Here is a 55331-nt window from a genome sequence, read left to right as displayed (position 1 = left end):
GCACGCTGCGCCCGGCCACGCTCACCGCGAGCGGCGGTAACCCCAATCTCAAGCCGTACCAGGCGAAGAACCTCGATTTGTCGCTGGAATGGTATCCGACGCGCACCACCACGCTGTCGGCGGCGGTGTTCTACAAGAAGGTGGACGATTTCATCATCCAGCTGTTCGGCGACGAGCTGTTCCCGATCCGCAACGCGGGCAACGCACAGGGCGTCGGGCTGCCGGTCGGCGGGCTGATCGTCGACCAGAACACCGCGCGCTTCAGCGTGCGGCGCCCGCGCAACGCCCAGTCGCTCGACATCAAGGGGCTCGAGCTCAACCTGGTGCACACGTTCGACTGGCTGCCGGGCGTGCTGAGCGGCTTCGGCGTCCAGGCCAACGCGACCTTCGTCAGCACCAACCGCGACTTCGACACCAGCCAGGTGGGCCAGTCGTTCGCCGCGGAGGGGATCGGCAACTCGCAGAACGCCACGGTCTTCTACGAGAAATACGGCGTCTCGGCGCGCATCGCCTACAACCGCCGCGAGCGCTTCCTGCGCGAGCTCGCCGGCGGCGCGGGCAACGAGCCGATCTTCGTGCGCGACTATGGCCAGTTCGACGGCAGCGTCGCGGTGAACGTCACGCCCTACGCCCAGGTGTTCGTGGAGGGCACCAATCTGTTCAACGCAAAATATTACACCACCGGCCGGTTCGACAACCAGCTGCTGCAATACCAGAACTTCGGCCCGCGGTACGACGCCGGCGTGCGCTTCTCGTTCTGATCGTGCGCTGCACCGCGCCGGTCCTGGCGACGTAGAATAGTCTTTTGGCCCGGAATGAGCCCCTCCCCTTCAGGGGAGGGGTTGGGGTGGGGCCTGGCCACCAGCGCAGCGCTCGCGGACACGCCCCACCCCGACCCTCCCCTGAAGGGGAGGGAGCCGGCCGGCCTTCCGTCGATACCCGTTCAGCGTTTCAGCCGCGCCGCGTGCCAGTCGAGCTGCTCGCCCATGAAGGTCGAGACGAACAGGTACGAATGATCGTAGCCTGCGCGCATCCGCAGCTCGAGCGGGATGCCCGCCGCCGCGCAGGCCTGCGCGAGCAGCTCGGGGCGGAGCTGCTCGGCGAGGAAGCCGTCGGCCTCGCCCTGGTCGACCAGCAGCTCGGTCACGCGCGCGCCGTCCTCGATCAGCGCGACCGCGTCGTGGCGGCGCTGCGCCGCAACGTCGTCGCCGAGGTAGCGGTCGAGCGCCTCGCCCCAGGGCACCTGCGTCGGCGCCACGATCGGCGCGAAGGCCGAGACCGCGCGGTAGCGGCCGGGGTGACGGAGCGCCGCGGTGAGCGCGCCGTGCCCGCCCATCGAATGGCCCATGATCGACTGGCGCGCCGCGTCGACCGGGAATTCGGCCGCGACCAGCGCGGGCAGTTCCTCGGTGACATAGGACCACATGCGGTAATGCGTCGACCAGGGCGGCATCGTGGCGTCGACGTAGAAGCCCGCGCCCTTGGCGAAGTCCCAGCGGTCCTCGTCGGGCACCTCGTCGCCGCGCGGGCTGGTGTCGGGCGCGACGAAGATCAGGCCGTGGCGCGCGCAGGCGGCGCGATACTCGCCCTTGTCGGTGACGTTGGCGTGGGTGCAGGTCAGCCCCGAGAGGTACCACACCACCGGCAGCGTCGCGCCCGGCGCGTGGTCGGGGACGTAGACCGAGAAGGTCATGTCGGTGCCGGTCGCGGCGCTGCGGTGGCGGTACACGCCCTGCGTGCCGCCGTGCGCGCGCGCGGTCGAGACGGTCTCCATGCTTCCTCCTCCGCTCAGGCGACGCGGTGGGTCGCGCAGACCTTGTTGCCCGCGGGGTCGCGCAGATAGGCGAGGTACAGCTCGCGCCCGCCGGTGACGTGGCGCACGCCCGGCGGCGCCTCGATCGCGGTACCGCCGCTTGCCACGCCCGCGGCGTGCCACGCCTCGACCTGCTCGGGCGAGGTCGCGCGGAAGCCGAGCGTCCCGCCATTGGCGTGGCTGGCGGGCTGGCCGTCGATCGGGCGCGTGATCAGGAAGCGGCCGCCGTCGTGGGCGTAGACCAGCCGCCCCCACTCGTCGATCACGCCAGGCGCGGCGCCGAGCGCGCCGAGGGTGGCGTCGTAGAAGGTCTGGGCGGCGGCGATATCGTCGGCGCCGAGCATGACGTGGCTGAACATGGTCTCTCTCCTGAACTCCTCCCCGCTTGGCGGGAAAGGGGACCGCCAGCGGAAGGCTGGTGGTGGAGCGGAATTGCCTCGCAGCGCGCCGCTCGCGGAAAACCCCCTCCACCACGCCGCTTCGCGTCGCGGTCCCCCTCCCCGTGCCGGGGAGGATCTGTCTACCTCAATACACCACCACGCTGCGGATGCTCTCGCCGGCGTGCATCAGGTCGAAGCCCTTGTTGATCTCGTCGAGGCTTAGCCGGTGCGTGATCATCGGGTCGATCTGGATCATGCCGTCCATGTACCAGTCGACGATCTTGGGCACGTCGGTACGCCCGCGCGCGCCGCCGAACGCGGTGCCCTTCCACACCCGCCCGGTGACGAGCTGGAACGGGCGAGTCGCGATCTCCTTGCCCGCCTCGGCGACGCCGATCACGATCGACTCGCCCCAGCCGCGATGCGCGCTCTCCAGCGCCTGGCGCATCACGACGGTGTTGCCGGTGCAGTCGAACGTATAGTCGCCGCCGCCGTCGGTCATGGCGATCAGGTGCGGCACGATCTCGCCCACGTCCTTCGGGTTGACGAAGTCGGTCATGCCGAAGCGGCGGCCCCAGTCCTCGCGGTCGGGGTTGATGTCGACGCCGATGATGCGGTGCGCGCCCGCCAGCTTCGCGCCCTGGATCACGTTGAGCCCGATCCCGCCGAGCCCGAACACGATCACGGTCGCGCCCGGCTCGACCTTGGCGGTGTTGACCACCGCGCCCACGCCGGTGGTGACGCCGCAGCCGATGTAGCAGCTGGTGTCGAACGGCGCGTCGGCGCGGATCCTGGCCACCGCGATCTCGGGCAGCACGGTGAAGTTGGAGAAGGTCGAGCAGCCCATGTAATGGTAGATCGGCTGACCCTTGTAGCTGAAGCGCGTGGTGCCGTCGGGCATCAGCCCCTTGCCCTGGGTCGCGCGGATCGCGGTGCACAGGTTGGTCTTCTGGCTGAGGCACGACTTACACTGGCGGCACTCGGGCGTGTAGAGCGGGATGACATGGTCGCCCGGCACCACGCTGGTGACGCCCGCGCCCACCTCGCGCACCACGCCGCAGCCCTCGTGGCCGAGCACGCTGGGGAACAGCCCCTCGCTGTCGAGCCCGTCGAGCGTGTAGGCATCGGTGTGGCAGATGCCGGTGGCCATGATCTCGACCAGCACCTCGCCAGCCTTGGGGCCCTCCAGGTCGAGCTCGACGATCTCGAGCGGCCGCTTGGCCTCGAACGCGACGGCGGCGCGGGTCTTCATGGGGCGGCCTCTCTCTGTGTGTCAGGATCGGCTGCGTCTCTATGCCGCGGGCGCGGCGGCTTCAACCGCGCACGGCCTTCTTCGCGGCGCCGTGGCTCGCTACACCGCTGCCATGACCGACACTCCCCGCCCCCTCGCCGGCCTGCGCGTGCTCGAGCTGGCGCGCATCCTCGCCGGCCCCTGGGCGGGGCAGCTGCTCGCCGATCTCGGCGCCGACGTGATCAAGGTCGAGCGTCCCGGCGAGGGCGACGACACGCGCCACTGGGGGCCGCCCTTCGTCCGCGGCGCCGACGGTAGCGACCTGTCGGCGGCCTATTACCACGCCTGCAACCGCGGCAAGCGCTCGGTCGCGGTCGACATCGCCACGCCCGCGGGCCAGGCACGCGTCGCCGCGCTCGCCGCCGGGGCCGACGTGGTGATCGAGAATTACAAGCTCGGCGGCCTGGTCAAATACGGGCTCGACGCGGCGACGCTGCGCGCGCGCCACCCGCGGCTGATCGTCTGCTCGATCACCGGCTTCGGCCAGACCGGACCCTATGCGGCGCGCGCCGGCTATGACTTCATCGTCCAGGGCATGGGCGGGATGATGTCGATCACCGGCGAGCCCGATGGCCCGCCGCAGAAGACCGGCGTCGCCACCGCCGACCTGTTCACCGGCGTCTACGCCACCGTCGCGATCCTCGCCGCGCTGCACGCGCGCGAGCGCACCGGCGCGGGCACGCACATCGACATGGCGCTGCTCGACACCCAGGTGGGGGTGCTCGCCAACCAGGCGCTCAACTGGCTGGTCGGCGGCGCGGTGCCGCGGCGGATGGGCAACGGCCATGCCAATCTCGCGCCGTACCAGAGCTTCCCCACCAGCGATGGCGACCTGATCGTGGCGGTGGGCAACGACCGCCAGTTCGCGCGGCTGTGCGCGGTGCTCGCGGTCCCCGCGCTGGCGGAGGACGCGCGCTTCGCCACCAACCCGGGGCGCGTGGCGAACCGCGCGGCGCTGCTGCCGGTGCTGATCGAGCGCACGCTGACCTGGACGAGCGCCGCATTGCTCGCCGCGCTGGAGGCGGCGGGGGTGCCGGTCGGGCCGGTCAACCGCATCGACGAGGTGTTCGCCGATCCGCAGGTGGTCGCGCGCGGCATGCGGCTGCTGGTGGAGGGGTTGCCCGGGCTGGCGACGCCGATCGTCTACGACGGCGCGCGGGCGGTCGCCGAGCGCGCGAGCCCGCGGCTGGGCGAACATGACGGGGCCGAGTGGGGGTGAAGTGTCAGGGCGGGCCGCCGCTTGAACGTGGCGTCATCCTGAGGTTGTTTCAGGATCCAAGCTGCCGCGAACTCAGTCGTGGCGGCCCTCGCGGGAGGGTGGATCCTGAAACGCGTTCAGGATCCCTCAGTGGCGAGAGGTCGCCGCCTTTCACACAGCCGCGACCCTTTCGCTCACCCCCGCGGCGGCACGCCCGCGCGGCCGGCGCGGTGGCGGTCATAGGCCTTCTTCGCCACATAGGCGCCGCCCAGTGCCATGCCGAGCGGCCCCATGCGGGTGACCGCACGCGTCGCCAGCGCGCCGACGACCGCGCCGCCGACGCCGCCGCGCCCGTCGCGCCGATCCAGCTCGCGCCCGAGCAGCGCGCCGATGATGGTCCTGATCATGCCTTCACCCTTTCAGAGATGGTGTCGCCGAGCGTCTCCAGACCCTTCAGCACGCCCCAGCCGACCGCGTAGGTGAACGCGACGGGCAGGACGATCTTGAGGACGTTGGCGGTGATCGCGCCGTAGAGCGCCCCGTCCGCCGCGCTGTCGTCGCCGGACATGGCGTCGATCGCGCCGCCGATCAGCGCGCCGATGGTGGTGGCACCCATGTGGATAGACCCTCGTCGTTGCGCTGCATCAATGCTGCGCGACGACGGCGGTTCCTCGGTGCTCGCACGTGTGGCGGCACGGCATGGGACAGCCGATCCGCAGAAGGATCGACGAGTTGGCCGTTACGTCAGCGCAGGTAAGTGAACAGCGACAGCTGCGACAGCTTGGAGAAGCTCGCCTGCGTCGCCGACAGGATCGTCATCGTCTTGGACAACTCGGTGTACGCCTGGGTGACGTCGGTGTCCTCCAGCGTCGAGCGCAGCTCGGCGCGGTCGACGCCGGCGTTGGTCAGCAGGTTCTGCTGGAGGTCGACCCGCGCCCCGCGCGCGCCGACCGACGCCTGCACGGTCGAGACCTGGTCGCTCGCGGTCTTGAGCGAGTCGATCGCGGCGCGCGCCTTCTCGCCGGTCGGCTCGCCGGCCTGCAACGCGGTGGCGAGCGCCGACAGCATCGCCAGCGTGTCGCCCTTGCTCGACGTGAAGATCCGCGCGGCGGTCTCGGTCGGCTGGATCGACAGGCCGTTCTCGCCGATCGGCACCTCCGACAGGCTGGGCGCGGTATTGTAGGTGAAGGTGCCGTCCTTGTTGTCGATCACGGCGGGCGTGCCCGCCGCGCTGCCGAACAAGGGCTGGCCGCGCAGGTCGTTGGTGTTGCCGAGCGACACCAATGTCGCGATCACCGACTGGAGCTGGTCGCCGATCACCTTGCGGTCGGACGCGCCGAGCGTGTCGGTCGCGGCGTTGTTCACCAGCTCGGTGGCGCGCTGCATCTGCTCGGTGATCGAGTCCATCGTGCCGTCGGCCTGTTTGAGCAGCGAGCCGGCGAGATCGAGGTTGGTCTTGAACGCGGCGGCGTCGGCGTCCTTGCGGTCGAACTCGGCGAGCTGCTGCGCCACCGCGACATTCTCGGACGGCGAGCTGATCTTCTTGCCGGTCGCGATCTGGGTCTGCAGCTTGGTCGCGGTCGTCATCAGCGCGCCCATCCGGGCGGCGGAGCGATCGTAGAGGAGGTTGCTGGAGATCTGCATGGCGGCTTACCTGATCTCGAGGATCGACTGGAAGGTCTCGCGCGCGACCTGGATCACGCGGCTGGACGCCTGATAGGCCTGCTGGAAGCGGACGAGGTCGACCGCCTCCGAGTCGAGGTTGACCCCCGAGGCCTCGGACCGCGCCGTCACCGCGCCGTCGTAGATCGCGGTCTGCGCGTCGCCCACCAGCCGGCGCTGCTTGAGCGTCGCGGCATTGTCGGTGGTGAGCGCCTGGACCTTGCTCTCGAACTGGTTGCCGGTGCGCAGCGCGGCGAGCGCGGCGAGGTTGGACGAGTCGCGCACGCCCCCGCCGGTCTTGGCCGCGGCGATCTGGCTGCCGTCGGTCAGCGCCACCGAGAAGTCGGCCGGGTCGCTGGTGTTGGCGAAGAAGGGCTTGCCCTGCGCGCCGGTGAGATCCTGTCCCTGCTTCTGCAAGTCGTTGACACTGGTGGTGAGATCGGTGGCGATCGCGCCGAGCTGATCGCGCGTGGCGGCGATCCGCTGCGCGCCCTCGATCATGCCCGCCAGCGCGCCGCCCTCGGGATTGGCCTGGACCGCGACGCCGCTCGGCTTGAGCACGTTGAGCACCGCGTTGCCGCCGGTGCGCGCGTAGCTCATCTCGCTCGCTTCCTTCGGATCGACCAGAACGGGGCCGTTGCTGGCGCCGGCGCGCACGGTGGCGCGGCCGAAATCGTCGACCTGGACGTTGACCTCGGTCAGCGCGCTCATCTGCTGGAGCAGGTCGTCGCGCTGGTCGGCCAGCCCCGCCGCCGCGGCCGAGCCCGGCTGCGACTTGACGATGCCCTGGTTGACCTTGAGCAGCGCCTGGCTCAGCCGGTTGAGCTCGCCGACCGTCTGCTGCGCCTTGGTGTCGAGCTCGGCCATGCCGTCGTCGAGCGCCTTGGCGGTGACCTTGAACGAATCGGCCAGCGTCGCGGCGCTGCCCAGCATGCCGGCACGCAGCGCGCTCGAGGTCGGCTCGGCCTGGAGCGCGGTGCTCGCCGCGAAGAAGCCGGTGAGATTGGTAGAGAGCGCGCCGCCGGTCATCGCGCCCTCGATCCGCTCGAGCCAGACGGTGCTCGCCTCGGTCTTCTTCGCGTCCGAGCTGGCGCTGCGCACCGATGCCTCGAGATAGGGGCTGCTGTTGCGCGCGATCCCGTCGACCACCGCGCCCATGCCGTTGAGCGACGAGTTCCAGCCGTTGCTGGTCTGCACCTCGCGGATCGTCGCGCTGCGCCGCACGTAGGACGCGTTGCCGGCGTTCGCGATGTTCTCCGACGTCGTCGTCAGCGCGGTCTGGTACGCGCGGACGCCCGAAGCGCCGATGGAGAGCAGATCACTCATTCCACCGGCGTGCCATGATTCCCGTTAAGATCCGGTTGAGATTGCGCCAGGAACTTGCTCATCGCGGCGCCGATACCGATCGGTTTGTGCGCCGCCATCTCCTGCACCACCTTCTGATCCGACATGTCGCGGAAGGTGGTGAGCGCCTTGCTGTCAAAGAGGGGATCGGCCAGCTTGGCCTGGCGCATCGACTTCAGCATCATGCCGGTGAAGACCGATTCGAACTGCTGCGCGGCCTTGTCGAGGTTGGCCTTGGTGGCGGTGCGGCCGAGCCCGGTGTCGAGCCCGGTCTTGCCGGTGATCGCGACGCCCCCAACACTCGCAGGGACTCCGTTGACGGGTGAGTCGCCCATCAGAGCACCACCAGCTCGGCCTTGAGCGCACCGGCCTCCTTGAGCGCCTCGAGGATCGCCACCAGGTCGGCCGGGCTCGCGCCGATCGCGTTCACCGCCTTCACCACGTCGGCCAGCTTGGGGCCGGGGTTGAGCAGGAACATCGGCTTCTTCTCCTCCGACACCTGCACGTTGGAGCGGTTCTCGAGCGCGGTCTGGCCCTGGCTGAGCGGCGCGGGCTGGCTGATGCGCTGGTTCTCGTCGATGCGGACGGTGAGCTTGCCGTGCGTCACCGCCGCGGCGCCGACGCGCACCGCCGAGTTGATCACCACCGTGCCGGTGCGCGCGTTGACGATCACCTTGGCGGGCGGCTCGGCCGAGGCGACGTCGAGGTTCTCGATCTCGCTCATCAGCGTGGCGCGCACGTCCGCGCCGGTCGGCGCGCGCACCGCGACCGACACGGCGTCGATCGCCTGCGCGGTGCCGGCACCGAACTTGCGGTTGATCGAGGCGGCGACGTTCTGCGCGGTGGTGAAGTCGGCGCGCTGGAGATTGTAGGTGACGAAGGGCGTGTCGGCGAAACCGGTCGCGACCGCGCGCTCCACCGTCGCGCCCTCTGGGATGCGGCCGGTCGAGGGGATGTTGACGACGATCTTGGAGCCGTCCGCGCCCTCGGCGCCGAGCCCGCCGACCGCGAGATTGCCCTGCGCCATGGCGTAGACCTGCCCGTCGGCGCCGAGCAGCGGGGTCAGCACCAGGCTGCCGCCGCGCAACGACTTGGCCTTGCCCATCGAGGCGACGGTGATGTCGATCCGCTGGCCCGGCTTGGCGAAGGCGGGCAGCTCGGCGGTGATCATCACCACCGCGGCGTTCTTGAGCCCCGGATTGACGCCCGCGGGCAGCTGGAGCCCGAAGCGCGACGCCACCGCCTTCACCGACTGGACGGTATATTCGAGATTGTCGTCGCCCGTGCCGGGCAGGCCGACCACCACGCCGTAGCCGGTCAGCTGGTTGGCGCGAATGCCCTGGAAGCCGCCGAGATCCTTGATCCGGTCGGCGTGGGCGGGGCCGGCGAAAGCGGCCGTGAGCGCGGCGAGCGCGAGGAGCAGCTGGCGGATCATCAGAACGGGCTCACGACCTGGAAGAAGCGGGACAGCCAGCCCTGCCGGCTGGAGCGCGCGACGTCGCCCTTGCCGGTATAGGCGATCTGCGCGTCGGCGACGCGGGTGGAGGGCACGCGATTGTCGCGGTCGACGTCGGCGGTGCGGACGATGCCCTTGATCTGGACGAACTCGTCGCCGCGGTTGAGCGTCACGCGCTTCTGCCCGCGCACCAGCATCGTGCCGTTGGGATAGACCTCGGCGACGGTGACCGAGACCTCGCCCGAGAGCGAGTTGGCCTGGTCGGCGGTGCCGCTGCCGTTGAAGCCGCGCTTGCCGCTCGAGCCCACGTCGGTGCCGCTGACGATCCCGCCGAGCGGGCCGGTCGACGGCGGGGTGAGCGAGAAGCTGCCGTCGGAGGCGAGCTTGGACGAGGCCGACTTGGAGGCGGCGGTGCGCTCCACCAGCACGATCGTCAGCGGGTCGCCGACCCGGCGCGCGCGCCAGCCCTCGTAGAGCGCGGCATAGCCGTCGGCGACCTGGAAGATCGAGCCGTTGGCGGCCGGCGGCGCGGGCGGCTGGGCGGGCGCGTGAACCGCGGAGAAATCCTCCGCCGGCTTCTTCTTGAGCACCTTGCCGAGCAACCCGGCGTGCGCCGGAGCAGGCACCAGCGCCGCGGCGGCGATCGCCCCCAGAGCGAGGTGCAGCGCGACCCGCGCGCGGCGGCGGAGAGACGTGGTCGAGGTCATCGCCGAGTCTATGACAGATTTTGGTTAACGTATTTCAGCATGTCATCGGTGGCCGAGATCATCTTCGAGTTGACCTCATAGGCGCGCTGGGTCTCGATCATGTCGACCAGCTCTTCCACGACGTTGACGTTGCTCGCCTCCAGCGTGCCCTGGCGGACGCGACCGCGGCCGTCCTCGCCCGGCACGCCGAGGTTGGCGGCACCGCTGGCGGCGCTCTCGGTGAGGAAATTGTCGCCGGCGGAGGTCAGCCCGGCCGGGTTGGGGAAGCTGGCGACCTGGATCTGGCCGAGATTCTGCGCCTGGTCCTGCCCCGGCACGGTGGCGGAGACGGTGCCGTCGAGCCCGATCGTGATCTGCGTCGCGTTGGCGGGCACGGTGATGCCCGGCATCACCTGATAGCCCTGGCTGGTGATCAGCAATCCCTCGGGCGAGCGCGAGAAATTGCCCGCGCGCGTGTAGCCGAGCTGGCCGCCGGGCATCTGCACCTGGAAATAGCCGTCGCCGTCGAGCGCGAGGTCGAGGCTGTTGCCGGTCTGGTTCATCGAGCCCTGCGTCTCGGTGCGCGACGTGCCCTGCACGCGCACGCCGGTGCCGAGGTTGAGCCCGGTGGCGTATTTGCTCTCCGCGGTCGACTGCGCGCCCGCGGCGGTGACGACCTGGTAGGACAGGGTCTCGAACGAGGCGCGGTCGCGCTTGAAGCCGGTCGTGCTGACGTTGGCGAGGTTGTTCGAGATGACTCGCATGCGCGTGTCCTGGGCGTCGAGCCCGGTACGCGCGATGTGCATGGCGGACGTGGTCATGGTCTAATCCTTCCTCAGCCCGGCAGGCGCATCACCGATGCGCTCGACTCGTCCATGGATTTGGCCTCCTTGAGCAGGTTGGCCTGGAGTTCGTAGCTGCGCTGGTTCTCGATCATGTCGACCAGCGCCTCGGTCATGTTGACGTTCGATCCCTCGAGCGCGCCCGCGGTGACCTTCCCGTCGAGATTCTCGGGCAACGTCCCGCCACCGCGCACGTGGAGCAGGTTGTCGAGCCCCTTCACCGTGTCCGACCCGGCGGAGGAGACCAGCTTGAGCCGGTCGATCACCTGCGGCTGGCCGCTCTTGTCACCTTGCGGTACGATCGAGACCGAGCCGTCCGAGCCGATCGACACCGACTCATAGGGCGGCAGCGTGATCGGGCCGCTCGATCCCATCACCAGGAAGCCGTCGCCGGTCTGGAGCGTGCCCGATTCGGAGACGGTGAAGTCGCCGCGGCGGCTGTACGCCTCGCTGCCGTCGGCGCCCTGGACGGTGAGCCAGGTGTCGCGGTCGCCCAGCGCGACGTCGAGCGGGCGGCCGGTCTGCTGCATCGCGCCCGGCGCGCGGTCGGCGTCGCGCACCTCCTCCGAGGTGGGCGCGCGCGCCGACAGCTGCGACGTGCCGTCGGAGAGGATGATGCGGTCGAACGAGACGCGGTCGGCGCGGAAGCCGGTGGTCGACGCGTTCGCCATGTTGTTGGCGATCGCGGCCTGCGCCTGCATGTGCGCGCGCAGTCCGGTCGCCGCGGTGTAGACCAGCTTGTCCACTTACATCCTCTCCTAGAACCCCGCCCCCGCGCTTACGCGCGGATGTTGAGGATCGACTGCGAGACCTGAGTCGCCGTATCCAGGGCCTTCGCGTTCGCCTGGAAGTTGCGCTGTGCCGCAATAAGGTTAACAAGCTCTTCGGTGATATCGACGTTGGAGCCCTCCAGCTGGCCCGACTTCAGGCTGCCGAAGCCCTCCGCCGCGGCGAAGCCGAGCGTCGCCTTCCCCGAGATACCAGTGGCCTGCCAATAGTTGCTGCCGGCCTGGCGCAGCCCGGTCGGCGCCGAGAACTTGGCGATCGCCACCTTCCCGAGCGGCACGATGTCCGAGTTCGAGTAGCTCGCCTTGATGATGCCCGCGTCGTCGACGGTGATGCCGACCAGCTGGCCGACCGCGACGCCGTCCTGCGTGCGCGCGCTCACCGCCGCCGCGGCCGCGGTCTGGGTCGAGCCGGTGAGGTCGAGCGAGATGCCCTGCGCGGCGGCGCCGGAGGCGGGGATGAAGTCCTCGAACTGGATCGTCTGCGCGCCCGTCAGCGCGCCCTTGGTGTCGTACACCTGGGTGATCGGCCCGGCCGAGGTCTGGCCCTGCGGCGTCAGCATCTGGTCGCCGACATAGGTGAAGACCTGCCACGTGCCGGTGTTCGGCGGCGTCGCGTTGGGCTGCCCCTCCGCGGTGCGGACGTAATAGCTCGTCATCGTCATCGGGTTACCGTTGGCGTCGTAGATGCGCGTGGCGACCGAGTTGTTGTACGTCGTCGTGTCGGTGCGCTTGAACTCGGCCGGATCCTTCACCGTGGCGGTCGACGGGATCTGCACCTTGGTGGCGACGTTGTTGGTCATCTTCGGCGTGCCGCTGGTCGGCTGGATCTGCAGGTTGGTCAGCGACTTGTCGCCGGTCGCCGTGACGTTGCCGTCGTTGTCGACCGGGTAGACCATCAGGTAGCTGCCCTGCGCGTCGATCACGTTGCGGCTCTCGTCCACGGTGAAGGCGCCGGTGCGGGTGTAGTTGACCTGGTCCGACAGGCCGGTCGACTTCACCACGAAGAAGCCCTCGCCCAGGATCTGCATGTCGAGCGCGCTCTTGGTCTGGTTCGACGAGCCGTCGCTGAACTGCTGCACGGTGCCCTTCACCGACACGCCCGAGCCGACCATCTTGCGCGGGTCGGTCGACACGTTCGACGAGATCACGTCGGCGAACGCGGTGCGGCTCTTCTTGAAGCCGTTGGTGGAGACGTTGGCGAGGTTGTGGCTGATGACCGACATGTCGGTCTGCATGGCCTGGAGACCGGAGAGCGAGGTGAAGAAGGACATGGTGTGTGCTCCTGGGGGATGGGGAAGGAGAGGAAGAAGAGGTTAGGCGACCTTGCGGACCGCGGACGGATCGACCGTGCCGAGCCCGGTGACGTTGAGGACGGGCGCACCGCCGGCGGGCAGGCTGGCGGATTCCACGGGTGCCCAGACGAGCGAGGTGGCGTCGACCAAGGTCGAGCCCTTCGCCGCCTCGACGGTGACGGTATAGGGGCCGTTCTCGATCTTGTTGCCGGCGTCGTCGGTGCCGTCCCAGCTGTAGCTGGCCTCGCCCGCCGCCTGGGCGCCGAGCTGGATGTTCTTGACGACGCGGCCGTCCTTGTCGGCGATCGAGACGTCGACGTCGGTCGCGTCGCCGGCCAGCTCGACCGCGCCGGCGATCCCGCCCGAGGTGCGCTCGTAGGCGGTCTTGCCCGCGGTCAGCACGGTGCGGCCGACATAGCCCATCGCGTCGGTGGCGGTGGTGGAGTTGAGCCGCCCGCTGATGCCCGACAGCGTCTGGTTCATCTCGCTGATGCCCGCGACCGACGAGAATTGCGCCATCTGCGCGACCATCTGCGTGTTGTCGACCGGGTTGAACGGGTCCTGATAGGCCAGCTGCGCGGTCATCAGCGCGATGAAGTCCTTCTGCCCCAGCGTCGACTTGCCGGTGGTGGCGCTGACGCCCGCGGCGGTGGTGGTGTTCGAGCGCGCCACGCCGGCCGAGGCGAAGATCGCGTCCTGCGTGGCCTTGTCGGTGGCGGAGGTGTTGGCGGTGATGCTGGTCATGATCAGCGGCCCATCTTGAGGGTGTCGAGGATCAGCGTTTTGGCGGTCTGCATGACCTCGACGTTGTTCTGGTAGGTGCGCGCGGTCTCCATCATGTCGACCAGCTCGCGCGATTCATCGACCGCGGCGTCGAAGACGTAGCCGTCCTTGTTCGCCATCGGGCTGCCGGGGTCGTAGCGCTTGGTCGGCGCCTCGCCCGCGGTGACGATCTGCTGCACGTCGGTGGTGGAGAGCCCGCTGGCCGCGTCGAAGCTGGTGCGGAACACCGGCTTCATCGTCTTGTAGGCGGCCTCCTCCGAGCCGGCGACGCCGCCGGCGTTGGCGAGGTTCGAGGCGGTGGTGTTCATCCGCGTCAGCTGCGCCGACATGGCGCGGCCGGCGACCTGGAAGATGGTGAGCGGCGAGCCGGACATCGTCTTACTCCCCCTTCAGCGCGCGCGTGATCTGGCCGATGCGCCCGTTGAGGAACGAGAGCGTCGTCTGGTACTGGACCGCGTTCTCGGCGAAGGCGGTCTGCTCGGTGGAGAGCTCCACCGTGTTGCCGTCCATCGAGGGCTGGGTCGGCACGCGATACTTCAGCGCGTCGCCGACGCCGCTCGCGCCGCGCTGCTCGACCGCGCCGAGCGCGGCCTGGAAGTCGATGTCGCGGGCCTTGAAATTGGGCGTGGACGCGTTGGCGATGTTCGACGCGAGCACGCCCATGCGCTGGCTGCGCACCTCCAGGGCTGCTCCGTGAACTCCGAACAAACTCTCAGCCACTGGCCGAACCTCCATGCGAGACGGGGATCGCCCGTCGCCTCGCGGGAATGTCAGCAAGCGGCGTGCCAATTGCTTCGTGCGGGGCGGAACGGGGCCGGAGAAGTGCGGAGCGGCAAGGGCTTGCCGGTTGCCGGTCAGGTTTGCCGGCAAGCGGGGTTGCCGGATGATTGCCGGGTGCTGGTGGCCGGGGGCCAGGAGTTTGCAGGGCCGCGAGCACTACCGTGCTCCGGCGAAGGCCGGAGCCCAGGTGGGAAGGCGGTGGTGGGACCCACGAAGGTCCGCCCAACTGGGCCCCGGCCTCCGCCGGGGCACGAGGGGAGTGGGGGCTCTCCTCACTTTCCTCCCTCCTTCCGTCATCCTGAGCTCGTCTCAGGATTCACCGTGCCGCTCACTCAGGTGCCGAGGCGCTCGCGGGCCGGTGGATCCTGAGACAAGCTCAGGATGACGCTACTGGAGGGCGTGGCTCACCCCCTCCCGCCTCCACCCCGGCGGACGCCGGGGTCCAGTTGGGGGACGCTGGTGGATCTCACAGCGGCTATCCCACCTAGACCCCCGGCGTCCGCCGGGGTGGTCTCAGGAAAAGGGTGCTCCTATCCTCCGCCACCCCCCAAACTGGCCCGCCCCTTGCAACGACGCGGGCATGACTCCCGGCATGTTCCTCGACCCCGCCGCGCTCGCCATCGTCTTCGGTGGCACCGCGCTCGCCGCGGCGCTCCGAACCCCCGCGCGCGACCTCGGCCGCGCTATGCTCGCGCTGCGCGTGCTGCCGCGCCGCCGCTTCCGCGCCGACACGCGGCTGGACCAGATCGCGGCGCTCAGCCGCATCGCCGCGCGCCACGGCGTCCACGCGCTCGACCGCAGCGTGATCCACGACGCCGACGTCGCCGCCGCGGTGGCGCTGATCGTCGACGGCGCGCAGCCGCAGGCGGTGATCGACTCGCTCGACACCGCGCGCCGCGCCCGGATCGAGCGCCACCGCCTCGTCACCGACTGCTGGACCGGCGTCGCCGAGGCCGCGCCCGCGCTGGGCATGGTCGGCACGCTGGTCGGGCTGGTCGCGATGTTCACGCGGATGAGCGATCCCGGCGCGATCGGCGCGGCGATGGCGGTCGCGCTGCTCGCTACCTTATATGGCGCGCTGCTCGCCAACCTCGTCGCCATGCCGATCGCCACCCGGCTGCGCGCCGCCGCGCGCGCCGAGGCGATCGAGCGCGCCCGCCTCCTCGCCCCGCTGGCCGAGCTCGCCGCGCGCGAGGCGCCGCGCGTGCGCGCCGGCGCCCGGCTCCACCCCGCGCCCGAGCCGGTCGCCGTCGCGGACGACGATCCCGAGGACACCGCGGCCGCGCCACGCGAGCGCGCGGCATGAGCGACGACGAGCTCCTCGCCGACGAGGCACCCGCGCGCGCGCTCTGGCTGATGACGCTGGCCGATCTGGCGCTGCTGCTGGTCGGCTTCTTCGTGCTGCTCCAGGCCAACCAGCAGCTCGACCCGCGCGCGCTCGCCGCCGGGCTGGCGGAGGGCTTCGGCGCCGAGGCGCCCGCGGCGATGCCGGTGGCGAGCTACGGCGTCGCCGGCTTCGCGCCGGGCAGCGCGACGCCCCCCGGCACCCCCGCGGGCCTCGCCGCCTGGGCGCGCGCCGAGCTGCGCGACCCGCGCGTGAGCCTCACCGTCACCGGCGCGACCGACGGCACCGCCGCCGACGTCGATCCGCGCTCCCGCAGCGCCACCCTCCTCGCCGCCGATCGCGCGCGCGCGGTCGCCGCGGCGCTGGCCAGCGCGGGCGTGCCCGACGCCCGGCTCGGCCTCGCCACCGCGGTGCGCCCCGGCCGCCGCCAGGTACTCGTCACGCTCGCCTTCGCGGGCGAACAAGGGAAAAAGCCATGATCGCCGCCTTCCTTCTCGCCGCCGCCGCCACCGGCGCCGGCTTCCAGGACACCGACGCGCTCGACCGCGCCGTCGCCGCCTTCACCGCGCGCCCGATCGGCAGCGAGGGCGGCGCGCGCGCGCCGGTCGACGCGCGGCTGCGGCTCGCCGCCTGCCCGATGGTGGCGATGTCGTGGCGCACCGAGGCGCATGACGCGGTCGTGATCGCGTGCGCCGGCCCGTCGTGGCGGCTGTTCGTTCCCGTGATCGCACCGCCGCGTGCCGCCGGCGCGGTCGCACCGCGCACCGCCGCCGCAGCGGTGCCGGTGCGCGCCGACCCGGTGATCCGCCGCGGCGACGCGGTGACGATCGAGGCGGGCAGCGACGGCTTCGCGATCACGCGCGAGGGCGTGGCGATCGGCGACGCGGCGCCCGGCGCGCGCGTCATGATCAAGGTCGACGACGCGCCGCGCCCGGTGCAGGCGGTGGCCGTCGAGGCGGGGCGCGCGACGCTGCCCGGCTGGTCCGAATGAGCCGCGATAAAAAAGTGCTAAAGTTGCGCCACGGCCCGTCGTTTTTCCCGATGTCAGCGGAGGCCGACAGGTGCAGTCATGGTGGAATCGGTAGGACCCTCAACGATCAAGGCGAACGACCTGCGGGTCGCCAGCGTGGCGCGCGTCAGCGCGCCGGCGCCGGCCGCCCCGCTGGCGGCGAACAATGCGACGACCGCCACCGCGGCGCCGCAGACGCTCGCCAAGTCGCTCGCCGCCGAGCCGCCGGTCGACGGCGACCGCGTGCAGCAGATCAAGACCGCGATCGCCAACGGCACCTTCCCGCTCTCGCCCGCGACCATCGCGGACCAGTTCATCGCACTTCGTTTCGACTGGATGGCCAATGAACAGGCGTGACGCGCTGGTGCGCGTGATCGACATGCTCCACGCCGAGATCGCGGCGCTGAAGGCGAACGACATGGCCGGGCTGGAGCGCGCCACCGGCAACAAGCTGCGCGCGATCGAGACGCTCCGGTCGCTCGGCGACGGACCGGCCGACGCCGAGCTGCGCGGGCTGGTCGAGGAGGCCGACCGGCTCAACGACACGTGCCGGATCTACGTCAACCTGATGGCGGCAAATGTGCGCCGCCGCCTGCAACTTCTTTCCGGCCAGAGCGGCGGCGCCTACGGCCGCGCCGGCGTGGCCTACGCGTAAGCGGCGCACGCCTTCATCTCACACGCTGTTCCCCGGCGAAGGCCGGGGCCCAGTTGGGTGAACCTCAGCGGGAATCACGACGGCCTTCCCAGCTGGACCCCGGCCTTCGCCGGGGAACACGTTAGCGCTCGGGGCGATCCCAATCCGCCCCCATCTGGCACGCCTCTTGCTCCACGCAGGGCATGACCGTCTCCGCGCTCACTCCGGCCACCGGCCGCGTCACCTCCGCGATCCAGCGCGCGGCGCAGCGCACCGGCGTCGACTTCAACTATCTGCTCGGCCAGGCCAAGATCGAGAGCGGGCTCAACGCCAGCGCGCGCGCCAGCACCTCCTCCGCCTCGGGCCTGTACCAGTTCGTCGAGCAGAGCTGGCTCGCGGTGGTGAAGAAGCACGGCAGCGAGCACGGGCTCGGCTGGGCGGCGGACAGCATCCAGCAGTCGGGCGGTCGCTTCACCGTCACCGGCGGCAACCGTGCCGCGGTGCTGGGGCTGCGCAACGACCCCGAGGTCGCCTCGCTGATGGCAGCCGAGCATGCCAGCGACAACAAGGACGCGATCGAGGCGTGGACCGGGCGCGCGGCGACCGGCACCGACCTCTATATGGCGCATTTCCTCGGGCTGGGCGGCGCGCGCACCTTCCTCTCGGCGATGCAGAGCAACCCGGAGCGTAGCGCCGCCTCGCTCTTCCCCGCCGCCGCGCGCGCCAACCGCGGCGTCTTCTTCGACAGCGACGGCTCCGCGCGCTCGCTCGGCGAGGTGTACCAGCGCTTCGCCGGCAAGCTGGGTGACGGCGCCGCGTCGCTGGGCGCGACCACGCCGTCCGACCGGCTGCAGTTCGCCGCGCAGGCGCTGGCGATGGGCGACGAGAACACCGTCGTCACCGGTGCGGGCGAGAGCGCGACCGACGCGCTCGCCTGGGCCCGGTCGACGCTCGGCCAGTCGACGCTCGGCCAGATCAAGGGCGCGCAGGCGCAGCAGGCCAGCCTGCTCCGGCCGACCCCCGCGAACGCGCGGCTCGCCTACATGATGCTCGCGCGGATGGGGAACTGATCCGATGAAGCTGCTCGCCAACGCGCGCCAGGCCGCGCTGCCCGCCGCGATCCTGCTGCTCGTCGTCCTCATGGTGGTGCCGATCCCGGCCTTCATGCTGGACGTGTTCTTCATCATGAACATCACGATCAGCCTCGCGGTGCTGATGGTGGCGCTCAACGCCGAGAAGCCGCTCGACTTCTCGTCCTTCCCCACGGTGCTGCTGTTCGCGACGCTGTTCCGGCTCGGCCTCAACGTCGCCTCGACGCGCATCGTGCTGGTCCACGGCCACACCGGCTCGGCCGCGGCGGGACACGTGATCGAGGCGTTCGGCTCGTTCGTGATCGGCGGCGACTATGTCGTCGGCCTGTTCGTCTTCGCGATCATCGTCATCATCAACCTGATCGTGGTCACCAAGGGCGCCGGTCGCGTCTCCGAGGTGTCCGCGCGCTTCACGCTCGACGCGCTGCCCGGCAAGCAGATGGCCATCGACGCCGACCTCAACGCCGGCCTGATCACCCCCGACGACGCCAAGAAGCGCCGCGTCGAGGTCGCCACCGAGGCCGACTTCTACGGCTCGATGGACGGCTCGTCCAAGTTCGTGAAGGGCGACGCGGTCGCCGGCCTGCTGATCCTCGCGGCGAATATCGTCGGCGGCCTGATCCTCGGCCCGGTCAGCCACGGGCTGACGATCGCCAAGGCGGCGCAGAGCTACACGATGCTGGCGATCGGCGACGCGCTGGTGGCGCAGGTGCCCGCGCTGCTGCTCTCGATCGCCGCCGCCTCGATCGTCACCCGCGTCAGCTCGGACAAGGACCTCGCCGGCCAGATCGGCGGCCAATTCGGCTCGGCGCGCACCTGGGCGCCGGTCGCGGTGATCCTGACGCTGCTCGGGCTGCTGCCCGGCATGCCGCACTTCGTCATCCTGCCGCTCGCCGCCATCGCCGGCTTCGCCGCCTGGAAGCTGCACCAGAACGCCAAGCGCCCGCAGATCGTCGAGGCCCCGGTCGCGGTCGAGCAGCCCGACCCGTCGAAGATCGGCTGGGACGAGGTGACCGAGGCGATGATGGTCAACCTCGACGTCGGCTACGGCCTGGTGCCGCTGGTCGACGAGCGCCGCGGCGCGCCGCTGATGAGCCGCCTCACCGGCGTGCGCCGCCAGCTGAGCAAGGAGCTGGGCTTCGTGGTGCCGCAGGTGCGCGTGCGCGACGACATCAACCTGGCGCCCTACACCTATCGCGTGATGCTCGGCGGCGTCTGCGTCGGCGAGGACCAAGTCTCGCCCGACGAGATGCTGGCGCTCGACACCGGCCAGGGCTTCGGCGAGCTGATCGGCAAGAAGGCCAAGGACCCGACCTTCGGGCTCGACGCGACCTGGATCTCGCCGGGCGACGCCGATGCCGCGACCGGCCAGGGCTATCTGGTGGTCGACGCCGGCACGGTGATGGCGACCCACCTCAACCACGCGCTCGGCGCGAATGCCGCCGACCTGCTCGGCGCCGACGAGGTGCAGTCGTTGCTCGACGGGCTCAAGGAGCGCGCGCCGCAGCTGGTCGCCGCGCTCGCGCCGCTGCCGCAGACCGCCTTGGTGGCGGTGCTCAAGGGGCTGCTGTCCGAGGGCATCCAGCTGCGCGAGTTCCGCCGCATCGCCGCCGCGATCTCGATGGCCGCGCAGAAGACGCACGATCCCGTCGAGCTGATCGAGCTGATCCGCCCCGAGCTGGGCCCGCTGATCATCGCCAAGCTGGCCGGCGTGCGCGAGCCGCTGCGCGTCATGACGCTCGAGGGCGGCCTGGAGCAACTGCTCGGCCAGGGGCTGCGCAGCGATCCCAGCCGCCAGGTGATCGAGCCCGAGCTCGGCCGCCGCATCGTCGACGCGCTGCAGGCCGCGGCGCAGCCGCTGATGGCCGAGGCCAAGCCGTTCGCGCTGGTCGTGCAGCCGGCGATCCGCGTCGCCGTCCGCAAACTCATCCGCACCGTTCTCCCGGATACCCCTGTCATGAGCTTCTTCGAAGTGCCCGAGGACAAGCCCGTCGAGGTCGTCGCGATCATCGGTGGCCAGCACCAGCCGCAGGCGCTGGCGGCATGAGCGCCGAGCCGATGCGCGGCGCCTTCGCCGCCGCCCAGCCCGCCCCTCTCCCCGCCGCTCAGGCCACCGCGCCGCTGACCTACTCGCGCCCGCGCAAGCGCGACGAGAACGCGCTGGTGCAGCAGCACCTGCCGCTCGTCCGCCGTCTGGCGTGGCACGTCCACGGCTCGGTCTCGACCGCGATCGAGGTGGAGGATCTGGTCCAGGTCGGGCTGGTCGCACTGGTCGAGGCGGTCGCCGCCTTCGAGGACCGCGGGCAGGTGACGCTCAAGCAATATCTCGTGACGCGGCTGCGCGGCGCGATGATCGACGAGCTGCGCCGCCACGCCGCGATGACGCGCGGCGCGATCCGCCGCAAGCGCGAGTACGCCCGCGCGGTCAACCAGCTGAGCCACGAGTTCGGCCGCGCGCCGACGGACCGCGAGGTCGCCGCCAAGCTCGAGGTCACCCCCGAGAAGCTGCGCACCGATTATGCCGCCGCCGAGGCGGTGCGGTACGAGTCGATCGACGAAGTCTATGCCGACGACCAGCCGTGGTTCGCCAGCGACACGCCCGACGCCTTCGAGCAGCTGTCCGAGGCGCAGACGCGCGACCGGCTGATCGCCGCGATCGCCTCACTGCCCGAGCGCGAGCAGATGGTGATCCAGCTCTACCACGTCGAGGAGCTCAACCTCGAGGAGATCGGCCAGGTGCTCGGCGTCGGCGCCGCGCGCGTGTGCCAGATCAAGTCGAGCGCGCACGCGCGGCTGAAGAAGGCGATGACGCGCGGCTGAGGCGGATCGCGGCGTGGCGGCGGGCGTTGCCCCGCGACCATGTCCGACAGGAGCCGCCGATGACCGACCCACGCCAGCCCGACCCCGCCGCCGCGCCGCTCACCGAGCCGGAGCGCGACCGCGACGCGCCCGCCGACCCGAGCGTCGACCAGCTTCCCGACGGCGAGCCCGAAGACAATCCCGACGACCTCGCCGTCCAGGGCGGGGAGTGAGGGCGCGCGAGCCCCTTCGAGACACCGAAGATCCTCCCCGCTCGCGGGGAGGGGGACCGCGACGCGCAGCGGCGTGGTCGATGGGGGGGGCTGCCGCAGCCGGGTCGCTCGCGGAAAGCCCCCTCCACCACGCCCTTCGGGAGCGGTCCCCCTCCCCGCCAGGCGCGGAGGATTTTGGCTACCGCTGCCCTCGTCTTCCCGCCACGAACGAGAACCCCCGCCAGCCACGCTGACGGGGGTACGGCGATGTCACTCATCTCATCCCGGCGCCGACCCCGCCATGTTCGGGGGCGAGGGGCCGGCGCCGGGCGTCGGCGCTTAGCCGAGCAGCTTCATCACGCCCTGCTGCGACTGGTTGGCCTGCGCCAGCATCGCGGTCGACGCCTGGTTGAGGATCTGCGACTTCGCCAGCGCGGTGGTCTCGGTCGAGAAGTCGGCGTCCTCGATGCGGCTGCGCGCGTCGGTCAGGTTGGTGACGTTAGCGGTCGCGTTGTTCACCGCCGACTCGAGGCGATTCTGCGCCGAACCCAGCGCGGCGCGCGCGCTCGAGACCTGCGCGATCGCGGTGTCATACTGGTCCAGCGTCGCGTTGTTGGCGGCGGTGGCGTCGGCGAAGCTCAGGTCGGTCACGGTCTTGAGGCCGCCGGCGGCGGTGAAGTCGACCGACTTCAGCGTGACCTTGTCGCCCGTGTTGGCGCCGGTCTGGATGTCGAAGCCGGTCGCCGCGGCGGCGTCGAACAGCTTCTTGCCGTTGAACGCGGTGGTGGTGACGATCGAGCTGATCTGGTCCTTCAGCGCCGACTGCTCGGCACGGATCGACGAGACGTCGGCCGCGGCATAGGTGCCGTTGCTCGCCTGCACGGTCAGCTCGCGCATGCGCTGCAGCATGTTCGAGACCTCGCCCAGCGCGCCTTCCGCGGTCTGCGCCATCGAGATGCCGTCGTTGGCGTTGCGGATGCCCTGGCTCATGCCGCGAATCTGCGACGTCATCGAGTTGCTGATCGCGAGGCCGGCGGCGTCGTCCTTCGCCGAGTTGATGCGCTTGCCGGTCGACAGGCGCTCCATCGAGACCGACAGCGCCTTGTTCGCGCTGTTCGAGGCGGTGGTGGCGCGCAGCGCCGAGGTGTTCGAGTTGATCACGGTCATGGGACTATCTCCATCTGCCCGGCCCGCTCGCCGCCCCCGAATACGCAGGTGGCCGTGCCGTCTTCCCTACAAACGACCGATCCGGCGGGACTTTTAGCGCTTTTCGTGGGGAGCATCGCGCGGGCGCCGCCTCCATCCCGCGTTCATGTCGGCGAACGGTGCGAACGACGTGGCGCCATCCTGAACTCGTTTCAGGATCCACCGTGCCCCAGTCCCGGCGGCGGCGGCACCAGCGGAGGAGTGGATCCTGGAACGAGTTCAGGATGACCGCGGAAAGGGATGCCACCATGCCGCTGCGACGCCCCTGCGGCGTTCGCTTCTCCGCCACGAACGAGAACCCCCGCCAGCCACGCTGACGGGGGTCCCGCGATGTCACTCATCTCATCTCATCTCATCCCGGCGCCGGCCCCGCCATGTTCGGGGGCGAGGGGCCGGCGACGGGCGTCGGCGCTTAGCCGAGCAGCTTCATCACGCCCTGCTGCGACTGGTTGGCCTGCGCCAGCATCGCGGTCGAGGCCTGGTTGAGGATCTGCGACTTGGCGAGCGCCGTCGTCTCGGTCGAGAAATCGGCGTCCTCGATGCGGCTGCGCGCGTCGGTCAGGTTGGTGACGTTCGCCGTGGCGTTGTTCACCGCCGACTCGAGGCGGTTCTGCGCCGAACCCAGCGAGGCGCGGGCGCCCGAGACCTCGGCGATGGCGTCGTCATAGTTCGCCAGCGTCGCGCTGGTGGCGGTGTCGGCGAAGGTCAGCGCGGTCACGTCCTTCAGCTTCGAGCTGCCGGTGGCGGAGAAGTCGACCGACTTCAGCGTGACGGTGTCGCCGGTGTTGGCGCCGGTCTGGATCGAGAAGCCCGTCGCCGCGGTCGCGTCGAACAGCTTCTTGCCGTTGAACGACGTGGTGGTGACGATCGAGCTGATCTGGTCCTTCAGCGCCGACTGCTCGGCACGGATCGAGTCGGTGTCGGTCGACGAATAGGTGCCGTTGGCGGCCTGCACGGTCAGCTCGCGCATGCGCTGCAGCATGTTCGAGACCTCGCCCAGCGCGCCTTCCGCGGTCTGCGCCATCGAGATGCCGTCGTTCGAGTTGCGGATGCCCTGGCTCATGCCGCGGATCTGCGACGTCATCGAGTTGCTGATCGCGAGGCCGGCGGCGTCGTCCTTCGCCGAGTTGATGCGCTTGCCGGTCGACAGGCGCTCCATCGAGACCGACAGCGCCTTGTTCGCGCTGTTCGAGGCGGTGGTGGCGCGCAGGGCCGAGGTGTTCGAGTTGATCACGGTCATGGGAAAATCTCCGTCTGCTCGGCCCGTCCCGCCGCCCCCGAATGAGCAGGTGGCCGCGCCGTCACCGCCTCAAACGACCGCCATCGCCGGACCTTTAGCGAAAATCTTTGGCCCGGATCGGCGAGCGGTCGCCGGCGCCCCGATCCCCTCCCCTACGTACGCGCGCGCGTGGCGCGGACGCTCGCGCCCCCGGAAAAAACCTGCCGGCCACCGGCAATTATACTCCGCGTTAACCACTGGCGGCGCATTCAAGCCTTCGAGATTCGAGGGATATTTCCGATGCGTTCGATCATGCCGTCAGCCAGTGTGGAGCGCGAGCACCTGACGCTCGTGTCCTCGCTGCGCGCGCAGGGCTTCGCCATCCAGCCCGCCGCCGCCCGTCCGCAGGCGGGGGTGAGCTACCTCGTCGCCGCCGGCGAGCCGATCCCGGCGCCGGCGCGCACGCTGATCGTCGGCAGCGGCGAGCGCGAGGTACTTCCCTTCCGTGACGGCCAGCCCGCCCGCATCGCCTACGGCCATGACGACGCCGCGGTCGGCAACGCCTTCGCCCGCGCGCTGATCGGCGGCCCCGAGCTGCCGACCGCCGCCGACCCCGAGTCGCTCGCGCTGCTGGCACTGGCCGAGCGCGTCGCCCAGGCCGACATCACCGTGCTGATCAACGGCCCGACCGGCACCGGCAAGGAAGTGCTGGCGCGCACCATCCACCTCCAGTCGGAGCGGCGCGACGGCCCGTTCATCGCGATCAACTGCGCCGCGCTGCCCGAGACCATGCTCGAGGCGATGCTGTTCGGCCACCAGAAGGGCAGCTTCACCGGCGCCTCCTCGGGCGGCGAGGGCTTCTTCCGCGCCGCCAACGGCGGCACGCTGCTGCTCGACGAGGTCGCCGAGATGCCGCTCAACCTCCAGGCCAAGCTGCTGCGCGTGCTGCAGGAGCGCGAGGTGGTGCCGATCGGCGCGACCATGCCGCAGCCGGTCGACGTGCGCGTGATCGCCTGCGCCAACCGCGACCTCCAGGAGGAGGTGGCGGCGGGCCGCTTCCGCGCCGACCTCTACTACCGCCTGTCGGTCTTCCCGCTCACCACCAAGGCGCTGGCCGAGCGCGCGCAGGACATCCCCGCGCTCGCGGCGACGATGATCCTGCGCCACGCCGGCAACCGGCCGGTGGTGCCGTGGCCGAGCGACGAGGCGATCGCCGCGCTGGTCGCGCACGACTGGCCCGGCAACGTCCGCGAGCTGGAGAACGTGATCCAGCGCGCGCTGCTCTTCTGCGGCGGCGACACGATCGAGGCGGCGCACATCGTGTTCGACCGCCCGAGCGCGCCGCGGCTCGCGGCCGCGGCGGCGCCGGTCGACGACGCCACGCTCGGCCAGGTGGTCCAGCTCTCCGAGTTCGCCGCGATCCGCGAGACGCTGGCGGCGTGCGGCGGCAGCCGGATCGAGACCGCCAAGCGGCTCGGCATCTCCGAGCGGACGTTGCGCTACCGCCTCGCCAAGGCGCGCGAGCAGGGTGACGATCTCGCGTCCGGCACCCAGCGGGCGATCTCGGCATGAGCGCGGTGGGAGGCGTCGGCGGCATCGACCGTGTGATGGCGCTGCGCGCGCAGATCCTCGAGCGCAACGCCGCGCTGAGCCGCGCCGGCGCCGCCGCCCCGGCCGCCGCGCCGCAGGGCGCCTCGGCCAACGCGACCAGCTTCGCCGACACGATGCAGTCCGCGCTCGCCAAGGTGAACGACGGCCAGCAGAAGGCCTCGGCGCTGAGCGAGCAGTACGAGCGCGGCGAGACCGTCGACATCGCCAAGGTCATGCTGGCGCGCCAGGAAGCCTCGGTCGGCTTCGAGGCGACGCTGCAGGTCCGCAACAAGATCCTGTCCGCCTACAAGGACATCATGAGCATGCCGGTCTGATATGAGCAACGCTCTCACCCCCTCGCCGCAGAACCCCGCGCCGATCACGCTGGTGCCGGAGAAGTTCGCCAACCCGCTGCGCCAGATCCAGGGCGTGTTCGCGCAGCCCGCGGTGCGCCGCGCCGGCCCGATGGCGCTGATGGTCGGCCTGATCGGCGCCGCCGGCCTGGCCTGGTCGGCGCTGTCGACCCCGCCGCAGAAGGTGCTGTTCTCCGGCCTGCCCGATTCGGACAAGGCCGCGGTGACCAGCGCGCTGAGCGCCGCCAACATCACCAGCCACATCGATTCCTCGTCGGACGCGCTGACCGTCGACGAAGAGGATTTCAGCAAGGCGCGGATGCTGCTCGCCGGCCAGGGCCTGCCCAAGGCGGCGCCCGGCGGCTACGCCATCCTCGACCAGCTGCCGATGGGCGTCAGCCGCGCGGTGGAGGGCGAGCGGCTGCGCCAGGCGCGCGAGACCGAGCTCGCGCGCTCGATCCAGGAGATCGACTCGGTCGCCGAGGCGCGCGTCCACCTCGCCATGCCCGAGGCCAGCGTGTTCGTGCGCGACAATGCCGCGCCCTCGGCCTCGGTGGTGCTCAAGCTCCAGGGCGGGCGCTCGCTGAGCGACGCGCAGGTCCGCTCGATCGTCAACCTGGTCGCCTCCTCGGTGCCGGGGATGAAGCCCGACGCGGTCACCGTGGTCGACCAGCTCGGCGGTCTGCTCACCAAGTCGGGCGACGGCGCCGACGCCGCCAACGACAAGCGCATCGAGTTCCAGCGCCGCGTCGAGGACAAGTACCGCCAGCAGCTGATCCAGCTGCTGACGCCGCTGGTCGGCGCGGGCAATTTCACCGCCGAGGTGCAGGCCGACGTCAACCTCGACGAGACCAGCGCCACGCGCGAGAGCTACGACAAGGACGGCCGCCTGCGCGCCGAGACCGGCAACTGGACCGGCAACATGGCGACCGGCCAGGCGCCCGCGGGCATCCCCGGCGCGTTGAGCAACACGCCGCCGCCGGCCTCGCAGCTGTCGACGCCGCAGCCCGCCACCGGCGCGCCCGGCACGCCGCAAGCGAAGCCCGTCGCCGGTGGCCCCGCGCCCGACCCGGCGAAGCAGACCGACTCGTTCCAGCGCGCCTATGACCTCAACAAGGAGGTCTCGGTCACCCGCGCGGCGCCGGGCAACATCAAGCGGCTGTCGGTCGCGGTGCTGCTGCGCGACCCCGAGAAGGGCAAGCGCACCGCGATGGAGATCAACCAGATCAACGATCTGGTGAAGAGCGCGGTCGGCTTCGACCAGACCCGCAACGACAATGTCACGGTGATCAGCCGCAAGTTCGCCGACGCCACCGACGCGAACGACGCGCCCAAGTGGTACGACAATGCCTGGCTGCCGGTGCTGGCGCGCAACGTCACCGCGCTGATCATCGCGCTGCTGGTGCTGCTGCTCGGCGTGCGCCCAATCGCCAAGGCGCTGATGAAGAAGCGCGAGGACGCCAGCCCCGCGGTGATCGCGGCGCAGGCCGCCACCGCGGGCACTCCGCTGCTCGGCGAGGACGGCCAGCCGCTGCTCGGCGCCGACGGGCAGCCGCTGATGAGCGACGCCGGCATCGCGGTGGCGCCGCCGGTCAGCCTCGACCAGATCGAGACCAGCCGCAGCTACGAGGAGCGGATCGGCGCGGTGCGCGGCTTCACCCGCGACAACCCCGCGCGCGCGGCGCTGGCGGTGCGTGACATGATCACCGCCGAGGCCAAGTCGTGAGCGCGGTCGCCGCCGCCCCGCGCACCTTCACCGGCGTCGAGCGCGCCGCGGTGCTGATGATGCTCGTCGGCGAGGACGAGGCCGCCGCGATCCTGCAGAAGCTGGATCCCGAGGAAGTGCGCAAGCTCGGCAGCGCGATGTTCGCGGTGGCCGACGTCAGCGAGCAGGAAGTGGAGCTGGTGCTCGACGATTTCGTCGGGCGCGCGCGCGAGCGCACCGGCATCACCTTCAACCCCGGCCCCAAGGTCGAGGCGGTGATGACGCGCGCGCTCGGCCGCGAGAAGGCCGAGAGCGTGCTGGCGCAGATCACCCCGCCCGAGGCGGTGTGCGAGATCGACCTGCTCGATTGGCTCGACGCCAGCGAGATCGCGACGATGCTCGACAAGGAGCACCCGCAGATCGCCGCGGTGCTGATCGCCAACCTGGATCCCGCCGTCGGCGGCCAGGTGCTCGAGCTGCTGCCCGAGGCGGTTCAGCCCGACATCCTCCACCGCATCGCCAAGCTCGGCCCGATCACCCCCGAGGCGGTCGAGACGCTGCGCACGCTGATCGCGTCGCGCAGCGGCGGCGGCGGCAGCGGCGGCGGTCCGGTCGGCGGGCTCCAGCTCGGCGGCGCGCGCGAGGCGGCCAAGATCCTGCAGGGCGCGCGCAAGGCGACCGAGCAGCGCGTCATGCCCAAGCTGCTCAAGATGGACCGCGACATCGCGCGCCAGATCGAGGAGGCGATGTTCGTCTTCGACAACCTGCTGGAGCTCGACGACAAGTCGCTGGGCACGCTGATCCGCAACGTCGACGGCGACACGCTGACGCGCGCGCTCAAGGGCGTGGACGAGGCGGCGCGCAACCGCATCCTCGGCTGCATGTCGGCGCGCGCCGCCGACGGCATCCGCGACGACATGGAGGCGCGCGGCCCGATGAAGCTGAGCGAGGTGCTCGAGGCGCAGAAGGTGATCATCCAGATCGCGCGCAACCTCGCCAAGGACGGTACGATCAACATGGGGGCAGGTGACGACGATTATGTCTGAGGCGACGTTCGTCATCGGGCTGCCGGCACGTGCCGACGCGGCCGCCACCACGCGCGCGCGCGCGCAGTCCGAGTCCACCGGCGGCTTCACCCCCGCCGACCTGATCGCGCGGATCGAGCAGGCGTTCGGCGCGCGCCCGCCCGAGACCGCCGCGACCGCGGAGCAGCCGCGCCACTTCGCGCCGGCCGATCCGGCGAGCGACCCGACCGCGGGCTGGGACATGCTCGACCCCGAGGCGCAGCCGCTGCCCTGCCTCGAGCAGGTCGAGGCCGCGCGCGCGGAAGGCTATGAGGAGGGCTTCGCCGCCGCCACGCACGCCGCGCAGGCCGAGGCGGCGCGCGACCGCGCCTTGCTCGACGGCGTCGCCGCGCAGCTGCGTGCCGGCGGCGCGATCGACCGCGCCGCGCTGGCCGAGACGCTGCGCCGCACCGTGCTGACGCTCGTCACCGCGGTAGTGGGCGAGACCGGCGTCTCGGGTCCGCTGCTCGCCGCGCGAGTCGAGGCCGCGGTCGACCTGCTCGCCGACGCGAGCGAGTCGGCGATGCTGCGGGTCAACCCGGAGGACGTCGCGCTGCTCGCCGGGCTGCTCCCCGACACGATCTTTCCGGTCGGCGACGCCGCCGTGGCGCGCGGCAGCTTCGTCATGGAAGCAGCCTCGACCATCGTCGAGGACGGTCCGGCGCTGTGGATGGAGCAGCTGACGGCGGCGATCGAGCGCGCGGCGGTGCCCGCGTGCTGAACCGCTTCGCCGACGATTATCTCGCCACGCTCGTCGAGGCCGCGCCGCGCTTCGCCGCCAAGGTCTCGGGGCGGCTGTCGTCCTACGACGGGCTGCTGATGGAGGCGGTGGGGCTGTCGCTGCCGGTCGGCACCGTCTGCCGCATCGGCGCGGCGGGCACCGCGCAGGTCGAGGCCGAGGTGATCGGCTTCCGCAACGGCCGCACGCTGATGATGAACCTGGGCGGCCCCGCCGCGCTGCTGCCCAACGCGCCGGTGCGCCCACTCGGCGCGCCGGGCGAGGCCGAGGTCGGCGCGGCGCTGCTGGGGCGCGTGGTCGACGGCTCGGGCGCGCCGATCGACGGGCTCGGCCCGATCCGCGGCGCCGGGCGCTGGCCGCTCGCCGGGCACATGCAGTCGCCGCTCGACCGCGGCCGCGTGCTCGCCCCACTCGACGTCGGCGTGCGCGCGATCAACGGGCTGCTCACCGTCGGCCAGGGCCAGCGCGTCGGCATCATGGCGGGCTCTGGCGTCGGCAAGTCGGTGCTGCTCGGCATGATGGTGCGCGCGGCGCAGGCCGACGTGATCGTGATCGGGCTGATCGGCGAGCGCTCGCGCGAGGTCGCCGACTTCCTCGAGACCAAGGTGGCGGGCGAGGCGCGGAAGCGCGCGGTGGTCGTGGCGGTGCCCGCCAACCACTCGCCGGTGCTGCGCATCCGCGGCGCGCTGCGCGCCACCGCGATCGCCGAGGCGTTCCGCGCCGAGGGCAAGAAGGTGCTGCTGATCATCGACTCGCTCACCCGCGTCGCGCACGCCGGGCGCGAGATCGGGCTGGCGCTGGGCGAGCCCGCCTCGGCGCGCGGCTATCCGCCCTCTGCTATCGCGATGCTGCCCAACCTGCTGGAGCGCGCCGGCTCGGACGTGAACACCGGCGGCTCGATCACCGGCATCTACACCGTGCTGGCCGACGGCGACGACGGCAACGACCCGGTGGTCGACTCGGCGCGCTCGATCCTCGACGGCCATATCGTGCTGAGTCGCGCGATGGCGGAGCGCGCGGTCTATCCCGCGATCGACGTCTCCAAGTCGATCAGCCGCGTGATGAACGACATCGTGCCCGCCGAGCACCAGCAGGCCGCGCGCGCGCTGCGCCGCCATCTCGCCACCTACGAGGAGAACCGCGACCTCGTGCTGATGGGCGCCTATCGCTCGGGCAGCGACGCCGCGATCGACAACGCCATCGCCTATCACCCCGCGATCACCGAGTTCATCCGGCAGGAGACATCGCAGGTGGTGCCGCTGGCGGACGCCGCGGCCGAGCTGGTCGGCGTGTTCGGCGATGGCTGACGCCGCGCGGCTCAAGCGGCTGCATCGCGTACGCACGCTCCAGCTCGGGCTGGCGCGCGCCGACGAGGCGCGCGCGCGGGCGCAGCTGACGAGCGAGACCCAGCTGGCGCACCGCATCTGCCAGCTGGTCGACGCGGTGGCGCCGGTGCCGACCGCGGCGACGGGCGCGGTCAACCTCGCCGCGGCGGCGCATTTCCGCGAGCGGCTGCAGCGCTCGGCCGAGGCGGCAGTGAACCGCGTGCGCATGGCCGAGCAGCACGCCGAGCGCAGCGGCGAGGCCACCCGATCGGCCCGGCGTGACCAGAATGCGGTGGAGAAGCTGATCGACCGCCGGCGCGCCGAGGACGTGCGCGCCGAGATGAAGGCGCTGGAGGACGCCCCGGCGCGGGTGCCGCGGCGGTAGGGAGCGGGGCGGGGCGGCGCCTCCTGTTTCCCGGCGCAGGCCGGGGCACAGGTGGGAAGGTGTGTGTGAGAGGCACCGCGGCTCGCCCAGCTCGCCCTCCCTCACCTGCCGCCCCCGACCGATCGCCTGCGCTCGACGAGTGTCAGTCGCCGCTCACCTCGCCCAGGTCGTCCTTCAGCTTCGCCCTGACGCGCCGGCGCCGAGCGTCCCGGATCAGGTCGCTGATCTCGTCGAGCAGCACGATGCCGTCTTCGGCTTGCCCCGTCGTCATATCGGGATCGGCCTCGAACAGCGCCTTGGCACGCGCGGACATGTCGATCGCCCTGGCGTAGTCGTCCTCGCCCAGCTTCTCTCGCACGAGCTCCAGGCCATTGTTCAACTCATAGAAGTCCGCCTCGAGGAATGTTTCCGGAAAGTAACCGGTTTTCTTTTTGAACTTTCTTGGAACATACAATACCATCGGCCCGAGTTGGTCGTATATCTCTCCCAAGGTTTTTGGTATATATGGACCTGGTGTAGTGATGGAACTACGGTAAAAATATTCCTCTTCCTCGCTGTCGCTCAATTTGTAGCTTCCCTCTGGCAGGCATCACCTTCCTGCGTTGGCCTGACAATCGCGACTGAAAATGGCAAACCCCTGTGCGCGAGATCTTTCCACCTGCCGGTCAGACGTGCCGTTCATTCGGCATCCCGGCCTGCCACCCGCCACGGCTGATCTTCAGTCGCCGGTCACCTCGCCCTCATCGTCGGTGAGACCGCTCTCGTAGCGGTGGCGTCGCACCGCGTTGATCAGCTGATCGATCTCGTCGAGCAGCCGATTGCCTTCCCTCGTCTTCTCGCTGGCGATATCTGGTGCCTGTAGGAACAACGCCTTTGCGCGGCCTGACAGCTCGATGGCCTTGGCGTGAACATCCTCCCCGAGCTTCTCGCGCATACGGTCTAGGCCACTGTTGAGTTTAAAGAAACTTGATTCTAGGCTTAAATCAGGAAAATACCCTGTCCTGTCTTTGAAGTGAGGAGATTTCAGCATCATCGAGCCAAGCTGGTCCTCGATCTCGCTCAGCGCTTGCGGCACATAAGGCCGAGGATTGGTGATAGAGCTTCGGAAAACGAAATTCTCTTCTTCCTCGATCATCACCTTGCTCTCCTTAGGATATATGACCCACCTTCCTGCGACGGCTTGAAAATGACGATTGTAGATGGCTAGGTCCTATCAATGCAGGGTATTACAACCTGCCACTTAGACGTTGCGGTCTACGTGGCATCCCGGCCTGCCACCCGCCACGGCTGATCTTCAGTCGCCGGTCACCTCGCCCTCATCGTCCCTCAGCTCGGCCTTGACCCGGCGGCGCCGCGCGTCGGTGATAAGCTGGCTGATCTCGTCGAGCAGCCAGATGCCCTCCTTGGTCTTCCCGTTCGTCATATCGGGATCGCTTAGAAACAGTGCCTTGGCTCGCGCAGACAGATCGACCGCTTTAGCGTAGCTCTCAGCGCCCAGCTTCGGCTTCACTCGGCTCAGCGCGGTGTCGAGCTGATGGAAGCGCGAATCGATCGTCTGGTCGGGCAAGAAGCCTAGCCGATCGACAAAGGTCGGGGCCTCGAGCATCATCGATGCGAGCTGATCATCCAGCTCTCCCAAGTTAGCAGGGATGAAGGGCGCGCCGCTTGCCAGCGGACTTCTGAATACATAGTCGTTCATAAGGCTGCCCCCTATCGACGGAGAATGTAGCTTGTGCTTCTACCCAGCTCGCTGGGCCGGATGATGACAACCATAGACGGCTTGAAGTTAGCGTTGAAGAAACCCCGTATCTGCGCCTGCCCTCTAGTTTTTGCCGAGAGCGAGACATCGAAGGCAACGTCACCGACCCTGATATCGGGGCGACGAAATCGCCCGTTCTCGCCGACAGCCTCGTTCCGATTGAGCCTGACCGGCCCAGCGCCGGAACAATCAACTCCAGCCAAGAAGAACCGCTGCCGCAACTGCTCGCGAACGCGTTGGTCAACGAAATTTCCAAGTGCCTCTCGTTCACTCAGCCGGATCGGAAGCATTGTCAGCTTAAGACGCCTCAAACCTTCTTGGTAGGCGTCATTCGTGGCTCCTTGCGCGAACCGGTAAGTCTCAAGCTGCAGCGGCTCAAGATTGCCCTTCACCCGCATGGTCAAAACCGCGCGGTCGAAGCGGAGTCCGTCGATGAGCCGCCGCTGCCCATCTTCGCTATAAGGAAATTGAAAGGACTGAAAGACATAAGTCGGGTCTAATTGATGGATGTCGTTGAGGATCTTCTCGGCCTGCACCCGCATCAGCGCGGTTCGGACTTCTGCCCCCGGCCCAGTTATATCGAAGATCTGATCTGCCAGCCTGAGTGGTGGCCCGAGCGCTGAATGCTCGTCGACCTGCCACTCATCCAGCGTCATCGGGTCCTCGAACGCGCGGATGTTGCCGCCGCGCGTCTCGGGCGGTTCCGGCGCGCCGATCGGGATCAGCGTCGGCCCCGGCTCGCCCGGCCGGTAGACGCCGTCCGAGCGGACGACGCCGCCCTCCCCCGCGCCGCCGCCGCCCTCACCTACCCGCCCCGGCGCTCCGTCGCGCGCCGCCGCCTCGCTGCCCGGGCCGGACGTGAAGCGACCGTCGCGCGGGTCGTGCCAGGGGTTGAACTTCAGCTCGATGCCGTCGTCGCGGCGCGTCGGGATCCGCCCCGTCCGGATCCAGATCGAGAATAAGCGCCGTCGTTCGGCGGGGCTCACCCCCGCCGGTATCCATGCCCGCTCCATGTTCATCGTGTCGCCCCGCTCTGCTGACGCGGCGAGAACATCTGAGCAACATCCTCCAACAAGGCAATTGCCGATGGCGTGCAATCACCGTGCCGGGTCAGCGCAAGGAGAGAAACGGCGCGATTGGTGTGTCGAGGGGCGTTCGCCCCTACGCTGTCGCCCCGGCGAAGGCCGGGGCCCAGTTGGGTAGGCCGTGGTGGGACTTACCAACGTCTTCCAACTGGACCCCGGCTATCGCCGGGGTGACGGCTAGTGTGGGGCGAGAGGGAGCATCCTGGCAGTCAAGATGACAGCCCGATGGCCCCGCCCCGCCGCCCCCCCTACGCCTCCTGCGGGTGGTGCGGCGTGAGGATCAGCGTGCGCCCCTCGACCCGCCACGAGCTCAGCCGCGACAGGAAGTTCATCCCCACCACGTCGACGTCGCCGAAGGCGGGCGACACCACCACCGCGAGGTCGCGCGCCACCACGTTGCCGAAGCGCAGCTCGGCCAGCGCGCCCGTGTCGGCGCGGATCGTGCCGTTGGCGGTCTTGAGCAGCAGCGGGAAGGTCGCCGGCCGCACCTCCACCCCCGCCGCCGCCGCGGTGGCGGGCGACAGCGCGGTGATCGTCGCGCCGCTGTCGACCAGCAGCCGCCGCTCCACCGCCGCCCCCGGCGGGCCGAGCTTCGCGCGCACGTAGAAATGGCCGTCGGGGCTCATCGTCACGCGCGTCTCGCTGCCCGAGACCTGCTGGCTCTCGACGTCGAGCGCGGCGGCGACGCGGCCGAGCCAGGGATCGAAGCGCTCGCGTTCCACCAGCAGCGTGTAGAGCAGCACCGCCAAACCGCCCCACACCGCCAGGCTCACCAAGGTGCGCAGCAGCGGCACGCGCCGCGCCACGATCGCGGCCACCAGCAAGGCGCCGAGCAGCAGGTAGAAATGCGGGTTGGCCGAGACGTCGACGGGCATGCCCCAGATATAGGGACGCGCCCGCCGCGGATAAGGCCGCGCTGGCGCCGCGGGTCTCACGCAGCTATATACGCGCCACCATGCGCACGGCCCCGCTCACTACTAGCATCCCGGCGCGGCCCACGGCCGGCGCGCGCGTCACCCGCTGACGCGCCCCGCCGCCCGCGCCACGCCGGGCAGGCTCCCTCTTTTCGTCGCGTCACGCGCGCCTTAGGGCGTGCCCCACGGTTCTCGCAGGAAGATTCTCCATGGACATGCTCTCGATCACGCTGCCCGACGGTTCGGTCCGCGAGGTGGAGCCGGGCACCACACCCGCGGCGATCGCCGCCGCGATCGGGCCCGGGCTGGCCAAGGCCGCGATCGCGGCGCGCGTCGACGGCGAGCTGCGCGACCTCTCGCGCCCGCTGACGCGGGATTCGACGCTGGCGCTGGTGACGCAGCGCGACGAGGCCGAGGCGCTCGAGCTGGCGCGGCACGATCTCGCGCACGTGCTCGCCGAGGCGGTGCAGCATCTCTTCCCGGGCACGCAGATCACCTTCGGCCCCGCCACCGACGACGGCTTCTACTACGATTTCGCGCCGAAGGAGCGGCCGTTCACCGACGAGGACCTGCCCGCGATCGAGGAGGAGATGCGCCGCATCATCGCGCGCAACGAGCCGTTCACGCGCGAGGTGTGGACGCGCGAGCAGCTGATCGAGACGTGGCAGCGGCAGGGCGAGACCTTCAAGGCGGAATGGGCCGCCGAGCTGCCCGACCACGAGGAGCTGACGATCTACCGTCAGGGCGAGTGGCTCGACATGTGCCGCGGCCCGCACATGCCGACGACCGGGCGGCTCGACCCGCAAGCGTTCAAGCTGACGCGCGTCTCGGGTGCCTATTGGCGCGGCGACCAGAAGAACGCGATGCTCAGCCGCATCTACGGCACCGGCTGGCTCAACAAGAAGCAGCTCGACGCGCACCTTCACATGCTGCAAGAGGCGGCCAAGCGCGACCATCGCCGCATCGGCCAGGACATGGACCTGTTCCACCTCCAGGCCGAGGCGCAGGGCTCGGTGTTCTGGCACCCCAAGGGCTTCGTGCTGTGGCGCCAGCTCGAGGCCTATATGCGCCGCCGCCTCGACGCCGCCGACTATGCCGAGGTGAAGACGCCGCAGCTGATGGACGCGCGCCAGTGGGAGCAGTCGGGCCACTGGGGCAAGTATCGCGAGAACATGTTCGTCGTGCCGGACGAGATCCCCAACGTCGAGGAAGAGGGGCCGGTGCTGTCGGGCGAGGGCGATCTGATGGCGCTCAAGCCGATGAACTGCCCGGCGCACGTGCTGATCTTCAAGCAGGGCATCAAGAGCTACCGCGACCTGCCGATCCGCATGGCCGAGTTCGGCTGCTGCCACCGCAACGAGCCGCACGGCGCGCTGCACGGCATCATGCGCGTCCGCCAGTTCACCCAGGACGACGCGCATATCTTCGTGCGCGAGGACCAATTGGTCGAGGAGGTGCGCAAGTTCTGCGAATTGCTCGACAGCGTCTACCGCGACCTCGGCTTCGAGGATTATGCGGTGAAGCTGGCGCTGCGCCCCGACAAGCGCTTCGGCGACGACGCGATGTGGGACAAGTCCGAGCAGGAGCTGCGCGACGCGGTGCACGCCTCCGGCCTGTCGGAGGCGATCAAGGCGAAGTTCGAGGAGCTGCCCGGCGAGGGCGCCTTCTACGCCCCCAAGCTGGAGTTCCACCTCACCGACGCGATCGGGCGGACGTGGCAGGTCGGCACGATTCAGTCGGACCGCGTGCTGCCCGAGCGGCTCGACGCCAGCTACGTCGGCGAGGACGGCCAGCGCCACCGCCCGGTGATGCTCCACCGCGCCATCCTCGGCACCTTCGAGCGCTTCATCGGCATTCTGATCGAGCATCACGCCGGGCGCTTCCCGCTGTGGCTCGCGCCGGTGCAGGCGGTGGTGGCGACGATCGTCTCCGACGCGGACGATTACGCCGCCGAGGTCGCGGCGGCGCTGCGCGCGGCGGGCATCCGGGTGGAGACGGACACGCGCAACGAGAAGATCAACTACAAGGTGCGCGAGCATTCGGTCGCGAAGGTGCCGGTGCTGCTGGTGGTCGGCAAGCGCGAGGCGGAGGAGCGCAAGGTCGCGCTGCGCCGGCTCGGCAGCCAGGCGCAGGAGGTGGTGACACTCGACGCGGCGGTGGCGATGCTGCGTGGGGAAGCGACCGCGCCCGACCTGCGCTGAGGCGGGCGGGCGCGGGCTGACCCGTGTGGCCGCCGGCGGGAGAACGTCGGCGCGAGCGACACGCCTCGCTCGTGACCCAGAGCGGCCGACGTCGGCTGTATCACCGCTTGTCCCGTCAGGCCGGGCTTGACCCGGCATCCATGGTACCGCGTACACTGCGGCCGTCGCTCTCGCGGCGACATGGATCCCGACTCAGGCCTGCCCTGAGCGACGTCGCAGGCGGCGTTGAAGGGGCCGGGAAGACGCGTCGGTAGGTGGCAGCAAGCGCCGAGCGGGCGCACGTGCCTGACGCAAGGAGGCGAAGGTGACGATCTGGCAGCAGATCAAGGCCGGCACGATCCCGCCCCGGCTCACCGTCGCGGATGTCTACGCCCTCACCGAGGCGGGACTCCTGGCCGAGAACGAGCGTTTCGACCTGATCGACGGGGAGATCGTGCCGATGGCGGCGGCGAGGTCGAGCGACCACGAGCGAGTCAAGCAGCGCCTCGGCCATCTGCTCAATCTTAGCCTCCCGCGCGCGCTCGGGGTGTTCGTCGCGGCGGAGATCGCCTTCGCCCCGGCCGACCTGCACGAGCCCGACCTCGCCGTCTGGTCCGCCGAGATCGGCTCACAGGAGGTGCGCGGTCCGGACCTGCTGCTCGTCATCGAGGTCGCGGTCTCCTCGATCGGCTACGACCTGCGCGTCAAGGCGCCGCGCTACGCCACCTTCGGCGTGCGCGATTATTGGGTGGTGGACGCGATCCGCAAGACGATCCGGGTGCATCGCGCGCCGGTTCAGGGCGCGTACAGCGGCGTCGAGGAATACGAGGCGCACGACCGCGTGACCGCGCTGCTCCTCCCCGAGGTGAGCGTCTGCCTGGAGGAGATCGACGGCCCGCCGGTGCGACGCTGGTGAAGGACGGGGTGGCGATCCACTCGCCCCTTCCCTGCCACCCCGGCGCACGCCGGGGTCCAGGTGGGGGACGTAGCGGATAAGCCACCACGGCTTTCCCGACCGGGCCCCGGCGTCCGCCGGGGCGGTGGATGGAGCAGCTGTTCCGATCTTGGGAGAAACGTCGATGCGATCCGCCTTTCTCCTCCTGCCCCTCCTGCTCGCCGCCCCCGCCGCGGCGCAGCGCCCCGGCCCGATCGCGCCGCTGCCGCGCACCGACTCGGGCGTGGCGCCCGATCTCTCCGCCACGCGCGACAGCATCGCGCGCGAGCGGCGCGCCGGTCGCCTGTCCCGCGGGGATGCCCGCCGCGCGGAGGCCGAGGTGGACGTCAACGCCGCCATCGCGGCACGCTACGCCGCCGGCGGGGGCCTGTCCGACTCGGCACGCGCCGAGATCGACAACCGCGATCGCGCCACGCGCAGCCTGCTCGACGCCCCCGCGCACCGCCAGCCGCCGCGATGACTCGCCGCCCCTTCTAAAAGCGCGCATTCTCCCTTATATTGGCCGGCAGAACAGCCAACGGAGAATTACCTATACCTCCCCCCATGATGCGCCGGCCGATGCAGGCGCCTCCGATGAACGGGCCCCGCTTTAACGAGTGGATCCAGAGCCCCAAGGTCCGCGTGATCGACCACGAGGGCGAGAATCTCGGCGTGATGTACACGCGCGAGGCGATGGAGCAGGCGCGCGAGGTCGGGCTCGATCTCGTCGAGGTGTCGCCCAACGCGGATCCACCCGTCGCCAAGTTCCTCGATGTCGGCAAGTTCAAGTACGAGGCGCAGAAAAAGGCGAACCTCGCACGCAAGTCGCAGAAGACGCAGGAGATCAAAGAGATCAAGATGCGTCCCAACATCGACGATCACGATTACGACACCAAGATGAAGAAGGTGGCGGAATTCATCGGCGAGGGCGACAAGGTCAAGGTCACGATGCGCTTCCGCGGCCGCGAGCTGAGCCATGGCCAGCTCGGCATGAACGTGCTCCAGCGCGTCGCCGAGCAGGTCGCCGAGGTCGCCAAGGTCGAGGCCTATCCGCGCATGGAAGGCCGTCAGATGCTGATGGTGCTCGCGCCCAAGTGAGCCGATCGGGCCGCGGCCCCGCGCCGCGGCCCGCCCGCTTTCCGTAGCGTCGCGCCGCCGCGGCGTTGCGCGCGCTCCACACCCGATATTGAAAATCACCACGTCGGGCACGAAAGCGCTAGACGAACCATAGTCGTGCGCTAAGCTCTCCCAATACCGAACCTTCGAAAACGAGGGGCGGGATAACAGGACCTTGGGAGAGGGACCGCCATGCGACTGAGCAATATCCTCTTGTCGTCGGCCGCGATGATCGTCGCGGCGCCCGCGCTGGCGCAGCAGGCCAGCCCGGTGACCAGCAACGCCGCGGTCGACGGGCAGAGCGACACCACATCCAACCAGGCAGGCGACACGCGCGAGCTCAACGCCAACGACATCGTCGTCACCGCCACCCGCCGCTCCGAGCGGCTCGCCGACGTGCCGATCTCGATCAACGCGGTGAGCCAGCAGGCGCTGCAGAATTCGGGCGCGACCGACATCCGCCAGATGGCGCAGCTCGCCCCCTCGCTCAACGTCTCCTCGACCGGATCGGAGGCCAACGCCTCGGCACGCGTCCGCGGCGTCGGCACGGTCGGCGACAATCCCGGGCTGGAGAGCTCGGTGGCGGTGTTCATCGACGGCGTCTACCGCAGCCGCACCGGCTCGGGGCTCAACGATCTCGGCGAGGTCGATCGGATCGAGGTGCTGCGCGGGCCGCAGGGCACGCTGTCGGGGCGCAACTCCTCGGCGGGCGCGATCAACATCTATACCAAGGCGCCGTCGTTCGACTTCGGCGGCTATGCCGAGGGCACCTACGGCAATTACGACTTCTGGCGCGCGGCGGGCGCGCTTACCGGCCCGATCATCAAGGATGTGCTCGCCTTCCGCGTCGACGGCGTGTGGCAGAAGCGCGACGGCTTCTACAAGGACGTCGCCAACGACACCGATTTCAACAACCGCGACCGCTATTTCGTCCGCGGCCAGCTGCTGCTCGAACCCTCGTCCAATTTCTCGCTGCGACTGATCGGCGACTATACCCGCCGCGACGAGAAATGCTGCGGCGCCGTCTATGTCGACACGCGCGAGAAGATCGATCCCACGCCCGGCACTCCCGGCGACTATGCCATCAACCCGGCCGGCAACCGTATCGTCAGCGTGATGACCTCACTCGCCGCGCTGCGCGGTTATCCCGCGGGCTCGGTCTTCCCGAGCGGCAGCGACCCGTACAGCCGTCGCATCGCCAACACGCCGGGGCGCGCCTATTCGAACGTCACCAAGGATTACGGCGGCTCGGGCCAGATCGACTGGAACCTGGGCGGTGCCTCGCTCACCTCGATCACCGCCTACCGCGAGTATAAGTCGGACGGCGCGAGCGACATCGACTATAACGTGCTCGACATCGGCTATCGCCCGAACGACGGCAACAATTACCGCCAGTTCCACACCTTCACCCAGGAGCTGCGGCTCAACGGCGAGGCCTTCGGCGACCGGCTCAACTGGCTGATCGGCGGCTTCTACAGCAAGGAAGACCTACAGGTCGTCGACAACCTCAAGTTCGGCCGCGACTATGGTGCCTTCGCCGCGTGCCGCATCGTGGCGACGATCAACCCCAATGCCGCGCTGCGCAACCCCGCCAATCCCGGCTGCCTCAGCGCCGCCGGCACCGCGATCCTCTCGGGCCAGGTGCCGGGGACGACCCCGGCGTTCGGCGCGGCGACGCCGCTGCTGCTCGCCAACATCCGCCTGCTGGGCACGCTCAACGACCTCGGCACCACGCGCGACGTCTACAACCAGGACAGCCAGAGCTTCGCGGTCTTCACGCACAACATCTTCAAGCTGACCGACACGCTCTCGCTCACCGGCGGCCTGCGCTGGACGCACGAGCGCAAGAAGTTCGACGCAAGTTTCGGCAACAACAACACCGTCTGCCCGCAGATCCAGACGCTGCTCGGCGCCGGCCCCGCGGGCAACCTCTTCAACAACGCGCAGCTCGCCGCGCTCACCCGCGGCATCGCCACGCTCGCCTGCACCGGCAACAGCTCGGCCGCGCTCAACGGCCGCCAGATCGCGGACGATTTCAACGAGAGCCAGTTCACCGGCACCGCGGTGCTGAGCTGGAAACCGAGCGACCGGCTGATGACCTATGCCAGCTACTCGCGCGGCTACAAGGCGGGCGGCTACAACCTCGACCGCTCCGACCTGGGCGACGCCTATAATCCAGCGACGATCGCCAACATCGACGCGGGCCGGCTGCGCTTCGATCCCGAGACGGTCAACGCCTATGAGATCGGCTTCAAATATTCGAGCCGGGCCTTCACCTTCAATGCCGCGGCGTTCCGCTCGGAGTTCAAGAACTTCCAGCTCAACACCTTCAACGGCACCAATTATGTCGTCGAGAATATCGGCTCCTGCTCGGAGAGCCTGAACGGTGCCGACCGCGACGCCAGCGCGGCGACCGGCGTCTGCACCGGCGACGTGAAATACGGCGTGCGCAGCCAGGGCGTCGAGCTCGAGGCCGGGATCTACCCGGTCGAGCATCTCGCCTTCAACATGGGCTATACGCTGGCGGAGACGAAGTATCGCCGCAACCTGGTCGGCTCGGACGCGGGCGCGGCGCTCGACCCGGCGCTGTTCCTGCTCTCCGGCGCGCAGATCTCGAACGCGCCGCGCAACGTGATCACGACGTCGCTGAGCTGGACACCGCCGATCGGCGACAGCGGAATGAGCGCGCTCTTCTACGTCGATCAGCGCACGTCGTCCGACTATAACACCGGCTCGGATCTGTTCGCCGAGAAGATCCAGGACGGCTTCACCTTGGTCAACGCGCGCGTCGGCCTGCGCGGGCGGGACGAGCGCTGGGCGGTCGAGGTCTGGGCACAGAATCTGCTCGACACCGATTACCAGCAGGTCGCCTTCAACACGCCGTTCCAGGGCGCGGGGAGCCTCGAGCAGGTGCGCAGCTTCGGCGGCGTCGGCAATCAACTGTTCTCGTCGTTCCTCGCCGAGCCCCGCACCTATGGCGTGACGCTGCGCACCCGCTTCTGATCCATGCTCGACTTGGCGCCACCGCCGAGCGCGGTGGCGTCCGCGGCTCGATCCGTCGCTCGACTCACTCGTCCCACGGCGTTCTTGTCGAATCTATTAACCTTATCTTCGTCAAATTGGGTTAATGATCTGCCGTCAACATCGGCGAATCGGTTCTGACTAGGGGCTTCTTGCGATAGAATAAATTAGCAAGATCGCCCGAGCGCCCGTGGGGGTGAAGTGATGAACGTGGACGTTCTCGGCCAGTCGATGGCCGAGCAGCTCGAACAGATCCTCTGGACCGCGCGCAGTGCGGGCAGCAGCCTCATCGTCTCGCGGAGCCAGCATCCCGACACGATCGGGATGATGATGCGCGAAGGGCTCGTGCGCGAACGTCTGGGCCATCTCGTGCTCACCCCCAAGGGCCACGCCCGCCGCCGCGAGTGCGCGCCCTACTGAACGGGATGCGCGACGACGCCGGCGGGCGGGCGCCTTCTCGCCGCCGCGACACGCCGCTCCACCGCTGATCGAGGCTCGTTTCACACCCGCGCGCGCCTGCTGGGCGCGCCCTTCGCGCGGACATGGCGCATGCATCGTCCGGAGCTCACGACCACCCACACCGCCCGAGCTCGCCCTGTGTTGGTGCGGAAGGACCCGTCGCGGCGACGGCCTCAGAAGCGCAGCGTCGTGGCGACGAACAGGCGGCGACCGTCCTCGTCATAGTCGGCGCTGACAAGCCGCCGCCGCTTATGGTCGAACACGTCGAGCACCCCCGCGCGTAGCGTCGCCGCGGCGCCGAGGCGGACGCGCGCGCCGCCGTCGAGCGTCGCATAGCCGGCGCGCTCGAGGTCGCGGCGCGGGTCGGCGAAGGCGGCGAGATACTGGTGCCCGATATAGCTGGCGCTCGCATACCAGCCGACCGACTTGCGTTCGCCGTCCAGCGTGAGATGCGCCGAGTGGCGCGGCGCGAAGATGCTGGGCAGCGCCCTGCCGCTCACGCGGTTGCGCGCGTCGAGATAGGTGTAATTGCCCGACAGCGTCCACGATCGGCCCCATACCACGCGCGCGCTCGCCTCGACGCCGCGGCTCTGCGCGCGCGCCACATTCTCGTAGCGGAAAATCGGCCGTCCATCGGGCAGGAAGCCGACGAAATTCGCGTAGGCGGGCGCGAGCGCGCGGTCGCGCGTGCGGTTCTCGATCGTGATCTGATGGTCCAGATCGGTGCGGTACAGCGTCACCGCGGCGGTGAGCGCGGGCGCGTCATAGCGCAGCGCCGTCTCATAGCTCGCGCTCGTCTCGGGACGGAGCAGCGGCGACCCGACGATGTAACAGCCGCTGGTGGCGCTGCCGCACGACACGGAACCCCAGCCCGGGCTGTTCTGCAGCAGCGTCGGCGCGCGGAAGGCGCGTCCCCAGCCGCCTTTCAGGGTCAGGCGGGCAGCGGGTTGCCACAGCAGATAAGCGCGCGGCGAGTGGTGCCCGCCGAAACGCGCGTGATGGTCGTAGCGGTCGCCGAGCGTGAGCTGCCAGCCCGGCGCGAACCGCCACTCTTCCTGCGCGAACAGCGCCGATTGCGACACCGCGGCGGCACCCGATGGTATTGCGAGGCTGGCGGGATCGTACAGCGCCTGGTGGCGGTAGTCGCCGCCGAGCACCAGCGTCTGTGCCAGCCGCGCCGCGGGTAAAGTCAAACGGGCGTCGAGTGTCGCGTCGTCGGCGCGATTGGGATGGCGCTGGCCGGTCACGTTGCCCGCGGCATTGCGGATGCGATCGGCGTCCCCGCGCACCTGCCACTCGCCCCAGTCCGCCGCGCCCGCATAGGTCAGCGCGGCACTCCCCCGCGTCAGCGGCGTGGCCCCGTGCGTCAGCGCGGCGCGTCCGAGATCGAGCGACACCGTGTCGCGCGCGCCGGGTGTCCAGGCCAGGGTGGCGTCGGCGACGTAGTCGGTTACGCGATCCAGGCCGGACAGCACCGTACCGTCGGCACGATGCGGGCGGCGATCGGCCGCGCGCACGTCATAGCCGGCATAGGCCTTCACGCCGAGCCGACCGGGCACGAGCGGGCCGCTGACGAAGCCGCCGGCCTTGCCATAGCTACCCCTGCCACGGTCCTGCTGCGCGACCAGGTCGTCGCTCAGCGAGCCGTGCCAGGCGGTACCGACCGGCCGGGTGATCACGTTGACCGCGCCGCCGATCGCGTCCGTTCCGTACAGCGACGAGAGCGGCCCGCGCACCACCTCGATCCGCTCGATCGCCTCGGCCGGTACCCAATCGGCGTCGAAGTCGTTGCCGCGAAACGCCGCATTGCCCGCGCTCACCCGTTTCCCGTCGATCATGAACAACGTGTAGGCGCTCGGCAGGCCGCGCAGCTGCACCAGCCGCTGGTTGCCGGCGCGACGCAGCGTCACGCCTTCGACCTGCTCGAGCGCGTCGGCGATGTCGCGGATCGGCCAGCACGCCAGATCGTCCGCGCTGATGACCGAGAGGCTCGCCGGCGCCTCCGCGACGGTCTGGGCGCGCGCCGCCGCGGTGACGACCACGTCGGCGGCGTCCGGCGCCGGCACACCGGTACCGGCCACCTGCACCAGCGCGGCTGCCATCGTAGCCACCAGACCCGCGCCCATCTCGCTCTCCGCTCGTCGACCGGGTGCAGGTTAGATGGCCGTAAGAATGATTCTCAATAAGCGAGCGAGCGGTTCTCGCCGCCGCGGGTAGCGTGGCCCAAAAAGAAAGGGAGGCCGGCTCGCGCCGACCTCCCCATCTCGTTCGCCGTAGCGATCGACCTTACTGGCCCGCACCCGGACCGTAGGTGATCTCCACGCGGCGGTTCTGCACCTCGCGGACACCGTCGGCGGTGTCGACGCGCGGACGGCTCTCGCCGAACGCCTCGGTGCTGATCACGTTCTCCGGGATCGCCTTGGAGGTCAGGTACGCCTTGACCGAGTCCGCGCGGCGCTGCGACAGCCCCACGTTGTACTTGGCCGAACCCGAGCGGTCGGCGTGACCCGCCAGCATGACCTGCGCGTTCTGGCAGTTCTGATACTGGGTGACGGCGTTGTCGAGGATCGACGCGGCCTCCGGGGTGATGTCCGACTTGTCCCACTCGAAGAACACGATGAACGGACCCGGCGAGCAGACCACCTCGGGCGGCGGCGGCGGCGGCGGGGGCGGAGGCGGCGGCGGCGGCGGCGGCGGCGGCGGCGGCGGAGCAGCCTCCTCCGGTGCGCCGAAGTTGTAGGTCACGCCGCCGAGCAGGCTGTGCGACCGGAAACGACCGTCGTACGAGCTGCCGCGCGCGTCGAACAGCTCGACATTGTCCGCGTTGAAGAAGCGATACTTCAGCGAGACGTCGAGGTGATCGCTGAGCGGCGCGCGGATGCCCGCGAGCGCCTGCCAGGCGAACACGGTGTCCGAGTCGTCGAGCAGCGTGTACGAGTTGGTCGGGTTCAGGCGCGCCTGGACCCGCGCCACGCCGGCGCCGCCGCCGACGAAGCCCTGCAGACCATCGTCCTCGCCGAAGTCGAGCAGGCCGTTGACCATGAAGCTCAGCGCCGAGGTGCGGCCGCCGACATTGTCATAGGTGCCCGCCGGCAGCTGCGCGGTGCCGCTGATCGGCACGCCAGCGGTGGTCCGGAAGCTGTCGACCGTCGCGCGGCGATAGCCGACCTCGGTCTCGAGGCGGAACGCGCCGAAGTCGTAACCGATGATCCCGTCGACGTCCCAACCGTAGTTGGAGTCGGTCGTGCCGGTGCCGGTGAGCGAGGTGGTCGAGCCGGCGATATCCCAATCGATATCCTCGACGATCATCGCGCCGCCCTCAACGCCGACATACCACGCCTTGTCGCGCGCGAGCGCGGGCGTGGCGAGGGCGGTGGAGGCAAGCGCCATGATCATGGCAAGCTTACGCATCATAATCCCCTTTCCATGGTGTCACTACGGACAGCGCAAACTCACTATCGGCTAGTTGGTTTCCGAACAAGCTGACAAATCCTGGGTGCTGTTGCGCGATTACAACACCGCCGCGCCTGCTCACGACGCGATAAGTCCGTGTGCGCGCAGTGCTGCCAGGATGTTGGCGAGACAGGCGCGCGCCACTTGGTCGCCGTCTCCTTGCCCCGGATCGGGGATCGCGGCGCCGCGCGCGCCGACCACCTGCTGCCCGTCGACCAGCACGCGCGCGGCGCGCACGACGCCGCTCTCCCATCCCGCCGCGGTGCAGGCGAGGACGCACTGGCGCGAACGATCCCAGGCGCGCAGCCCCTCGCGCGGCGCGACGAACTGCCAGCCCGCGCCGGTCCAGCCGGCGAGCGCGCCCGCCTGCCCCGACCAGGCGCCGCGCGGCGCATTGCCGACGATCCAGCACTGTCCCGGCAGCGGCGCGTCGGGCGGCACGTCGACGCCGCTCGCCTCCACCGCGCTGCACAGCGCGAGGTCGATCAGCGCGAGCGCCTCGTTGTGCGTCTCCTCCTTGTGCGCCTGGCCGCTCACCAGCAGCGGCAGCGCCAGCCGCGCGGTCGTGTCGTCGCTCATCGATCGTCTCCTGCTTGCCCGGGTGGTGACAGAGCATGGTCACGCGACGCCGCGGGAGAGGCGACGACCGCGCCTGCGCGCCGTCGCGTCGAGAGCGTGGGGGGCCGCCGGGCGACGCGCCGCGCGCACCTCCGCCGCGTCGCCGCGCGATCACACCCTCTCGCCTCACAGTACCAGCTCCGCCGCGCGCGAGAGCGCCAGCGTGCCCTGTTGCCGAACCGCCACGCGGCGCACGCCGTGCCCCGCCGGCAGCAGCAGCGTCGGCGCCGCCACCGTGACTCGGCGGGCGTCGTCGAGCGTCACGACGTACAGCTCGCGCTCCTCGCCCAGCGGCACCGGCGCCTCGTCCCAGCGCCAGCCGTAGCGGCTGCGGCGCACCCAGCGCAGCAGCGTCGCACCGTCCGCCATGGCGCGCGCGCGCAGGTGCACCGGTGCGGGCGGGGCCAGCGCGCTGCCGTCGAGCACGCGCTCGGCGCTCAGCGGCGCGGCGTCGCCCACGCCCGCGGCGAGCACGCGCAACGTGTCGCCCGCGCGCGCGCCCGGCGGCGCCACCGTCACACTCGTCGCGCGCTCCACCAGCACGAAGCGCGCGCCCGCGGCCCAGGTAGCCGCCGCGCTGCCGCGGCGCGCGCGCAGCAGCGTGGAGAGGCGCCAGCGCCGCGGCGCGAGCTGGCGCGCGTCGGCGAACTGCACCAGCTCGTCGCCGACCAGGGCGAGGTTGGCGCCGCGGTCGAGCGCGCGCGGCCCGCACGATTCCAGCACCATGTCGTCGTGCGCGAGCAGCAGCTCGATCGTGCCGGCGCGGTCCACCAGTGTCCCCGGCGCGCGCGCGAGCGGCGCCGCCAGCGCGCCGATCACCGCCGCCGGCGCGGTGTCGCCCGCCGCGGTCCAGCTCGCCCCGGCATCGTCGCTCACCAGCAGCGCGGCGCGACGCCAGCCCGGTGCGGTCCCCGCGGCGAACACCGTCACGCCCTCGATCGCGGGCGCGGCGTCGTCGAGCGGCGGCAGCTCGGCGAGCTGGAGCAGCGTCGCGCCGATCGCGACGTCGGGCGCGCAGCGCGCCGCCCCCGCGTCGGCGGGCGTCGCCGCGGTGGGCGCGTCGTCGAGCGCGGCGAGCTCGAGCGTCACCGCGTGCTGCTCGTAGCGCGCGCGTGTGACCCGCCACGCCGCCGCCTCGCCGTCGAGCCGCACCGCGACGCCGGGCCGCGCCGCCAGCGCGCGCGCGTCGAGCGTCACCGTCCGCGACACGCGCGCGCGCTCGGCGCGGCGCAGCGTGTCGCGTGCCAGCGCGGCGGCGCGCGCGGCGGTCAGCGTCGCGGGCAGCTCCACCGTCTCCTCGCGCCAGCCCGCGCCGCCGCGCCCCGCGTGCTGCGCGCCGACCTGATGGTCGCGCGCGGCATCGTAATACGCCACCGTCACCGCGCGCGGCGCGGTCTCGACCGGGCGGCGCAGCGTCTCGCGCGCGATCGGGTCGTCGAGCGCGAGCGTCGTGTCGCAGCGGTCGGCGAGCGCGACCCCGCCGGGCACCGCGACGAACCAGCCGCCGGTGAGGCTCGCCAGCGGCGCCAGCGCGCCCGCCACGCTGTCGCCGCTCGCGGCATAGCCGTCGACGGTGGCGTCGGGACCGGCGCCGACGATCGCGCCCGCGCCGATCGCGCGCGCGACGTCGCCGACGCGCACCGGCGCAGCGTCGGCGATCACCTCGAACGATAGCATCGGCACGCGCCCGCCGAAGTCGGCGAGCTGGAGCTGCTCGAACACCGCATAGGCGATGCCGCGGAACGCCGGCGGGTGCGCCTCGTGCGCGGCGATCAGCGGGTCGGGCAGCTGGTCCTCGGTGCCGCGATGGAGGCGGAAGCCGGTGGCGCTCTTCCAGTCGCCCGCGGCGCCGCGCAGCAGCTGGCCGTCGGCCCAGATGCGCCGCACGTCGACGATCGCCCGCGCCGACAGCGCCACCGCGAAGGAGGCGGTGTAGCCCGCGCCGCCGCCACGCCCGCTCTTGCCGTGCGCGGCGTGCGCGGCGGCGGCTGGCTCGGTCGACCACAGCAGGCTGCCGCCCACCCGCGTCACGCCGAACAGCAGCGGCAGCGGCGTGGCGTAGGCGGCGGTCGGGACGCGCGGCTCGGCCAGCCGCGGCCCGGCGCGATGGCGCGGCGCGAACAGCACGCGGTCGAGCTGGTGCCCGAGCAGCCCGCCGATCGCGCCGCCGATCGGCCCGCCGACCGCGCGGCCGAGCGTGGAGAGGACGAGCGTGGCCATGCGGGTGCGTCTCCGTGGTGTCGAGGTCGGCGAGCGAGGTTGGGGGCGCATCGTGCTCCGGCGCAGGCCGGGGCCCAGGTGGGAAGGCCAGCGTGGGACTCACCGACGTGCCCCACTTGGACCGCGGCGTGCGCCGGGGTGGTCGGTAGGGCGAGGCGGGCGGATCGATCTCGCCCGCACGGGCCGATCGCGGACGAGGCGCCGCCTTCCCCAAGGCTCCGCCCCGACGGCCGCCGGGGCCCAGGTGTGAAGACTGGCGTTGAACTCACCGACGTGCCCCGCCTGGACCTCGGCGTGCGCCGGGGTGGAAAGGATGAGGGGTGCGGAGCGCCCCCGCCCTCAGCATCGTTCCCTACCTGGGCCCCGGCCTTCGCCGGGGAACGATGTCGCGCGAGTGTCAGCGGTCGCCCCCTCACCCTCCCCAGCGCCACGCCGCCACCAGCGGCCACGGCGACTCGCCCGGTCGTTCCACCACGCGGCCCGCGGCGGCGTCGGCGTGGAGGAGACCGCGCTCGGTGCGCACCGCGAGGTGGAGCTGCGCGGGCGAGACGCGCAGCAGCAGCACGTCGCCCGGCGCGGCGCCGTCGCACGCCACCAGCCCCGGCGGCAGCGCGAGCGGCGGCAGCGTGCCGCGGCGCAGGCGATAGTCGCGCGGCAGCGGCACCTCCGCCCCGGCGCGCGCGAGCGCCACCGCGACGACGCCGACGCAGTCGAGCCCGAACGCCGGGTCACGCCCCTGCGCGCGGAAGCGCACGCCGATCAGCGAGCGCGCGGCGGCGAGGAGTGCGCTAGATCCTCCCCGGCACGGGGAGTGCGGGCGTTGGCTTGCCCTCGGCAAGCCAAGAACGTGTCCGGGGGACAGGATCTCGCCCGCACCGGCAGGCCGCAGGCCTGACGAGGGGAGGCGTCCGCACGCGGCCCGGCTCGCCTGTGGACGCCCCCCTCCCCCATGCTGCGCAAGGTCCCCGGCACCGGGTTGACCATGCCCTGCATGGTCAAGGATCGTCGGGGGGACGATCCGACCCGCTGCTCCGTCCCCGGGGATCCTGGGTGCCGAAAACTCGCGACGACCCAGCCCGTACGGGGGGTTCCTCCATGCCATACACCCCCTCACCCCGCCGGATAGCGCGTCAGCAGGTCGTTCCCCGGCACATAGGGTTCGCCGCGGAAGTTGACCGAATTGCCGAACCGCGCCGCGCAGGTGGCGAGCCGTTTGTCGCAGCCCTCGATCAGCTCCACCAGCGTCCCCGCCGCGACCGCGTGCGGCGGCGCTTCCTCCAGCGTCACGCCGGCGCCGGACGAGGCCGCGACCGCGCTCACCAGCCCCGCGTTGCCGCCGCCGAACCAGCGCAGCACGCCGCCGGCATAGGCCCCCGCCACCGGCTCCGCCGCGTCGAGCGTCACCGCCACCCCCTCCGCCGCGACCACGCGCGCGAAGCGCCGCCGCGCCGCCATCATCACGCGGCAGCGGCGGTCGCCGAGCTCGGCGCGGCAGCTCGGCGCGGTGAGCTCCACCGCGGGGCGGTCGAGCCGCGCCTGCGCGCCGCTCAGCTCGGCGGTGAAGTCGCGGTCGCGCGCGGTCACCGCGCCGATCCGCCCCTCGCCGAGCGGCAGCGGCGCCGCGCCCGGATCGCTCCAGTCGACCGCGAGGCACACCACGCGCGCGCCGTCCCAGCGCCCGTCGGCGAGGTCGCGCGCGGTGATCGCCGCGGCGGTGAAGGCGCCCTCCGCCGCCATCGTGTCGGCGTCGAGCCCGCTGCCCAGCGCCACCGCCGAGGGGGTCATTCCCGGCGCGGCGCGATACACCAGCCCGTCGATCAGGAGATCGCGGTCGTGCGCGGTCAGCGCCAAAGTGACACCGTCGCGCCGCTCGAGCCGCCAGCACAGCGCCAGCGCCAGCACCCGGTCGCTCATGCCTCGCGCAGCTCCACCAGCGGCACGCTGTGCGCGCTGCCCGCCAGATAGGTCGCGCGCACGACGCTCAGCCGGTCCTCGGCGAAGCGCACCGGCACGTCGAAATCGAACGACGCGGTCACCGCCGCGCCCGCCGCGGGCGCGTCGTCGAGCACGATCACGCCGAGCGGCTCCAGCGTGAACGCCACGGTCGCCGCCCCCGCCACCGCGACGCGCAGCGTGCCCGCCACCGGCCGCGTGATCCGGCGCGTCGCGTCGCCGTAGCGAGTCACCAGCGCGAAGCGCCGCGTCGCGCCGTCGCCGTGCCCGAGCGTCACGTCGCGCGCCTGCCAGTCGAACGGGTCGCGCAGCCGGAAGCCGCGCGCCGGCCCCTGGCGCGCGCGGTAGAAAGCGAGCAGCAGCGCGATATCGGCCTCGCTGCGTACCCCGGGGCCGACGTCGTAGCGCGTGCGCGCCTCGGCCCAGGCGACGGTGCGGGTCTCGTGCCCGCCCGCGCTGGTCGTCACCGCGGTGGAGAAGCCCGGCGCCACCTCGGCCTCGCGCCCCAAAGCGAGCGGGAACAGCACGTCGTCGAAGGCGTCCATCTCGTCCTCCCCTTGCCAATAGACCAGCCCGTCGCGCAGCACCTGCGGCAGCGCCCACAAGTAGCGCGCCGCCACGCCGCGCCGCCGCGCCGCCGCCGCCGCGGCGAGGATCGGCGCCCATTCGCCGCGGTCGTCGGCGCGCAGCACGAAGCCGGCGAGATATTCCTGCCGCTCCGCCGGATAGCCGAGCGTCGCGCCGACCAGCGCCGCGCCGCGCTCGCTCGCGCCGGTCGCGCCCGCGGTGACCCAATCGTAGTCCTCGAGCTGGAGCCAGTCGAACGCGGGCGCGGCCCAGTCGTTCGGGAGGTTCAACCGCCGCGCGCCCGGCACGGCGGGATCGAGCAAGGTCGGCAGGTAGATCAGCAGATAGGTCACGCATTCCGGCCAGTCGCCGCGCACCGCCGCCGCCAGCGCGGCGGTGGAGCGCGCCAGCGCGGCGGCGGCGCGGTCGAGCGTCGCCAGCTGCGCGGCGTCGAGCGCGCCGCGCAGCGAGGGAATCGCGACCGGCTGGAGCGCGGCGCGCGCGCTCGCGTCGTACAGGCACGGGCGCGCGTCGGCGGTGAGCCACCACCACGGCTCGCCGACCTGGAAGCGCGGCGCCAGCCCCGCGCCCACGCCGATCGCGACGAGGGCGCGCGCCACCGCCTGGAGATAGTCCATCGCCGCCGCGTGGGTCGGCGACAGCAGCGTCGAGGGCGGGTCCCAGCCGGTCAGCGCCGGGGTGCCGTCGGCGGCGCGCTGCTTCCAATCGTCCCAGCAGTGGCGGTCGAGCAGTTCGTAGGAGAGCGACCAGATCAGCTCGTAGCCGAGCTGCGCCGCGCGCCGCGCGAGATCGGCGTGCCAGGCGACGCAGGGCGCGTTGAGCGTGCCGCCGCGGCGGCTCACCAGCCAGCGCGTCTCCGCGCCCGCGCCCGCCGCCTCGAGCCGGAAATAGTGGCTCATCCCGACATAATGGTCGATCGCGCCGCGATAGCCGAGCTGGAGCGCGTTGCGCAGCAGCCGCGCCGGGGTGAGGTGGTAATGGTCGTCGTAGCCGCTCGCCACGCGCAGGTCGTGCGCGGGCACCACCACGTCGCCGATCGCCAGCACCGCGCCCGCGCCGTCGACGGTGATGCCGCTGAGCTCGACCCAGCCCTCCGCCGGCGCGTCGAGCGGCGCGGCGCTCCGGTCGTAGCCGGGCGCGACCAGCGAGACGAACATCCGGTCCACGTCGCCCGTCCAGACCGAGTCGCGGTCGGCGGGCAGCGCGTAGCCGGCGTCGAGCGCGGCGAAGTCGAGCGTCACCTCGGCGTCCTCGGGCGCGCCTTTCGCATAGTTCCACAGCCGCACGTACCAGGCGCGCACCTGCCCGGCGGCGTCGCGCCCCTCGATCGTCAGCGTCGGGCCGTCGACCTGGTCGAGCGCGCGCACTCCCGACGAGCGCCATCGGAAGCGCAGCCGGCAGGCGCGATAGTCGCGCGCGGTGTCATAGCCGAGCAGCGGATGATCGTGGTGGTCGACGCTCTCCCAGATGATCCCGGCGAGATCGTCGCGGCGGTAGAACACCGCGTCGACGCGCAGCACGTCGGGCGCGGGGTTGGTCGCCGCCGCCATCATCGGGCGCGGGAAATTAACCGTCCAGTAGCGCGGGTCGAAGCGCGTGAGCCAGTCGGTCGCCTGCTCGACGCGCGCTGTGGCGAGCCAATAGGGCATCACTCCGCCTCCTCGAGCGCGGCACGCACCGCGCGCGCCACCTGCCGCGCCGACCGCTCCAGCGCGCGCGGCGCCTCGCCCGCGTGCGCGTTGACGGTGATGGCGAGCCGCAGGTCGCCGCGGCGCGACGGCGCCGGGGTCTCGCGCAGCAGGCTCGCCCTGCCGGTCCGCTGCATCGGGAAAAACGGGATCGGCGCGCCGCGCTCGCGACCGCCGCCGCCCCCACCGCCGCCGTGGCCCAGCCCGAACAGCCCGCCGAGCAGGCCGGTGAGCAGCCCCGTCACGCCGCCGCCGCCGGTGACGCTCGCGACGCCGTCGCGCAGCGCCGCGCGCGCCACCGCGTCCATCGCCCCCATCGCGGCGCCGCGCAGCTCATCCATGCCGAGCTTGCCCTTGCGCACCGCCTCGAGCAGCGCATGCTCCAGCCCGCGCCCGGCGCGCGCGGCCCCGAGCGCGAACGGGCCCTCGACCTGGCCGCGCATCGCGTCCAGGTCGCGCGCGAAACCGGCGGTGTCGGCGCGCACGCCGATCACCAGCCGCTCGATCTCCTCATCCATCGGGGAACATCTCCTGCAAGCGCGCGCGCAGCGCGGCGTCGGGGGGCGCGGGCTGCGCGGGCGCGAGCGCGGCGCCCGGCGCGGCGAGCTCGGCGGGCGTGGCGCGCCAGAACTCGTCGGGGCGCCAGCCGAGCGCGAGCGCGGCCAGCCCGGCGAGCCGCGTCGCCGCCGCCGCGAAGGTGGCGTCGGCCTGGCTCATCGCCCCGCGAGCACCTGGCGCAGCAGCGCGTGGAGCGCGGGCGTGGCGGCGGCGAGCCCGCCCGCCACCAGCGCCTCGCCGAGCGCGTCGCGGGTGAGCGCCGCGGGCCAGTCGTGGCGGCAGTGCCAGAACAGCGCCGCCAGCTCGGCCAGCGCGAGCTGCCCCGCCGCGGCGCGCTCGACCAGCGCGAACAGCGGGCCGAGCTCCTGCTCGGCGGCGACCAGCGCGGCGAAGCTCGGGCGCAGCACCAAGGTCTCGCCGGCGACGCGGATCGCCGCCTCGCCCCTCGCGGGATTGGCGGGGGCGGGGTTCGCGGCCGGGCTCATGCCGCCACCACCGCGCCCGAGCTCTCCAGCGCCAGCGTGTAGCTGCGCTCGCCGTTGTAATCGCCGGCATAGTCGAGCTTGGTGACGAGGAAGCGCCCGGCCAGCGCCTCGCCGCTCTCGAACGTGAGCCGATAGTCGTCGAGCGTCCCCGCCAGCGCGCTGGCGCGCACCCGCGCCTCGGCGGCCGAGCCGGTGAAGATCCCCGCCGCCGCGACGCTGACCGAGCGCACGCCCGCGCCGGAGAGCAATTCGCGCCAGCCGCCCGAATCCTTGTTGGTGATCGCGACCGCCTCGCCGTTGACGCTGAGCTGCGTGGTGCGCAGCCCCGCGACGGTGCGATGGCCGCCGGCGCCGTCCGCCACCTTGAGCAGGAACGCGCTGCCTCTCTCCGCTGCCATTTCGGTTCTCCTGGTTGATGATGGTGGGATGGGTCGGGGTGCGTGATGCCGGTCAGGTACGCGACTGTGACCGGCCGACTCGCGGCGGCGTAAGCGCGCGCGGATCGCTGCCGTGCCGCTCGGACGCGTCCGCCCTCCCTCCCGTCATCCCCGCGAAGGCGGGGATCCAGAACCGCTGAGGCGCCGGCTCCTTCGCCGACATCGGCGCCGAAGGCTCGGCCGCTGAGCACGCGGGAAGAAGGCAGAGCCGTGCGCCCCGCTCTTCGATCGTGAGACCCGCGCGTCTGGATCCCCGCCTTCGCGGGGATGACGGAGGAGCGGGGATGAGGAAGGGCCGTTCGTGCTCGGCGGAGACACGCGCGAGTCGCTTGTTCCGACCGCCCGAGCGCCAGCGCCCCCCCCTCACCCCGCCCGCAGCATCCTTACGCGGACGTCGACCAGCGCGGCCCAGCGCGCCGGCGCCTCCGCCACCAGCGCGAGCCGCACCGGGGCGACGCTCACCACCTGCCACGCGCCCGCGCGCCCCGGCAGCGCGAGCAACGCCGCCTCCGCCGCCGCCGCGAGCCGCTCGGCGCGCGCGCCGCTCTCGCCCTCGTCGCGGATCATCACGCCCAGCCGCAGCTCGCGCCCGTCGAAGCTCTTGCTGCCCCAGTCGGTCGCGGCGAGCTCGCGCAGCAGCGCATAGGGCACCGCCGCGCGCGGCGCGGTACCGTCGAACACGCGCGTCACGCCGATGTCGCGCAGCGCCGCCAGCGCCGCCGCGCGCAGCGCCGCGGTGGCGCTCTCCGCCGCGGCGCTCACGCGCGCCACCAGCCGAGCCGCGGGTCGGCGAGCCAGCGCCGCACCAGCCCGCGCCCGCTCACCGCGACGCCCTCGTCGACCAGCTCGACCCGCGCGCCGGGCAGCAGCGC

At 71.1% G+C, this 55331-nt stretch carries 59 protein-coding genes (1 of these 59 running past the window's edge); 24 read left to right on the top strand and 35 right to left on the bottom strand.

Annotated features, from left to right (window positions below):
* Nucleotides 1-761, top strand: the 3' end of a protein-coding gene (locus KZ820_RS15660; protein WP_219749538.1) for a TonB-dependent receptor. 2080 nt of this gene lie to the left of the window's left edge; the window shows 761 of its 2841 coding nt (coding positions 2081-2841); its start codon lies beyond the left edge, outside the window; its stop codon occupies nt 759-761.
* 182 nt (nt 762-943) lie between these two features.
* Here the strand turns inward: KZ820_RS15660 and fghA are convergent, their stop codons facing one another.
* The 3 genes from fghA to KZ820_RS15645 form a co-directional block, all read right to left on the bottom strand.
* Nucleotides 944-1774: an S-formylglutathione hydrolase gene (fghA, locus tag KZ820_RS15655; RefSeq protein WP_219749537.1), complete on the bottom strand. Its 831-nt coding sequence runs from the start codon at nt 1772-1774 to the stop codon at nt 944-946.
* Between the two features lie 14 nt (nt 1775-1788).
* Complete coding sequence (locus KZ820_RS15650; protein ID WP_219749536.1) at nt 1789-2172, bottom strand: VOC family protein; 384 nt, start codon at nt 2170-2172, stop codon at nt 1789-1791.
* 166 nt (nt 2173-2338) lie between these two features.
* On the bottom strand, nt 2339-3445 hold the full coding sequence (locus KZ820_RS15645) for an S-(hydroxymethyl)glutathione dehydrogenase/class III alcohol dehydrogenase (RefSeq protein ID WP_219749535.1): 1107 nt from the start codon (nt 3443-3445) through the stop codon (nt 2339-2341).
* A 112-nt stretch (nt 3446-3557) separates the two neighbouring features.
* On the opposite strand from KZ820_RS15645, the gene KZ820_RS15640 reads away from it, so the two are divergent.
* Nucleotides 3558-4703 (top strand): CaiB/BaiF CoA transferase family protein, encoded by a 1146-nt coding sequence (locus KZ820_RS15640; protein ID WP_219749534.1) that lies wholly within the window; start codon nt 3558-3560, stop codon nt 4701-4703.
* A gap of 173 nt (nt 4704-4876) precedes the next feature.
* Here KZ820_RS15640 and KZ820_RS15635 read toward each other — a convergent pair whose 3' ends face one another.
* The 13 genes from KZ820_RS15635 to KZ820_RS15575 all read right to left on the bottom strand — a co-directional run bounded on the left by KZ820_RS15635 (nt 4877) and on the right by KZ820_RS15575 (nt 14270).
* A complete protein-coding gene (locus KZ820_RS15635) occupies nt 4877-5089 on the bottom strand; it encodes a hypothetical protein (RefSeq protein WP_183945026.1) in 213 nt (70 codons plus the stop codon).
* A complete protein-coding gene (locus KZ820_RS15630; RefSeq protein ID WP_219749533.1) occupies nt 5086-5298 on the bottom strand; it encodes a hypothetical protein in 213 nt (70 codons plus the stop codon). The genes KZ820_RS15635 and KZ820_RS15630 overlap by 4 nt, the downstream gene beginning before the upstream one ends.
* Before the next feature lie 128 nt (nt 5299-5426).
* Nucleotides 5427-6326: a flagellin N-terminal helical domain-containing protein gene (locus tag KZ820_RS15625; RefSeq protein WP_219749532.1), complete on the bottom strand. Its 900-nt coding sequence runs from the start codon at nt 6324-6326 to the stop codon at nt 5427-5429.
* 6 nt (nt 6327-6332) lie between these two features.
* Nucleotides 6333-7670, bottom strand: a complete 1338-nt coding sequence (gene flgK / locus KZ820_RS15620; protein WP_219749531.1) for a flagellar hook-associated protein FlgK — start codon at nt 7668-7670, stop codon at nt 6333-6335.
* Nucleotides 7667-8023 (bottom strand): rod-binding protein, encoded by a 357-nt coding sequence (locus KZ820_RS15615; RefSeq protein WP_219749530.1) that lies wholly within the window; start codon nt 8021-8023, stop codon nt 7667-7669. Before KZ820_RS15615 ends, flgK begins: the two co-directional genes overlap by 4 nt.
* A complete protein-coding gene (locus KZ820_RS15610; protein ID WP_219749529.1) occupies nt 8023-9123 on the bottom strand; it encodes a flagellar basal body P-ring protein FlgI in 1101 nt (366 codons plus the stop codon). Before KZ820_RS15610 ends, KZ820_RS15615 begins: the two co-directional genes overlap by 1 nt.
* Nucleotides 9123-9851: a flagellar basal body L-ring protein FlgH gene (locus KZ820_RS15605; protein ID WP_219749528.1), complete on the bottom strand. Its 729-nt coding sequence runs from the start codon at nt 9849-9851 to the stop codon at nt 9123-9125. Before KZ820_RS15605 ends, KZ820_RS15610 begins: the two co-directional genes overlap by 1 nt.
* 8 nt (nt 9852-9859) lie before the next feature.
* A complete protein-coding gene (gene flgG / locus KZ820_RS15600) occupies nt 9860-10651 on the bottom strand; it encodes a flagellar basal-body rod protein FlgG (protein ID WP_219749527.1) in 792 nt (263 codons plus the stop codon).
* A 14-nt stretch (nt 10652-10665) separates the two neighbouring features.
* Nucleotides 10666-11418, bottom strand: coding sequence for a flagellar basal body rod protein FlgF (locus tag KZ820_RS15595; protein ID WP_183921822.1), 753 nt, complete (start codon nt 11416-11418; stop codon nt 10666-10668).
* A gap of 32 nt (nt 11419-11450) precedes the next feature.
* Nucleotides 11451-12731, bottom strand: a complete 1281-nt coding sequence (locus KZ820_RS15590; protein WP_219749526.1) for a flagellar hook protein FlgE — start codon at nt 12729-12731, stop codon at nt 11451-11453.
* 42 nt (nt 12732-12773) lie between these two features.
* Nucleotides 12774-13496, bottom strand: a complete 723-nt coding sequence (locus tag KZ820_RS15585) for a flagellar hook assembly protein FlgD (RefSeq protein ID WP_219749525.1) — start codon at nt 13494-13496, stop codon at nt 12774-12776.
* A gap of 2 nt (nt 13497-13498) precedes the next feature.
* The gene (gene flgC / locus KZ820_RS15580) at nt 13499-13909 is read right to left on the bottom strand and encodes a flagellar basal body rod protein FlgC (RefSeq protein ID WP_132908352.1); all 411 of its coding nucleotides are present in this window, start codon (nt 13907-13909) and stop codon (nt 13499-13501) included.
* 4 nt (nt 13910-13913) lie between these two features.
* Nucleotides 13914-14270 carry a flagellar basal body rod protein FlgB gene (locus tag KZ820_RS15575; protein WP_219749524.1) on the bottom strand — a complete coding sequence of 119 codons (357 nt, stop codon included), beginning with the start codon at nt 14268-14270 and terminating at the stop codon, nt 13914-13916.
* 625 nt (nt 14271-14895) lie between these two features.
* Between KZ820_RS15575 and KZ820_RS15570 the strand changes: the two genes are divergently transcribed.
* From KZ820_RS15570 to KZ820_RS15530, 9 genes are all read left to right on the top strand, one after another.
* Nucleotides 14896-15621: a motility protein A gene (locus KZ820_RS15570; RefSeq protein ID WP_219749523.1), complete on the top strand. Its 726-nt coding sequence runs from the start codon at nt 14896-14898 to the stop codon at nt 15619-15621.
* Nucleotides 15618-16139: a hypothetical protein gene (locus tag KZ820_RS15565; RefSeq protein ID WP_219749522.1), complete on the top strand. Its 522-nt coding sequence runs from the start codon at nt 15618-15620 to the stop codon at nt 16137-16139. Before KZ820_RS15570 ends, KZ820_RS15565 begins: the two co-directional genes overlap by 4 nt.
* A complete protein-coding gene (locus KZ820_RS15560; RefSeq protein WP_219749521.1) occupies nt 16136-16651 on the top strand; it encodes a flagella basal body P-ring formation protein FlgA in 516 nt (171 codons plus the stop codon). Before KZ820_RS15565 ends, KZ820_RS15560 begins: the two co-directional genes overlap by 4 nt.
* 78 nt (nt 16652-16729) lie before the next feature.
* A complete protein-coding gene (flgM, locus tag KZ820_RS15555) occupies nt 16730-17026 on the top strand; it encodes a flagellar biosynthesis anti-sigma factor FlgM (RefSeq protein WP_132908347.1) in 297 nt (98 codons plus the stop codon).
* On the top strand, nt 17013-17324 hold the full coding sequence (locus KZ820_RS15550; protein WP_219749520.1) for a flagellar protein FlgN: 312 nt from the start codon (nt 17013-17015) through the stop codon (nt 17322-17324). Before flgM ends, KZ820_RS15550 begins: the two co-directional genes overlap by 14 nt.
* Before the next feature lie 182 nt (nt 17325-17506).
* Nucleotides 17507-18373, top strand: coding sequence for a lytic transglycosylase domain-containing protein (locus KZ820_RS15545; protein ID WP_219749519.1), 867 nt, complete (start codon nt 17507-17509; stop codon nt 18371-18373).
* A gap of 4 nt (nt 18374-18377) precedes the next feature.
* A complete protein-coding gene (gene flhA, locus KZ820_RS15540) occupies nt 18378-20441 on the top strand; it encodes a flagellar biosynthesis protein FlhA (protein WP_183945044.1) in 2064 nt (687 codons plus the stop codon).
* A complete protein-coding gene (locus KZ820_RS15535; RefSeq protein ID WP_219749518.1) occupies nt 20438-21214 on the top strand; it encodes a sigma-70 family RNA polymerase sigma factor in 777 nt (258 codons plus the stop codon). Before flhA ends, KZ820_RS15535 begins: the two co-directional genes overlap by 4 nt.
* Nucleotides 21215-21273: 59 nt before the next feature.
* Complete coding sequence (locus KZ820_RS15530; RefSeq protein WP_219749517.1) at nt 21274-21426, top strand: hypothetical protein; 153 nt, start codon at nt 21274-21276, stop codon at nt 21424-21426.
* 318 nt (nt 21427-21744) lie between these two features.
* On the opposite strand, the gene KZ820_RS15525 is transcribed toward KZ820_RS15530, so the two are convergent.
* Together KZ820_RS15525 and KZ820_RS15520 are read right to left on the bottom strand one after the other, a co-directional pair.
* Nucleotides 21745-22572: a flagellin N-terminal helical domain-containing protein gene (locus KZ820_RS15525; protein ID WP_219749516.1), complete on the bottom strand. Its 828-nt coding sequence runs from the start codon at nt 22570-22572 to the stop codon at nt 21745-21747.
* 451 nt (nt 22573-23023) lie between these two features.
* Nucleotides 23024-23851: a flagellin N-terminal helical domain-containing protein gene (locus KZ820_RS15520; protein ID WP_219749515.1), complete on the bottom strand. Its 828-nt coding sequence runs from the start codon at nt 23849-23851 to the stop codon at nt 23024-23026.
* Nucleotides 23852-24130: 279 nt separating this feature from the next.
* Here KZ820_RS15520 and KZ820_RS15515 point away from each other — a divergent pair, with 279 nt between their 5' ends.
* Genes KZ820_RS15515 through KZ820_RS15485 form a run of 7 tightly spaced genes read left to right on the top strand, consistent with a single transcriptional unit; the run spans nt 24131 to nt 30991 of the window.
* A complete protein-coding gene (locus tag KZ820_RS15515) occupies nt 24131-25402 on the top strand; it encodes a sigma-54 interaction domain-containing protein (RefSeq protein ID WP_219749514.1) in 1272 nt (423 codons plus the stop codon).
* Nucleotides 25399-25755 carry a flagellar hook-basal body complex protein FliE gene (fliE, locus tag KZ820_RS15510; RefSeq protein ID WP_183945050.1) on the top strand — a complete coding sequence of 119 codons (357 nt, stop codon included), beginning with the start codon at nt 25399-25401 and terminating at the stop codon, nt 25753-25755. Before KZ820_RS15515 ends, fliE begins: the two co-directional genes overlap by 4 nt.
* Nucleotide 25756: 1 nt before the next feature.
* The gene (fliF, locus tag KZ820_RS15505; RefSeq protein WP_219749513.1) at nt 25757-27499 is read left to right on the top strand and encodes a flagellar basal-body MS-ring/collar protein FliF; all 1743 of its coding nucleotides are present in this window, start codon (nt 25757-25759) and stop codon (nt 27497-27499) included.
* Nucleotides 27496-28524 (top strand): flagellar motor switch protein FliG, encoded by a 1029-nt coding sequence (fliG, locus tag KZ820_RS15500; protein ID WP_308462249.1) that lies wholly within the window; start codon nt 27496-27498, stop codon nt 28522-28524. Before fliF ends, fliG begins: the two co-directional genes overlap by 4 nt.
* On the top strand, nt 28517-29263 hold the full coding sequence (locus KZ820_RS15495) for a FliH/SctL family protein (protein WP_219749512.1): 747 nt from the start codon (nt 28517-28519) through the stop codon (nt 29261-29263). The genes fliG and KZ820_RS15495 overlap by 8 nt, the downstream gene beginning before the upstream one ends.
* Nucleotides 29257-30588 (top strand): FliI/YscN family ATPase, encoded by a 1332-nt coding sequence (locus tag KZ820_RS15490; RefSeq protein ID WP_219749511.1) that lies wholly within the window; start codon nt 29257-29259, stop codon nt 30586-30588. Before KZ820_RS15495 ends, KZ820_RS15490 begins: the two co-directional genes overlap by 7 nt.
* A complete protein-coding gene (locus KZ820_RS15485) occupies nt 30581-30991 on the top strand; it encodes a hypothetical protein (RefSeq protein ID WP_219749510.1) in 411 nt (136 codons plus the stop codon). The genes KZ820_RS15490 and KZ820_RS15485 overlap by 8 nt, the downstream gene beginning before the upstream one ends.
* A 142-nt stretch (nt 30992-31133) precedes the next feature.
* On the opposite strand, the gene KZ820_RS15480 is transcribed toward KZ820_RS15485, so the two are convergent.
* The 5 genes from KZ820_RS15480 to KZ820_RS15460 form a co-directional block, all read right to left on the bottom strand.
* Nucleotides 31134-31556: a hypothetical protein gene (locus KZ820_RS15480; RefSeq protein ID WP_258048246.1), complete on the bottom strand. Its 423-nt coding sequence runs from the start codon at nt 31554-31556 to the stop codon at nt 31134-31136.
* Between the two features lie 153 nt (nt 31557-31709).
* Entirely contained in the window at nt 31710-32126 is a 417-nt protein-coding gene (locus tag KZ820_RS15475) for a hypothetical protein (protein ID WP_219749658.1), read from the bottom strand.
* 159 nt (nt 32127-32285) lie between these two features.
* Entirely contained in the window at nt 32286-32690 is a 405-nt protein-coding gene (locus KZ820_RS15470) for a hypothetical protein (RefSeq protein WP_219749509.1), read from the bottom strand.
* Between the two features lie 11 nt (nt 32691-32701).
* Nucleotides 32702-33769, bottom strand: a complete 1068-nt coding sequence (locus KZ820_RS15465) for a hypothetical protein (protein ID WP_219749508.1) — start codon at nt 33767-33769, stop codon at nt 32702-32704.
* A 314-nt stretch (nt 33770-34083) separates the two neighbouring features.
* The gene (locus tag KZ820_RS15460; RefSeq protein ID WP_219749507.1) at nt 34084-34710 is read right to left on the bottom strand and encodes a retropepsin-like aspartic protease family protein; all 627 of its coding nucleotides are present in this window, start codon (nt 34708-34710) and stop codon (nt 34084-34086) included.
* Nucleotides 34711-34964: 254 nt separating this feature from the next.
* Here KZ820_RS15460 and thrS point away from each other — a divergent pair, with 254 nt between their 5' ends.
* The 6 genes from thrS (at nt 34965) to KZ820_RS15430 (ending at nt 42420) form a co-directional block, all read left to right on the top strand.
* The gene (gene thrS / locus KZ820_RS15455; RefSeq protein WP_219749657.1) at nt 34965-36950 is read left to right on the top strand and encodes a threonine--tRNA ligase; all 1986 of its coding nucleotides are present in this window, start codon (nt 34965-34967) and stop codon (nt 36948-36950) included.
* A 304-nt stretch (nt 36951-37254) separates the two neighbouring features.
* A complete protein-coding gene (locus tag KZ820_RS15450; RefSeq protein ID WP_219749506.1) occupies nt 37255-37845 on the top strand; it encodes a Uma2 family endonuclease in 591 nt (196 codons plus the stop codon).
* A gap of 163 nt (nt 37846-38008) precedes the next feature.
* Nucleotides 38009-38344, top strand: a complete 336-nt coding sequence (locus tag KZ820_RS15445) for a hypothetical protein (protein WP_219749505.1) — start codon at nt 38009-38011, stop codon at nt 38342-38344.
* Nucleotides 38345-38427: 83 nt separating this feature from the next.
* Nucleotides 38428-38961 (top strand): translation initiation factor IF-3, encoded by a 534-nt coding sequence (gene infC / locus KZ820_RS15440; RefSeq protein ID WP_183921845.1) that lies wholly within the window; start codon nt 38428-38430, stop codon nt 38959-38961.
* A 210-nt stretch (nt 38962-39171) separates the two neighbouring features.
* A complete protein-coding gene (locus KZ820_RS15435; RefSeq protein WP_219749504.1) occupies nt 39172-41982 on the top strand; it encodes a TonB-dependent receptor in 2811 nt (936 codons plus the stop codon).
* Nucleotides 41983-42210: 228 nt separating this feature from the next.
* Nucleotides 42211-42420, top strand: coding sequence for a hypothetical protein (locus tag KZ820_RS15430; RefSeq protein ID WP_219749503.1), 210 nt, complete (start codon nt 42211-42213; stop codon nt 42418-42420).
* Nucleotides 42421-42632: 212 nt separating this feature from the next.
* Here the strand turns inward: KZ820_RS15430 and KZ820_RS15425 are convergent, their stop codons facing one another.
* From KZ820_RS15425 to gp17, 12 genes are all read right to left on the bottom strand, one after another.
* Nucleotides 42633-44585, bottom strand: a complete 1953-nt coding sequence (locus KZ820_RS15425; RefSeq protein WP_219749502.1) for a TonB-dependent receptor domain-containing protein — start codon at nt 44583-44585, stop codon at nt 42633-42635.
* Nucleotides 44586-44745: 160 nt separating this feature from the next.
* A complete protein-coding gene (locus tag KZ820_RS15420; protein WP_219749501.1) occupies nt 44746-45870 on the bottom strand; it encodes an OmpA family protein in 1125 nt (374 codons plus the stop codon).
* A 120-nt stretch (nt 45871-45990) separates the two neighbouring features.
* The gene (locus KZ820_RS15415; protein WP_219749500.1) at nt 45991-46491 is read right to left on the bottom strand and encodes a DUF2793 domain-containing protein; all 501 of its coding nucleotides are present in this window, start codon (nt 46489-46491) and stop codon (nt 45991-45993) included.
* A 165-nt stretch (nt 46492-46656) separates the two neighbouring features.
* Nucleotides 46657-48750: a GTA baseplate fiber-binding domain-containing protein gene (locus tag KZ820_RS15410; RefSeq protein ID WP_219749499.1), complete on the bottom strand. Its 2094-nt coding sequence runs from the start codon at nt 48748-48750 to the stop codon at nt 46657-46659.
* Between the two features lie 412 nt (nt 48751-49162).
* A complete protein-coding gene (locus tag KZ820_RS15405) occupies nt 49163-49504 on the bottom strand; it encodes a peptidoglycan endopeptidase (protein ID WP_308462248.1) in 342 nt (113 codons plus the stop codon).
* A gap of 356 nt (nt 49505-49860) precedes the next feature.
* On the bottom strand, nt 49861-50664 hold the full coding sequence (locus KZ820_RS15400; RefSeq protein ID WP_219749497.1) for a phage/gene transfer agent baseplate hub protein: 804 nt from the start codon (nt 50662-50664) through the stop codon (nt 49861-49863).
* On the bottom strand, nt 50661-52940 hold the full coding sequence (locus KZ820_RS15395; RefSeq protein ID WP_219749496.1) for a DUF2460 domain-containing protein: 2280 nt from the start codon (nt 52938-52940) through the stop codon (nt 50661-50663). The genes KZ820_RS15400 and KZ820_RS15395 overlap by 4 nt, the downstream gene beginning before the upstream one ends.
* Nucleotides 52940-53497 (bottom strand): tail tape measure protein, encoded by a 558-nt coding sequence (locus KZ820_RS15390; protein ID WP_219749495.1) that lies wholly within the window; start codon nt 53495-53497, stop codon nt 52940-52942. The genes KZ820_RS15395 and KZ820_RS15390 overlap by 1 nt, the downstream gene beginning before the upstream one ends.
* Entirely contained in the window at nt 53490-53696 is a 207-nt protein-coding gene (locus tag KZ820_RS15385) for a phage tail assembly chaperone (protein WP_219749494.1), read from the bottom strand. The genes KZ820_RS15390 and KZ820_RS15385 overlap by 8 nt, the downstream gene beginning before the upstream one ends.
* Nucleotides 53693-54022 carry a GTA-gp10 family protein gene (locus KZ820_RS15380; protein WP_219749493.1) on the bottom strand — a complete coding sequence of 110 codons (330 nt, stop codon included), beginning with the start codon at nt 54020-54022 and terminating at the stop codon, nt 53693-53695. The genes KZ820_RS15385 and KZ820_RS15380 overlap by 4 nt, the downstream gene beginning before the upstream one ends.
* The gene (locus tag KZ820_RS15375) at nt 54019-54420 is read right to left on the bottom strand and encodes a phage major tail protein, TP901-1 family (protein WP_183921855.1); all 402 of its coding nucleotides are present in this window, start codon (nt 54418-54420) and stop codon (nt 54019-54021) included. Before KZ820_RS15375 ends, KZ820_RS15380 begins: the two co-directional genes overlap by 4 nt.
* A 402-nt stretch (nt 54421-54822) precedes the next feature.
* Nucleotides 54823-55230: a tail completion protein gp17 gene (gene gp17 / locus KZ820_RS15370; RefSeq protein ID WP_219749492.1), complete on the bottom strand. Its 408-nt coding sequence runs from the start codon at nt 55228-55230 to the stop codon at nt 54823-54825.
* Nucleotides 55231-55331 lie beyond the last annotated feature (101 nt).

This window comes from Sphingomonas citri, from assembly GCF_019429485.1.
Classification (GTDB): Bacteria; Pseudomonadota; Alphaproteobacteria; order Sphingomonadales; family Sphingomonadaceae; genus Sphingomonas; species Sphingomonas citri.
This window is presented reverse-complemented; position numbering and strand designations above follow the sequence as displayed.

Coding starts and splice junctions, on each gene's coding strand:
- fghA (WP_219749537.1), bottom strand. CDS start 1,774: ATGGAGACCGTCTCGACCGCGCGCGCGCACGGCGGCACGCAGGGCGTG.
- KZ820_RS15650 (WP_219749536.1), bottom strand. CDS start 2,172: ATGTTCAGCCACGTCATGCTCGGCGCCGACGATATCGCCGCCGCCCAG.
- KZ820_RS15645 (WP_219749535.1), bottom strand. CDS start 3,445: ATGAAGACCCGCGCCGCCGTCGCGTTCGAGGCCAAGCGGCCGCTCGAG.
- KZ820_RS15640 (WP_219749534.1), top strand. CDS start 3,558: ATGACCGACACTCCCCGCCCCCTCGCCGGCCTGCGCGTGCTCGAGCTG.
- KZ820_RS15635 (WP_183945026.1), bottom strand. CDS start 5,089: ATGATCAGGACCATCATCGGCGCGCTGCTCGGGCGCGAGCTGGATCGG.
- KZ820_RS15630 (WP_219749533.1), bottom strand. CDS start 5,298: ATGGGTGCCACCACCATCGGCGCGCTGATCGGCGGCGCGATCGACGCC.
- KZ820_RS15625 (WP_219749532.1), bottom strand. CDS start 6,326: ATGCAGATCTCCAGCAACCTCCTCTACGATCGCTCCGCCGCCCGGATG.
- flgK (WP_219749531.1), bottom strand. CDS start 7,670: ATGAGTGATCTGCTCTCCATCGGCGCTTCGGGCGTCCGCGCGTACCAG.
- KZ820_RS15615 (WP_219749530.1), bottom strand. CDS start 8,023: ATGGGCGACTCACCCGTCAACGGAGTCCCTGCGAGTGTTGGGGGCGTC.
- KZ820_RS15610 (WP_219749529.1), bottom strand. CDS start 9,123: ATGATCCGCCAGCTGCTCCTCGCGCTCGCCGCGCTCACGGCCGCTTTC.
- KZ820_RS15605 (WP_219749528.1), bottom strand. CDS start 9,851: ATGACCTCGACCACGTCTCTCCGCCGCCGCGCGCGGGTCGCGCTGCAC.
- flgG (WP_219749527.1), bottom strand. CDS start 10,651: ATGACCACGTCCGCCATGCACATCGCGCGTACCGGGCTCGACGCCCAG.
- KZ820_RS15590 (WP_219749526.1), bottom strand. CDS start 12,731: ATGTCCTTCTTCACCTCGCTCTCCGGTCTCCAGGCCATGCAGACCGAC.
- KZ820_RS15585 (WP_219749525.1), bottom strand. CDS start 13,496: ATGACCAGCATCACCGCCAACACCTCCGCCACCGACAAGGCCACGCAG.
- flgC (WP_132908352.1), bottom strand. CDS start 13,909: ATGTCCGGCTCGCCGCTCACCATCTTCCAGGTCGCCGGCCGCGCCATG.
- KZ820_RS15575 (WP_219749524.1), bottom strand. CDS start 14,270: ATGGAGGTTCGGCCAGTGGCTGAGAGTTTGTTCGGAGTTCACGGAGCA.
- KZ820_RS15570 (WP_219749523.1), top strand. CDS start 14,896: ATGACTCCCGGCATGTTCCTCGACCCCGCCGCGCTCGCCATCGTCTTC.
- KZ820_RS15565 (WP_219749522.1), top strand. CDS start 15,618: ATGAGCGACGACGAGCTCCTCGCCGACGAGGCACCCGCGCGCGCGCTC.
- KZ820_RS15560 (WP_219749521.1), top strand. CDS start 16,136: ATGATCGCCGCCTTCCTTCTCGCCGCCGCCGCCACCGGCGCCGGCTTC.
- flgM (WP_132908347.1), top strand. CDS start 16,730: ATGGTGGAATCGGTAGGACCCTCAACGATCAAGGCGAACGACCTGCGG.
- KZ820_RS15550 (WP_219749520.1), top strand. CDS start 17,013: ATGAACAGGCGTGACGCGCTGGTGCGCGTGATCGACATGCTCCACGCC.
- KZ820_RS15545 (WP_219749519.1), top strand. CDS start 17,507: ATGACCGTCTCCGCGCTCACTCCGGCCACCGGCCGCGTCACCTCCGCG.
- flhA (WP_183945044.1), top strand. CDS start 18,378: ATGAAGCTGCTCGCCAACGCGCGCCAGGCCGCGCTGCCCGCCGCGATC.
- KZ820_RS15535 (WP_219749518.1), top strand. CDS start 20,438: ATGAGCGCCGAGCCGATGCGCGGCGCCTTCGCCGCCGCCCAGCCCGCC.
- KZ820_RS15530 (WP_219749517.1), top strand. CDS start 21,274: ATGACCGACCCACGCCAGCCCGACCCCGCCGCCGCGCCGCTCACCGAG.
- KZ820_RS15525 (WP_219749516.1), bottom strand. CDS start 22,572: ATGACCGTGATCAACTCGAACACCTCGGCGCTGCGCGCCACCACCGCC.
- KZ820_RS15520 (WP_219749515.1), bottom strand. CDS start 23,851: ATGACCGTGATCAACTCGAACACCTCGGCCCTGCGCGCCACCACCGCC.
- KZ820_RS15515 (WP_219749514.1), top strand. CDS start 24,131: ATGCGTTCGATCATGCCGTCAGCCAGTGTGGAGCGCGAGCACCTGACG.
- fliE (WP_183945050.1), top strand. CDS start 25,399: ATGAGCGCGGTGGGAGGCGTCGGCGGCATCGACCGTGTGATGGCGCTG.
- fliF (WP_219749513.1), top strand. CDS start 25,757: ATGAGCAACGCTCTCACCCCCTCGCCGCAGAACCCCGCGCCGATCACG.
- KZ820_RS15495 (WP_219749512.1), top strand. CDS start 28,517: ATGTCTGAGGCGACGTTCGTCATCGGGCTGCCGGCACGTGCCGACGCG.
- KZ820_RS15485 (WP_219749510.1), top strand. CDS start 30,581: ATGGCTGACGCCGCGCGGCTCAAGCGGCTGCATCGCGTACGCACGCTC.
- KZ820_RS15475 (WP_219749658.1), bottom strand. CDS start 32,126: ATGATCGAGGAAGAAGAGAATTTCGTTTTCCGAAGCTCTATCACCAAT.
- KZ820_RS15470 (WP_219749509.1), bottom strand. CDS start 32,690: ATGAACGACTATGTATTCAGAAGTCCGCTGGCAAGCGGCGCGCCCTTC.
- KZ820_RS15465 (WP_219749508.1), bottom strand. CDS start 33,769: ATGAACATGGAGCGGGCATGGATACCGGCGGGGGTGAGCCCCGCCGAA.
- KZ820_RS15460 (WP_219749507.1), bottom strand. CDS start 34,710: ATGCCCGTCGACGTCTCGGCCAACCCGCATTTCTACCTGCTGCTCGGC.
- thrS (WP_219749657.1), top strand. CDS start 34,965: ATGCTCTCGATCACGCTGCCCGACGGTTCGGTCCGCGAGGTGGAGCCG.
- KZ820_RS15445 (WP_219749505.1), top strand. CDS start 38,009: ATGCGATCCGCCTTTCTCCTCCTGCCCCTCCTGCTCGCCGCCCCCGCC.
- infC (WP_183921845.1), top strand. CDS start 38,428: ATGATGCGCCGGCCGATGCAGGCGCCTCCGATGAACGGGCCCCGCTTT.
- KZ820_RS15435 (WP_219749504.1), top strand. CDS start 39,172: ATGCGACTGAGCAATATCCTCTTGTCGTCGGCCGCGATGATCGTCGCG.
- KZ820_RS15425 (WP_219749502.1), bottom strand. CDS start 44,585: ATGGGCGCGGGTCTGGTGGCTACGATGGCAGCCGCGCTGGTGCAGGTG.
- KZ820_RS15420 (WP_219749501.1), bottom strand. CDS start 45,870: ATGCGTAAGCTTGCCATGATCATGGCGCTTGCCTCCACCGCCCTCGCC.
- KZ820_RS15415 (WP_219749500.1), bottom strand. CDS start 46,491: ATGAGCGACGACACGACCGCGCGGCTGGCGCTGCCGCTGCTGGTGAGC.
- KZ820_RS15410 (WP_219749499.1), bottom strand. CDS start 48,750: ATGGCCACGCTCGTCCTCTCCACGCTCGGCCGCGCGGTCGGCGGGCCG.
- KZ820_RS15400 (WP_219749497.1), bottom strand. CDS start 50,664: ATGAGCGACCGGGTGCTGGCGCTGGCGCTGTGCTGGCGGCTCGAGCGG.
- KZ820_RS15395 (WP_219749496.1), bottom strand. CDS start 52,940: ATGCCCTATTGGCTCGCCACAGCGCGCGTCGAGCAGGCGACCGACTGG.
- KZ820_RS15390 (WP_219749495.1), bottom strand. CDS start 53,497: ATGGATGAGGAGATCGAGCGGCTGGTGATCGGCGTGCGCGCCGACACC.
- KZ820_RS15385 (WP_219749494.1), bottom strand. CDS start 53,696: ATGAGCCAGGCCGACGCCACCTTCGCGGCGGCGGCGACGCGGCTCGCC.
- KZ820_RS15380 (WP_219749493.1), bottom strand. CDS start 54,022: ATGAGCCCGGCCGCGAACCCCGCCCCCGCCAATCCCGCGAGGGGCGAG.
- KZ820_RS15375 (WP_183921855.1), bottom strand. CDS start 54,420: ATGGCAGCGGAGAGAGGCAGCGCGTTCCTGCTCAAGGTGGCGGACGGC.